Source organism: Alteromonas sp. G5_S2_22_S1 (genome assembly GCF_054968525.1).
Genome location: NZ_JBQKUJ010000001.1, coordinates 403,700 through 461,370 on the forward strand (window position 1 = coordinate 403,700; position 57,671 = coordinate 461,370).

The following is a 57,671-nucleotide window of genomic DNA, read 5'->3' on the forward strand; positions in this document are numbered from 1 at the left end:
CCTAGATAGACGCAGTAGTTTGGTAACGGCCTGCGCTTTGGGCATGGCCATAGGTGTAATGATGGTGCCTCAGGCACTAGCTGAACTCCCTAATTGGCTTGAAAATATTTTGCTTTCTCCAGTGACTTCGGCAGGGCTTACCGCTGTCATACTAGATTTAACCTTACCCGGTAGAACGTCACACAAATCAAAGAGTGAAACGCCATCTGAAAACCAGTTACAAAATGCCAAACGCGAGAAGGCGATACGCCAAGGTAAACAAAGCTCGAACGCTTTCCTTGCAGATAAGACGGGTCTTGAGGTTAACAACGGCCGCGATGTTCCTAAACCTATAACAGCCATACTGGGCACTCACCATCGTCAAGATGCAGCCTTTTCCCTTTATAGTGCAAAAACACGATAAAAATCACCGTAAAAGTGCATAAATTAGAAAAACCTTAACTATTTACATAAAAATAACAATATAAGAACAACATTATATTTTTTATCTTTATAATTCAGAAACTTAAGAGCAGGTTAAAAGTTGACCAACTGGTTAAGTGGTTGGCACTCATCCTGCTAACCCTCTTGCATACAGCAAGGCGCAATAGAAATGTTGCGTTGATAAAGCCCTAAAAAAGGGCAACTAAAAATAACGAGGAAACCATGAAAAACACTACATTCAAATTATCTCCTCTAGCAAAAGCGTTTGCGATGACTACCGCAGTGGCATTGTCATCTCAAGCATTTGCGCAAGAAGAGACAGAGGTTAAAGAAAAAGATGTCGAGAAGATTCAGGTAACTGGGTCGCTAGGCAGCTTACCAGGCCAAGACGTGGAGTCTGTTTTCGGCTTTGGTAAATCTATTCTGGAAACACCGCGTTCAGCATCCACTATTTCTCAAGAGCAAATGGAGCGTTTCAACGTTTCTGATATTGATGAATTGGTCGCATTCGCGCCTGGTACATTCACCCAGTCATTCTTTGGTGTAGCCGGTTCACTTGACGTGCGTGGTACACCGGGTGAAACATACTTTCGCGGTGTAAAGCGCCTTGATAACCCAGGCAACTACCCTACTCCTATTGGCGCATCAAGCCGAATTGATATTGTTCGAGGCCCGGCGTCACCTATTTATGGTCCGTCTAAAATTGGCGGCTACCTAAACTTCAACCCTAAATCTGCTCGCGCATCTGGTGGGCAATATTTAGATGCCCCTACCGGTGCCCTTTCCTATACCACGGGTTCATGGGATAAAAGTATTCTAACCGCCGAAGTTGGCGGCCCAGCAAGCGTTGCTGGTAAAGAGATGGGTTATTATATATACGGTGAGCTAGAGAACTCAGATAGCTATTACGATAATACGCAAACCGATCAAACGGTGCTTCAAGCCTCTTTCAATGTAGATATCACAGACAACTTACGCTTTGAGTTTGGCGGTATGTACCATGACTACGATGGCAACCAAGTAGCTGGCTGGAACCGTTTAACGCAAGAACTAGTGGATGACGGCACTTATGTCACTGGTACAGCGAAGCCGCTAGATACCGACGGCGATGGCCAAATCAGCCACGAAGAATACGCAGAAGTCGCAGATTTAGTTGCACCGTTTATTTTTACCCCTGCCGTTCCGTTAGACACAGTGACAGCTGACTTTTTCGATCCTTTAATGGCATTAGAAAATCCCGGCACCACGACCTTAAGTGGTAGCCAAACGCTGGTAGCGCCTGATGATCAACTAAGCAATGAAGCTATTACGCTGTACTTCGATACCATTTACTACACGGATAATTGGGAAATTCGCAACCAGCTATTCTATGATGCATATGACAACATTAACGAAAATGCGTACGGTTTCTCGCAGTTCCACGACACCTGGGTGGTAGAAGACAAGCTTATTTTTGCCACAGAATATGAAAACGACGGCTTACTCGCACAGTTCCAATTCTCGCCATCAGTACGTTACACCGACTTTAAGCACGGTGATGACTTTACCTACGAGTTTTTCAATCGCCGTGATCTGACGATGCCATCCTCTGCGCTGGACCGTCGCCTACTATCTACCCGTTCAGACAAAAACTACGATAACTATGATGTGGGTAACTACCTCGATTTAGGTATCGCGGCAATGACTGATTTAACGTGGGACTGGGGCTTGAACTTAGTTCTTGGTTTGCGCTACGACACCATTGATATTGAAAGTACATCGCGCGCTGATTTGCTGCTTGGCGCCACCGGGGATGAAACACCAGTATACGCGGAAGAAACCGTTGACGGCTGGTCGTGGAACACGAGTATTTCATATGAATTTGAATTTGGTTTAATCCCATACATCACCGCTGCTGAGCAGGCTACGCTGGTAGCTGGCCAAGGTGCTGAGATAGGCGTAGGTCAACTCAACCAACCTGGTGGTGGTGGCGCTTTCGACACCTCAGAGTTATTAGAATACGGTGTCAAAGGCTCTTTAGTTGATGATACCCTCTATTTCGCGCTTTCATTCTTTGAGCAAGAACGTACCGACTTTAATACACAGAATACGGTAACCAACAACACAACCAATAACGAAGGGACTGAATTTGAACTTCGTTGGGTGGTTAATGAAAATCTTGTTGTATCTGCAGGCTACACCAATATCGAAGTTATCAACTTAACGGCATTGGCTAACGGTAACCAGTTTGGTTTCTTAGGTGCAGATGACTTAGTCGCTCTTGATGATCCCTCGTTAGTGTTCGGCGGAAATGTTGCAGGTTTAAACCTAGTGGGTGAAGGCCAAACGAATTCTGACGGACGAAAGGCCGGTATTCCTGAAAATATCTACACGCTAACAGCTACATATGACTTCCAGAACGGCTACGCCGCTAACGTAAGTGTTGTAGATGTCGACGAAGTAGCTTCAGGATATTCAGGTGCAGTTACTCTACCTGCTTACACGCTTGTAAATGCGGGATTGTCATATCAGGCAGAAGACTGGGCGTTTAACCTAACGGTTAAAAACTTAACGGATGAGCGTTATTTCCGTTCTAACTTCCCTGACCTGTTCGGTAGCCAAATTGTGCTTCCTGAATTACCGCGTCACTTCAACGCGAAATTCACTTATACCTTCTAGGTAGCCAATGCTGTTAAGGTTGTCGTGCGTAGCATAGACGTTAGCGCGACAACCACTTACAGTTTGTCTCCTCACTTTTACTAGAGAGCCCAGCACACTGTCTGAAGGTCACTTCGGTGCTTGGCTCGCTTTTAGGATTTTTTCCATGCATATTGCTTCATAAAAACTTTTTACTTTCCTAATTACGCTTCTTATTTTACGTACTGCGAGTAATTTTACGATGCAACCGCCAAGCTTAAGTGCTGCAGATAATCTTAAACTTGAAAGTTCGGGCGATGGCTATGCGGCGATGAATGCAGCTATTGAAGCAGCATATCGCGTGGGCTCTCAGGTAACAGATTACATCGTTAAACACTGGAATGAAGTACAACATTCAATTCCTAAGGCACACTAAAAGCAAAAGCCGCTTATTGGCAATCATTTTTGCATTAAGCGGTGATAGACTTTGCGTTCAATGTAGTTCTAACCTGCGCGGTCACGTCGTTCTGGACCACGGGTTTTGACAGAAAATCAGCCATTCCTGCCTCGCTACAGCTAATTTTATCTTCGGCTGTGGTGTTAGCGGTTACCGCGACAACTCTTCCGTATTTTGATAGCAGCCCTTCTTGCATAATGATTTTCGTTGCGCTCATCCCATCAAGCACTGGCATCGCACAGTCCATAAAAATAAGGTCATATCTTTTCGCCCGGGCCATTTCGACAGCAACTTCGCCATTGTCTGCCTCATCGGGCACGTAGTTAAATCTTTCAAGCATGGAGGCCAGCACAAGGCGGTTTATGTCGTTGTCATCAACGACCAATATATTTATCGGCACAGTCAAAAGCTCAGAAGATATCTCGACATCCTCGTTCGCTGTTTCTTCCAATGTTGCCATTTCAATAGGGATGGCTACATCGAAACATGTTCCCTTCCCCACGTTCGAGCGAACTTCTAACTCGCCGCCCATTTTTCCTACCAGTTGGTTGACGATAGACAGGCCTAAACCATTACCGTTTAATTCTTCTGATGCACTGTCGGTATCGTTTTGGAAGGGTCTGAATATACGCGACAATATGTCATCGCTCATGCCCACACCTGTGTCTTCGACAGAGGCGAGCAAGATAGGTATATCTCCCTGCTGCTTTAGGGTGACCTGAATAGAAATGTAGCCTTTTGCCGTAAATTTGACGGCATTTGACAGCAAGTTGGTAATAACTTGACTGATTCTTGCGGCATCACCATTAACATAGGTGTTATCGTCAAAAGACAATACGGCATAAAGCCTGACGCCTTTGTCTGAACATTTGCTTTTAAACTCATCAACGATATCTTCGGCTAATGAGCGTACACAAAAATCGCTGTAATTGAGGGAAAATTCTCCGTTGATGATTGACGTATAGTCAAGCACATCGTTGATTAACGATAAAAGCCGGTCGGCGCTGTGCAATGCAATATCTGCTTTTCTTATACGAACATTGTCTTTATTTTCAAACTTGATGGCCTGAAGCATTCCCGTAATACCATTTAGCGGGGTTTTCAACTCGTGACTAATTCGCGAAAGCAACATGCCACGCTCTTTAGACGCCGCTTCCGCTTCTTTACGACGGGCCTCGAGCTCAAGCCTAAGCTGAACCGACTTATTCACATTTTGACAAGTGCCGAACAGCCGAACGCATTTACCCTGCTTCATTTCTGCCATACCGTGGGTTTCGATCCACACCGAGTTACCCTTTGCAGAAACTAGCTCGAGGGTTGCGCTCCATGGTTCACCCGTTTCGACGGTGTGAGAAACAATGCGGCTAATCTCATCACGGTAAAAGCCCTCTTTGTAGAAACCCACTGCGGTTTCTAGTGAAGGAATAAAATCGTCGTCCACTTCATGTATGCGACGAGTTTGTGATGACCAAGTTAGAACGTTTGTTGTGAAATCTACTTCCCACGTGCCAATATTTGCTACGCTTTGTAGCTTCTCGTACAGGGTATTCTGGTTAGTTTCCGCTTTTTCAACGTGAAACTTCTCAAGCATCACATTTAACCAGTCATCGAGTAACGCCACTTTCTCAAGGTTTATCGACTGTGCCGGACAGGCATTAATGAAAACCAGACAAACGCGATTTCCGTCGAGATTGTGAATACGCCCGCGAATGTACTTTTCGCCATTAAAGTATGTAGCAAACCATTGCTTAAAGGCTGACGATGCTTTTGCGCTGTTAGCTGGGAAACAGTTATCTACAGAAACACATGAAGAAAAAGAAGGAATCGATTTGAAGCTTGGGGGATAAGCAGAGGAGGCTTTTACAAGAACGTTGACTATCTCATCATCAATTTGCAGTAGCATAGCTTGGAAGATACCAAGCGAATCACAGCCGCGCTGAACTAACCCCGTTAACGAGGTTTTTAGCTGTGCTTCCAACTTAATATTTAAACTCGACTGCTCGTCAAAATAAACCATGGCTCGCTACCTAAGCTCAACACCGATGAAACACTGCAGCGCACAAAGCACTGCGACATTAGACTTCTTCTATAATGCCAAATAGTAGCGTTTATATTTCGTTTACGACATTAAACAATAGGATAGATTGTAGGGCGATAAGGGCGCAATTTTTTATACACGTTAGCCTTTCGCCTGATTTCGTCCTCGCTCTTTGGCCTCAAAAAGGGAAATATCTGCGTCTTCGATAAGTGAAGCTGAATCTTCGTCTACAACGTCCGTTGCCTTCCATACGGCATATCCAGCGCTAATTGATACATAGCCGCTAATCCCTTTTTCGTGCACAATACCTGCTTGCCTCACCGCTTTCACGAGTTGGTTGGCAACGAGCTTTATTCCCTGATAATCGATGTAGGGAAGAATTACCAAAAATTCTTCACCGCCAAAACGGATCACTGCATCTTTGGGCCGTTTAACGGTGTCTGCAATAATCTGCGCGACTTTCTTAAGGCAATTATCGCCTTCTAAATGCCCGTAATGGTCGTTAAAAAGCTTGAAATAGTCGATATCAATCATTATCGCGCCAACCATTTCTTTATCTCGCGCTACTTGTTTTATTAGCAGAGGGATTTCTTTGGTCAGATACATGCGGTTGTACAGGCCCGTTAACTGGTCATGAAATGTCATCATTTCTAAAAACTCAGTACGAAGCTTGTTTTGGAGGTGGGTTTTGACTCGGTGCGTTAAGGTAGATGCGTTTACAGGCTTCATAACGAAGTCAGACGCTCCAACCTCCCAACATGCATTTTCACTTTCAATGTCCATCGTTGAGGTAACGAATATTACCGGTATATGGCTTGTCGTCAGGGATGCTTTGAGCGTTGCACATACTTCGAGCCCATTTATGTCTGGCATATTCATGTCGAGTAACACTAAGTCAGGCAAACACTCCTCGCAGTTAGATATAGCGTCTTTACCGGATTCCACTACAGTGCAGTGAAAAACGCTTTCTAGTATTGACTCCAACAACAACCGACTCATCGGTTCATCGTCAACAATTAGTACCCGGCACGCTGAGTAGGGTTTTATTTCCATTCCATTCATTAATTTTTTAATATATTACCGCGAAGGGATAAGGCATAGCCTTTGTTACCTAGGACTTTTTTGAAACCACATAAATTAAAGCTAGTCTAGCATCTTATAGAGAGATGTGTATTGAAAACACTATATTTTTGGAATTAATCGGTATTAAAAATGGCACGTAAATTTACGTGTTAAGACTTGCTTCTAAAAACTGCTTTTTCACGCCACATCAATATCATCAATGAACTTTGTAAAGAAATTGTTCATTGGCATAGGGCGACACATAAAATACCCCTGCCCTAGGTGACACCCCAGAGCTTTTAAACCATTAAAGTGGGATTGCGTCTCTATATCTTCAGCCACAATCTTTAATTCGAGGCTTAACGCTAAGTGCACGATTGCAGTAACAATATCGTGCACCTGTTGCGCTGTATCCATATCTATTATAAAGGAACGATCTATTTTTAATACGTTAAGTGGAAACTGCCTTAGGACAGTGCAATGCGCTCATTTTCTATATCACTGTGGGATGTAACGAAGATAATAGGAATTGAAGCCGTATCAGGACACACCTTTATTTGCTTGCACACTTCAAAACCTGACATTTTAGGCATGCTTATATCCAGCACAACTAAGTCTGGGCGATGTAATTTAACACTCTCAAACGCTTGTACGCTTTGAGAGAATGTAACGACTTTTGCTAGAGATTCTACTGCACTTTCTAATAACAAGAGTGTTGTAGGCTCATCGTCTATGATGACTACTTTCTGTGTCTCACTATCCATGAGAATTACCACACTGTGGAACAATTAACCAAGTTCAGTATCGCTCGATATACTCAAAAAAATTTTAGCCTTTAGTATATATTAGCCATGCATTATGTAAAAATATTAGTCAAAGCAATTGACTAATGTTTTTTTAAAGCACAACAATTACTATAAAGTGGTACGAAACAATTGATTTGGTGATAGTCATGGATACGTTAAACGCACAACACGCACTCTCTACAGAGAAGTTATGGAATAAAGAGGCAGCAATAAGCAGGCTCGGGGGAAACGAGGGTCTACTCAATCGCATTGTTGAAATGTTTTTGGCACAAATCGAACAAAAGCAAAATGCGCTTCAAGCATCCGCAGAGGCGGAAGACGCCGAAGGCGTGCGCTTTAATAGCCACGCGATGAAAGGCGTGTCTGGCGATGTGGGCGCTGACGCCATTCGAGAAAAAGCAGCGGAAATTGAAGTTAAAGCAAAGCAAGGCGACCTTAGCAACGTAGTAAGCGACATGGCCGCGCTTGACGAATTAATTAAAAAAACCGTTGATGTAATGCGGGCGTAGTAGGGTGCCCCTTGTCATTTAACGTTAAAAGTTTTTTCTATTGTTAAAGACTTTCTCTCACATCAAAGGTTTTCTTTCACGTTAAAGACTTTTTCTCACGTTAAAGACTTTCTCAACAAAAGAGCGCTTAACATCCTCAGGTAGAAAGCTGGATTTAAAGCTGTTTGCTGCCAACGTTCTAATGGTATCTTCGTCGATATTTAAAGACTCTTGTAAAGCTACAAAGTTGTCGTTTAAGAAACCGCCGAAGTATGTGGGGTCGTCTGAATTAACGGTAACCAATAGCCCTTCGTTCAATAGTTCAACGATATTGTGCTGTTTCATATCGTCTATTACACACAGTTTAAGGTTGCTTAGCGGGCATACAGTCAGTGGAATTTGCCTTTCTCTTAAAAGTGCCATAAGCGCTTTATCTTCTTGGCACCTTACCCCGTGGTCAATGCGGTCAACATCAAGAAGCTCAATGGCTTCCCAAATGTAAGAAGCGGGGCCTTCTTCTCCAGCATGAGCAACTATTTTAAAGCCCAGTGATTTCGCTTTCTTAAACACCCGTTCAAATTTTGACGGCGGATGCCCTAGCTCTGAGCTATCTAACCCCACAGCGGTTATGTGCTTGTAATACGGTTCTGCTTCGCTGAGTGTTTCAAAAGCTGCGCTTTCAGGAAGGTGTCGCAAGAAAGACATGATGAGATAACTACTAATGCCGTACTCTTGTTTTGCTTTATCCATGGCCCGTAGAAAGCCTGGCATAAAAACGTCAAAGCCAATATCACGCTCGGTGTGTGTTTGTGGGTCGAACATGATTTCCGTATGAACGATGTTTTCCTCATGGCATCGGCTTAGGTATTCCCACATGAGTGTGAAAAAGTCCTCTTCGTCCCTAAGCACGCCAGCACCAGCGTAATATAAATCGAGAAAGCTTTGCAGGTCTTCAAAGTTATATGCAGCTTCTATCTCTTTCACGCTGGCATAAGGAAGTGTTACACTGTGCTTCTTAGCTAGGCGCCACATGAGTTCAGGCGTTAAGCTACCTTCGATATGCAGATGCAGTTCGGCCTTTGGAATGTTGTTAATTATGGATGACAGCGACATGGCCCCTCACTTATTGCACCATCACAATGCGAATGCATTTATTTGGTGCGTTATAGTTAATCTTTAATGCTATCTGTAAACGAGTTCTATTGCTCATTTAGGTTTTGTTTGCGTTTTTTTAACATCAACTATGGTGTTTACTAACCGTTTGGCTGGCTTTATGTCGCCTGGCTAATGACGTTAAGTCATACAATGAATTTTGTTTTTTCATTGTACTAAAATTTTAAGTTAGCACAAAACACACCAACAAGTTGACTAATTGGTCAGTTTATTGCTTTAACGCACAAAACTATAAATGAAACACACACAGAGAACTCTTGATGTCCAATAACGTAATTGAACGGCTATTTAAGCTGCAGGAACACGGAACAACAGTAAGAACAGAGATCATCGCGGGGCTAACTACGTTTGCCGCTATGTCTTACATTCTTGTGGTCAATCCAGGTATCTTGGGGTTAAGCGGTATGCCCGTAGAGGGCTTAATTACAGTGACAGCGATTGCAGCGTGTATCGGCACGCTCATGATGGCACTGATGACAAATTACCCTATCGCGTTAGCACCAGGCATGGGTTTAAATGCTTTTTTTGCGTTTACCATTTGCCTTGGTCGAGAGATCCCATGGGAAGCAGCATTAGGTATCGTTTTTTGGAATGGTATTCTTTTTCTTATACTGTCACTGACAGGGGTGCGAACAAAAATAGCCGAATCTATTCCGCCGTCGCTTAAAATTGGCGTGCAGTGCGGCATCGGTTTGTTCATTGCTTTTATTGGCCTTAAAAACGCAGGGCTTATTGTTGATAACCCAGCCACATTTGTGCAGCTAGGCGACCTTTCAGAACCCGCTGTTATGCTCGCCCTTGCGGGTATCATTTTTACTATTGTACTTATGGTAAAGCGCGTAACAGGTGCCATTTTAATATCTATCGTAACGCTTACACTTATCGGCGCATTCGTTCCTACTGAGAATGGCACACTTACGGCTACGCCATCTGCCGTTGTAGGCATGCCAGAGTCGATATCAAACACCTTTATGGCAATGGACTTTTGGTATCCTATCGACCACCTTGCTGAGACATGGGACCTTATTTTTGCGCTTATGTTTGTCAACATGTTCGATACCATCGGCACACTCATTGGCGTTTCGCGAAAAGCAAACCTGCTCACACCTGAGGGTAAACTCCCTAAAATTGGCGCGGCGATGACTGCCGATGCGTCAGCGAGTATTGCCGGCGCAATGGTCGGCACATCGCCAGTAACAAGCTATGTAGAGTCTGCCACCGGCGTTTCTTCAGGTGGCCGAACAGGCCTTACCGCGGTCGTAGTGTCAGTGTGCTTCTTATTATCACTGTTTTTGACGCCGCTGATGAAAGTGATCCCTCTCATGGCCACCACACCTGCACTTCTCATGGTGGGTATTTTAATGATGGAATCGATTCGTCAAGTTGACTTCGATGATCTAGGCGCACTGGCAACGGCCTCTGTAGCACTTATTGCAATGCCTCTCACCTTTAGTATCAGCGAAGGTATCGCGCTTGGTTTTATTACCTATGTGGGCATTAAGGTGGGTACAGGAAAGTTCAAAGACGTAACCCCACTTACCTACGCACTTGCGGTTGTATTCTTACTGCGATACTTGCTGGACCTAAAATAACTGCTAAGCGCGCTTATAATGCGATAGAAATCACGCTATAGCACTAAATACAAAAAAGGTGGCTAATTTAAATTAGCCACCTTTTTTTAGATAAATAATGTAGACTTTTTTGACCTAACTTTAGCTAAGCGCCGTTTTACTTAAGGCCGTCATAAGTAAAGGTAACCGCCTTATCGCCCATGAACACAATTTTTACGTGTTTTTCATCTTCACTACCCCACGTACACGCCGTGGTTCCCATGGTTTTACCGCAATTGTCAGCAGAGCCTAATATCGACTCTACTTCATCCTGAGTCATCCCCATTTCTAGCTTGTCATAGTTTTCTTTGGTCAGCTTAGAGCATCCGGTAAGCGCGAGTGCGCCAAGTGCAATTAGTGCTAATTTTACTTTCATCGTTAATGTCCTTTGGCTAAAAGCGAACGGAAAACGCTTTATCATCGTTCGCTTTACGAAATGTATATCTTCTTAGTGCACTGTAAACGCTAATAGTGCGGTTTGTCACCCTCGCCTTTAGGATGAGTATCAAGCCAATGGCGAGCAATTTGCTCTCTTGTAGCCAGCCATACCTTATCGTGTGACTTTACGTACTCAATAAAGCGCTGTAGCGCCGCCATACGAGCAGGCCGCCCAATAATGCGATTGTGAAGGCCAATAGAAAGCATTTTAGGCGCTTCTTCACCTTCTTCGTACAATACATCAAATGCATCTTTTAAATAGGTAAAGAACTGCTCACCACTGTTAAACCCCTGCGGCGTGGCAAAACGCATGTCGTTAGTATCTAGCGTATAGGGCACCATGAGTAGAGGCCTACTGTAGTGACAATCGTAATAGGGCAAATCGTCGGCGTAGGAATCAGCGCAATATAATATATCGTCTCGCTCGGCAATAAGTTTTAAGGTGTTTGGGCTCGTTCTTCCCGTATACCACCCTACAGGTTTAGCCCCGGTTAGTTGCTCGTGAAGAATAATCGCTTCATCAATTTCCTTGCGCTCTTGCTCTTCATCCATATCTTGGTAATGCACCCATCGCATAGCATGGCTGGCAATTTCCCAACCAGAATCAATCATTGCTTTTACCGCCTCAGGGTGCCTTTGCATGGCCATTGTAACGCCAAATACGGTAACGGGGATTTCGTGCTTATTCAGTAAGCGGTGTAAACGCCAGAACCCTGCTCGACTGCCATATTCGTAGATTGACTCCATGCTAAGATGGCGGTCTTTATAGGCTTGTGCACCTATAATTTCAGATAGAAAGATTTCGGACGCTTCGTCACCGTGAAGAACACAATTCTCACCACCCTCTTCGTAATTCAATACAAACTGTATGGCAATTTTGGCATTGTTTGGCCATTTGGCATGGGGTACGTGCTGACCGTAACCCACTAAATCTCTAGGATATACAGCGTCTGTCACGTTACACCTCAAAGCTTTCAGGTACCGACAAACCACATCCGCCTAATACAAGCTTAACCACTTGCTTTGTCGCGTTCTCGAAGTCTATCTTTGTCATTTTCTTTCCTCGAAGCCGCGTGATTTGCGTAGAGAAATCGGCATAATGCTGGGTACTGGCCCAAATAGTGTAAAGCAAATACTCGCCTTCAACAGGGGGAAGCTTACCAGCCTCTACCCACGCATCGATAACTGCTAAACGCCCCTTCATCCACAGCGCGTGCTCTTCATCAAAGTAGCCGCTTAAATTCTGTGCACCGTTGATAATTTCCATGGCAAAGATCTTAGACGCCTGGGGGTTGGTTCGCGATACTTCCATTTTCTCAGCGATATAGTTAGCCAACACCTCTGCGGGGTCATCCTCCACCGTTGCTCTATCAAAGCGAGAATTCCACAGTGAAAGGGTTTCTTCTAGCACCGCCACGTAAAGCTCTTGCTTGGTTTTGAAATAGTACAGTACGTTAGTTTTCGGGAGCCCGGCTTCGTCAGCAATTTTTTGTACCGCTGTTCCTTTAAAACCAAACTGAGCGAAGCACTTTTCAGCAGCTTGGAGTATCTTTCTTCTGTTCATAGCGCCAACACCAGCGTCGGCACTTTTTACCTTCATCATTATTATTTAAATTCCTTTGCAATCTACTTTGCAAGCGCACGGGCAGAATAATGCTGCATGCCTTATTGTTAGGTTAGCATTTATTGCCGATGAGTTGCTATAAAGTATACATGCCCCAACTGTGGGGTGTTAACCATACTAAAGCACGAAATTTGCGTGTTACTTCAAACCTTGCACGAATCTTGCCTTAGAAATTTGCGTGTTACTTCAAACCTTGCACGAATCTTGCCTTATCCAATACATGCGACGCAGAAATTGGGAAAGCTTTTCGCTCAAAACCCAAAAATATTGGCGCGAAATAATGGCCTTTTTATAACCTGGCCTTTTTTTATAAGCAATAAATTGACCATTTGGTCTACTTTTATTAAAAAAATACAGCTATATTAATGGATACAAGAATGAATATTACGAGAAGGTGTGAGTATGATTCGCTTTCTAATAAATAACGATATCGTAGAATTAAACGAAGCGCGAGCCGACCTCACCCTTCTACAATTTATACGCGAGCACAGAAAAAAGACAGGGACAAAGGAAGGGTGTGCGGCAGGCGACTGTGGTGCATGTACCGTGGTACTTGTTGAACCTGCAGCGTCAAACAAAGAGACATTACATTACCGAACGGTAAATAGCTGCATTACACTTATGAGTGCGGTTCACGGTAAACAACTTTTATTTGTAGAGCATTTAAGCGATGGTAAACACTTACACCCTGTTCAACAGGCGTTAGTCGACCATCACGGTACTCAATGTGGCTTTTGCACCCCCGGCTTTATTATGTCAATGTTTGCGCTTTATCACAGTAACGCGAAGCCAAATAGAGATGAAGTCCTACAGGCCTTATCGGGCAACCTCTGTCGCTGTACGGGCTACCGCCCCATCATAGATGCAACACTAGCGGTATGTGAGCAAACGCCAAACGACCAATTCTCTGCTAAACAAGGCAAGACACTGGCTACTTTGTTGTCACTGACTAATACGCCTCCCACGGGTACAGGCAAGGTTTATACGCCAACTACCCGTGAAGAACTAAAGGCCCTAATTAGCGAGTTCCCCAATGCCCAGCTTGTTGCAGGCAGTACGGATTTGAGTTTACAGGTCACCCAGCAGCTTAAGAATATCGACACCCTTATTAGTGTTACTCACATCGACGCACTAAAACAGTGCATAAATTCAGGACATTCACTTATTATTGGTGCAGCCGTTGCGTTAAATGATGCAGCACCTTTTTTATTAACTGCATTTCCACAATTGGCTGAACTCGTCACTCGATTTGCCTCTTTACCCATTCGAAATCAGGCTACAATGGGCGGCAATGTGGCTAACGCTTCGCCGATAGGAGATATGCCTCCCCTATTGCTAGCCCTAAACGCTACCTTGCATTTAGATAACGGCGATAAAGTGCGCACCTTACCAGTTAGCAAATTTTTCACTGGCTATCGTGAAACTCAGCTAGAACGTGGTGAATGGATCAGTGCCATAGAAATACCGCTTAAACAGCCTGCCCAAGTGTTGGCTGCGTATAAAATTTCCAAGCGCTTTGAAGATGATATTTCAGCGGTCTGTGCCGTATTCAATCTTACTCTTGATAATGGCAACGTAGCCGCTATTACCACAGGATTTGGTGGTGTTGCAGCTATACCTTCTACTTGTAAAGCCCTTGAAAACGCGCTTAAAGGTAAGCAATTCTCAAGTAGTGAATGCCTAAACCTAGGCAAACAAATTTTATTTGATGCATTCACGCCCATAGACGATGTGCGGGCTACTGCCGAATACCGCAAAACCGTGTTAGCAAACTTGTGGCACCGCTTCTGGCTAGAAAACCAATCGACGAACAACATTGAAACACGGGTGGTGCAACATGCGTAAGTTAATTGATACCCCTATCCCAACAGGCGAACGTGAAAAGCAAGGTGCGGTTCACGTATCTAAAAAACATGAAAGCGCCGAGCGTCAAGTGCAGGGCACTGCCAACTATGTAGATGATGTGATTGAGCCTCAAGGTACGCTTTACGCGGCTGTAGGGCTAAGCAAGTGTGCTAAGGGCACTATCGCCCATGTTGACCTAAGTGCCGTGCGCGCCAGTGAAGGTGTGGTTGATGTTGTAACCATAGACGATGTGCCCGGCCATAAAGACATAGGCCCGGTATTTGAAGGCGACCCCCTACTTGCCAATGGCGAGGTGAAGTTCTTTGGTCAACCGGTTTTTGCCGTGCTTGCTACCTCGGTAACGTTGGCGCGCCAAGCGGCGCTTAAGGGCCACATTGAGGTTGCTGAAGCCCCCCCTGTACTAAACGCAGATGAAGCGCACGCACAACAAACATTCGTGCGCCCTTTACACCGCTTTGGCCAACAATCTACACGCGTTGATAACACCTTCGACAACGCGCAATATAAAGCGTCAGGTACGCTGAGCATAGGTGGCCAAGAGCATATGTACCTAGAGGGGCAAGTGAGCCTCGCGATCCCCGAAGAAGAAGATCGCATGAAGATTTACACCTCTAGCCAACATCCAAGCGAAGTACAAAAACTTGTTGCTGAAGTCTTAGATATCAAACTGCATCGCGTTATGGTGGATATGCGCCGTATGGGCGGTGGCTTCGGTGGGAAAGAAACCCAAGCGGCGCAGTGGGCCTGTATCGCTGCTTTACTTGCCTCACGCAATAGGTGCGCGGTAAAGCTGCGTTTACCTCGCTTTACCGATATGCACGTAACCGGCAAACGTCACCCCTTCGACAATGCTTTTGACGTCGCCTTTGACAGCACAGGAAAAATTGAAGCCACCCGCATGACCATTAACGGTATTTGCGGGCATTCTCCGGATCTCTCTGATGCTATTGTCGATAGAGCTATGTTTCATGCAGATAATGGCTATTTTCTTGGCGACAGCGATATCGTTGGTCACAGACTACAAACCAACATGGTGTCGCACACGGCTTACCGAGGCTTTGGTGGCCCGCAAGGCATGATTATGGCTGAAGCCCTGATAGATAAGATTGCGCGCACTATAGGCAGCGACCCGCTATCGGTTAGAAAACGCAATTTATACGGGCCAACGACGGGAACCACCACGCCTTATGGTATGGAGGTCGAACACAACCTGCTGCCGGAAATGATAAACGAACTCGAACAAAGCGCTCAGTACTGGCAGCGCAGAGAAGCCGTTTCTGCTTTCAACCGTGAAAGCCCGGTTATAAAGAAAGGCCTTGCGCTTACACCGGTCAAATTCGGTATTTCCTTTACAGCGAAACACCTCAATCAAGCAGGTGCGCTGGTTCATATTTATACCGACGGTAGTATTCAGGTGAACCATGGCGGTACAGAAATGGGTCAGGGTTTACACACGAAGATTGGGCAAATTGCGGCGAACGAATTCGGCCTCGACCTGGACATGATAGAGGTGACTGCTACGCGCACTGATAAGGTACCGAATACGTCGCCAACTGCAGCGTCTAGCGGCACCGACATCAACGGTAAAGCAGTACAAAATGCGTGTATTACACTTAAAACCCGTTTAGCAAAATGCTATGCCGAAAGCCTAGGGTTAGGCGAACGTGTTGATGAAGTCGTATTTACTGATCAGCATGCAGTGCTAGGTAAGCACAGCATTACTTTTCCTGAACTAGTACAGCAAGCCTACTTTGCTCGCGTATCGCTATCTTCAACGGGCTTCTATAAAACACCTAAACTGCAATACAACCGCGATACTGGTGAAGGTAGACCCTTTTTCTACTTCGCCTACGGTGTGTCGATGAGCGAAGTCTCTATAGATACCCTAACTGGCGAATATACCGTTGACGAAGTGAACGTTATTCACGATGTGGGCAGTAGCCTTAACCCTGCCATTGATATTGGTCAGATTGAGGGCGCATTTATCCAAGGCATGGGCTGGTTAACTACAGAAGATTTAAAGTGGAACGAGAGCGGTAAACTCATCAGCGAAAATATGGCCACCTATAAAATTCCGGCCATCGGTGATACACCGAAAGTATTCAACGTGAAATTATTTGGCCGAAAAAATGCTGAAGATAGCATTTATCATTCAAAAGCAGTGGGCGAACCGCCGTTCATGTTAGCCATTTCGGTGTGGAGTGCTATTAAAGATGCCATTTCAAGCCTGTCTGGTTATACCCTTGACCCGCAGCTAGATACCCCGGCTACGCCAGAGCGAGTACTGAATGCCATTGCTGCAATACAAAACTGTGCAAGCGAAGGGTCGTCAATATGACTGCGTCTTTTCGCGCCAAGCGCTGGTACGAGGGTATAGCCGAATGCCAGCAACAAAACGAAGGCTATGTACTGGTTACCGTGGTGGGAACAGCGGGCTCTACCCCTCGAGAGTCAGGTAGCAAGATGGTAGTTACAGCGTCGCGTACCATAGATACCATAGGCGGTGGGCATCTTGAATTTGATGCGATAAGTCGTGCACGTGCCTACCTCGCTAAGGGTGAAACGCGTACTGAGCTACACAGCTACCCGCTAAGCAGTACTTTAGGGCAATGCTGCGGAGGTGCCGTAAAAGTGCTGTTTGATGTATGTAACCTACATCAGCAGCAGGTTGCTATTTTTGGTGCAGGCCATGTAGCCAAGGCCCTTGTGCCTATTTTGGCTCAACTTCCCGTACGCATTGTATGGATAGACAGCCGAGAAGACTTGTTTCCCGACGCGTTACCTGCCAACGTACAAAAAATTGTGGAAGACGCGCCGGAAAGTGAAGTAAGGCATTTAGATGAAAACAGCTGGCTCATTATACTTACTCACGATCATCAACTTGACTATCGCATCACTGAGCAGGCGTTGAAGCACCCTTCCCTGCCTTTTGTGGGTTTAATTGGGTCTGATACAAAAGCCAAACGATTTAAAACGAAGCTTACGCATCGCGGTTTTGATGAACATGCATTAGCACGCTTAGTGACCCCAATCGGTAATCGCGATATTCCAGGTAAGCAGCCAATTGAAGTCGCTGTTTCGATTTCGGCGCAAATTATCGCTCGGCTTCACCACGACAACCGCAGCGCGACGCCTTCTGCGGTAAGTGACGTTAGCGTTAGTCACATGCAGACGAATAAATTAAATAAGACTGGGGGCGAGCAGGTCGTTGCCACAACGCTAGATGACAGTGAAAGCTCGAGCAGCAAAAAGGATACTACCCGTGACATTAAATGAATTGAATACCCTCGCTTCGGATGAGGCTTCAGCCTGGTTTGAGCAATGCTGCGCATCAAAAACTTGGATTTATATGATGGTTAATGCCCGCCCCTACAGCGATACCAACGCCTTAACAGAACAGGCAAAAAACGCATGGGCGAAATGCAGTAACAGTGATTATTTAGAGGCCTTTACCGCCCACCCTATGATTGGAGATGTAGACTCGCTTCGCAAAAAGTTTGCAAATACCAAAGCCATTGCGGCGGGAGAGCAGTCAGGCACGGCCAGTGCGCCTGAGGCGGTGCTTCATCAACTAAAAGAGGCAAATCAGGCGTATTTAGATAAACACGGCTTTATTTTTATTATTTGCGCCACAGGGCTTTCTGCTCAAACCATGCTAGAAGCACTGCAGGCAAGGTTGCCTAATTCAACGCAACAAGAAATAGTAAACGCCGCAGCTGAGCAAATAAAAATTACGCTGCTGCGTATTAATAAAAGCCTGTCTTAACAGCGCACTGACGTATTACAAGTAACGAATTTAATAGGAATACAGTATGAATACGCTTTCAAGCCACGTACTTGACACCACTTTGGGTAAGCCAGCTCACGGTATCGCGCTTACCCTAACCCTACCCGACGGTAATACGCTGTCGGGTAAAACAGATAGCGACGGCCGCTTTAACAACTGGGCTCTAGAGAGCGACAATGGCTTTCCAGCAGGTGTTTACACGCTGCGTTTTCACTGCAAGCCTTACTTAGTTAAGGCTCACGGCAGCAGTTTCTACCCACACATTGATATTACCTTTGAACTAGAAGAAAACGGTGGGCACTATCACGTACCGCTACTAATTTCTCCGTTCGGTTTCAGCAGCTACAGGGGCAGCTAATAAACATGCAGCTTTTTCGTGCAAGCATTGCGCACTTTCCTAAACAAACCACACAATTTTCTGACGACATCGTCATTTTCAAAGACGGTGGTTTGTTGATTGATAAAAAAGAAATAAAAGATATCGGCGATTTCGATACCATCGCAGCGCGCTATCCTGCGGCCAGCGTTACCGACTTGACGGGTAAGTGGATACTGCCAGGTTTAATTGACAGCCATTTGCACTACCCGCAGACACAAAGCATTGCGCACTACGGCGAACAGCTTCTTACTTGGCTTGAAAACTACACCTTCCCGGCTGAAATGCAGTTTGCAGATAGCGAACATGCTGACACCATAGCAAAAGTATTTTTAAATCAGCTCTTGAAAAACGGCACCACCACCGGCTTTGTGTTTACCACTGTGCACAAAAGCAGTTGCCAAGCCCTGTTTAACGCCGCAAGCGATATCGACATGGCTATTGTTGCAGGCAAAGTGTGCATGGACAGAAACTGCCCAAGCCAGCTTAATGACTGCGCTGAGAGTGCGCAGGCCGACAGTGCCAGCTTAATTGAAACTTGGCATAACAAGGGGAGAAATCGTTACGCGTTAACCCCTCGCTTCGCGCCAACAAGCACAGAAGCCCAACTTGCGGCATTAGGTGAATTGGCGCAGCAGTACAGTGATGTTTTCATACAAACTCACTTATCTGAGAACCTAGATGAAATTGCCTGGGTGAAAAGTCTATTCCCGCAGGCTGATGGCTATTTAGATGTTTATGATAAATATAATCTCGTGCGTGAGCGCGCCGTTTTTGGCCATGGTATCCATTTAACGCCTGATGAATGGGGTCGGTTAGGAGAAAGTGGTGCAACCGTGGCCTTTTGCCCTACGTCAAACCTGTTTTTAGGAAGCGGTCTTTTTGATATGACCGCTGCCCGTGCCAATAAGGTTCATGTGGCCATGGCTACCGACGTGGGTGCAGGTACCACCTTTAACATGTTTAAGACCTATGGCGATGCCTACAAGGTGAGTCAACTGAGAAACGACCCATTAAGCCCACTTGAAGGCTTTTACCTTATGACACAAGGGGCGGCCATCGCCCATGGCCTTGATGAGGAAATCGGTAATTTAAACCCAGGAACTATCGCAGACTTTATTGTGGTAGAACCCAGATTCGATGAACTGACAAGTTTACGAATTCAACAAGACGCCGATTTCGATGATGTATTTTTTGCCTTAAGTATTTTAGGCGATGATCGCGCGATTGCGCAAACTTGGATCAGTGGTAACTGTTGCTATGAAAAAAGCAGCGGTAATAACGAGCTACAGTAGGGTCTGCTGACCCTTAATAAGGAGAATAATAATGCCGTGGCTAGATTGGCTAAGTCTATTTGTACGTTGGTTTCACGTAATAGCTGGCGTTGCTTGGATTGGTGCCTCATTTTATTTTATCTGGTTAGATAATAATTTGCGCACGCCCCCAAAATGGAAGCAAGATAAGGGAATTAAAGGTGATTTGTGGGCCATTCATGGCGGCGGCTTTTATGAGGTGGCCAAGTATGCTTATGGGCCAGAAAAAATGCCAGAAACCCTTCACTGGTTTAAGTGGGAAGCTTATACAACCTGGTTATCAGGCTTTGCCCTTCTTATCATTGTATATTACTTTGGTGCCAGCGCTTACCTTATCGACCCGTCGGTTAATGCCATGACACCAACCCTGGCAATCTCTTTAGGTTTGGGGTTAATTTTTGGCGGCCTAGCATTGTATGAACTGGCCTGTAGAAGCCCACTTGCCAAGTACCCGTTGGTGTTTGGTATTTGCCTTGTTGCCTTAATATGCGCCGTGAGTTACCTCTCTACCCAATGGTTCAGCGGCCGAGGGGCTTACATTCATGTGGGTGCGCTTATCGGCACTATTATGGCTGGAAACGTATTTTTTAATATCATGCCTAACCAACGCAAAATGGTGGCGGCAGTGGCTGATAAACAAAATATTGACCCGAGTTGGGGCGCTGGTGCCAAACTTCGCTCGCTGCACAACAACTATTTCACCCTGCCCTTGTTGTTTATTATGATTTCAAATCATTACCCCATGACCTATCAGCACCCGCAAAACTACTTGGTACTTATTGCTATCATGGTGGTTGCGGCATGGATAAGACACTTCTTTAACCTTCGCCATGTGGGTACTACGAAACCGAGCATTTTGGTTTCTGGCGCCATAGCCATGATGGCGATTGCATTATGGGTGTCGTGGCCGCAATCATCATCGGCGCCTGTTCCTGTTCATACAGAGGTAGCTGTGCCTTCAAGTAAGACTACTCAAGTAGCGAATAAAACCGATGATGCTAGTCCTATTGGTAAGAAAAGTGCAGCGCAAGGGAGTACTAGTGTGACTAATGAACGTGTAGCGAACTTGATAGCCACACACTGCGTGAGCTGCCACTCACGCACACCTACCGACGATATTTTCAAGGTAGCACCGTTAGGCGTAGTGCTAGACTCTTGGCAAGATATTGAACGGTTTGCCCCTCAATTGGTTCGTAGAACGACAGTAACTAAAGACATGCCGTTTTTAAACAAAACGAACATGACTGAAGAAGAGCGTCAAGAAATAGCCCAGTGGTTCGCGCAAAGACAATAAAACAGTGAAAGCGATGTAGGCTATACCTACATCGCTTTATCAATCACTACTTGCCCTTGCAGGTTGTGCTTTTTTTCGTACATCACCTCATCAGCCTTATCCAGCCACTCTTCAACCGTTGAAATTTCAGCACTCCATGTTACCCACCCAACGCTAAAGGTAATCGGCACTACCGATGTATTATTCACGTTAAGCGTAAAGTTATGCTGAGCAATACGCTCGAAAAAGATTTCCGTTTCTTTATCATTGGTTCCATAAAGCAGAATAACAAACTCATCACCGCCAATTCGGCCAAATCGATCGCTATCCCTCAACATGCTTTTCATTTGCTGAGAAAACTCTACCAACGCGTTATCACCGACTTTATGCCCATATTTATCGTTGATTTCTTTAAACTTATTAAGATCAACATAAACGAGGGTAGACGCTTTTTGCCCTCGCTCCATGCGCGCTATTTCATCGCTCAATTGACTCAATATTTCTCTTCTATTGGCAAGACCTGTGAGGGAATCTGTTTGAGATAGGTGCTCTAACTTGGTAACCGCGCTCATTAGGGCCTGCTGCTGATTCTTTTCTCGTGTTATATCGTCGGCGGTGCCTAAGATGAGTGTTTGTGTTTCTCGGTCGTCGAAGATAAGGTTTCCGCGGTCGTGAAGATACTTCACCTCTCCTTTTGAATCGTAAATGCGATACTGAATATCCCAGTTTTCAAGGGGGCGACGGCTGAACACTTTGGCAACTCTAGCTCTATCTTCTTCGTGAACATGATCAAGAAAGCTCATTGGGTTGCAGTAAAGTTCGTATTCACTTCGCCCGAAAATGTTTGCATAGCCATCGTTAGCGTATTTGAGTTTAGAGAAATCCGGTGTTGCTACCCAGATAAACGTTCTTTCTGAGAAAGCACTAACAATTTTGCTAAACAAGGCATCAACTTGAAAAAGCTCAGATTGAATACGTTTTTTTTCGTCAATATCTTCAACAACCGATATAAAGTAGTCAGGGTTGTTACTATCGTCCCGCACAAGAGAAACGGTAAGTTTCGCCCATACCCTCTTGCCATCACGCCTGATATAGCGTTTTTCTATTGAGTAGTTATCAATTTGCCCTTCAAGCAAGCGCTCTAATTGATCGAGGTCTTCATCGAGGTGGTCTGGCGCGGTAAGATCCTGAAAGGTAAGCTTGGTAAGTTCCTGATCTGAATAATCCAAAAAGTCACACAACTTTTTGTTTACGCGAATGAAAGTCCCGTCTATGCCAACATGAGCTAGCCCAACCGCGCAATAGTGAAAAGTTTTCTCAAACATAGGGCATCGCCCCGCTAATTAAATGCATTCCATCGCCTCAAAATTAATGCCTAACCATCTGGGTCGATTCACCCTTAACGAAACTTATACTTTAGTATAAATAGTATAGTTCAGTTTTTATCTTTCGCTTCATAAATCGCCTAAGCCAAAGGATTAGCTAACGCATTTTTTTAAAAGGCAGCATCTGCGGCCTATCGCCGCCCTTTTTTGGCGCGCTTATTTTACGCACTTAGTCGCTTGAATGACTTTCTGACCATACTCTAAGCTGTTCAAGAATATCTAACGCAGAGCGCCCGAAACCGGTTAGGCTGTAAGCCACGGCAATGGGACGAGAATCGATCACGTTGCGTATCACCATCCCGTTGTTTTCTAGCTCTTTAAGACGCTGGTCAACCATTTTACGACTTGCGCCACCTAGCATTCGGCACAGATCGTTAAAGCGAACGGGCTCATCTTTTAAATGATAAATAATAGACCCTGTCCATTTACCACCGATTAAGCGCATTCCCCGCTCAATCGCACATGGCTCAGTGCACGTATTTAAAACGGTTTTCTTACCCTTAGCATCTGTTTTTATTTGAGTTTTCATTGATGTCCTTTAGAAAAGCACCCTAGTTACTAAAAGTAAACTGATTGCTTAGTTGAACAAGGTAACTAAACTATACCACATGATACATGCTAGCCCACAGTGGCGCATCTTTTATCAGTCAGTCTACTTTATATAAAAGGTTCACCGCCTCATAAGGCAGTAAGAGCAAATTAAACTATAACTTCACGGTGATGAAAACCATGATTGAATTTACGTTAAATGGAAAAAAAGTGCAGACGGATGCTGCCTCAGATACGCCACTCGTTTGGGTTATTCGAGATGAGTTTGGGCTAAAAGGCACCAAGTTTGGCTGCGGCGTGGCTATGTGTGGTGTATGTACTGTGCACATTGACGGCAACGCCATTCGCTCGTGCTCTTACCCCGTTTCGCTTGCTAAGGGGAAAGACGTAAACACCATAGAAAGTCTAAACAATGAACATCCGCTGCAATCAGCATGGGTGGAAGAGCAAGTCCCCCAGTGCGGCTACTGTCAGTCTGGGCAAATTATGCAAGCCGCAACGTTGCTTGATAAAAACCCCACCCCCTCTGATGAAGACATCGTCAACCACATGAATGGAAACTACTGCCGCTGTATGGCCTATACCAGAATTAAAAAAGCCATAAAACGGGCCGCAACCTCTTCTGTCCAGTACTTTGACCCCAATGCGACATCAGAAGGTGAAAACGCATGAGCATAAAAGATATTTCTAGAGAAAAGAAAGACACGGTAAATCTGTCGCGCCGTTCATTTATGGTGGGTTCGGTTAAATCATCTTTGCTTATGGCGTTTGGCGCATCGCTAATACCCTCAGTGTTATCGGCTAAAGAAGCATTAGAAACCAAAACGTTTTCACCAAACGTCTGGTTTGAAATGGATACCGACGGAAAAGTAACAGTGAACACTGCCAGAGCGGAAATGGGTCAGCACGTCGGCACCGCCATTGCTCGCATTCTGGCCGATGAGCTTGAATGCGATTGGAACAAAGTGTCTATCGTTCATGTCGACACCGACCCGAAATGGGGCTACATGGTAACAGGTGGTTCATGGTCTATTTTTCAATCCTACAAACCTATGTCGCAAGCGGGCGCCGCAGGCCGTCAGACACTCATTAATGCCGGAGCCGAACTTTTAGGCGTACCGCCATCAGCATGTGAGGCTAACGCGGGATTTGTTGTATCGGGAAGTAAAAAGGTCAGCTATGGCGATATTGTCGCTAATGGCAACATCGACAAAACCTACACGGCTGAAGAGCTTGGTGCCATGCCTATAAAGCCTGGTAATAAACGTCATTTAATAGGCTTGGGCAACGAATATAAAGCATTAGATATTCCTCCAAAGACCAATGGTACCGCTGTCTACGGTATCGACGTTGAAGTAGACAACATGCTGTACGCCCGCCCTATTCTTCCGCCAACCCGCTACGGCAGTAAAGTTACCGGTGTTGATGATAGCGAAGCCAAGGGTTTATCTGGCTACAAGGGGTATAAAGTACTAACCGACCCGACGGGCACAATTGAAGGCTGGGTGGCGGTGCTTGCTACCGATTATCCTACCGCAATCAAAGCGGTAGATAAGGTGAAAGTGAGTTATAACACCGGCAAGAATGCTAATGTCAGCGAAGCAGACATCCAGCGAGAGGGAGAGCGTATTTGCCGAGACCGCGATGAAGGCACGCTTTTTGTTGACGAAGGCGACATTCGTGATGCGCAACAACAGGCAGCAAACTCCATTGAGTCTCTGTATACCACGGCTACTGCAAGCCACTTCCAGCTTGAGCCGCTTAATGCTATTGCAGAATTCAAAGACGGTAAATGGCATATCCACACAGGTAACCAATGGCAAAGCCTAACGTTGCCTGCAGCCGCTAAAGCAGCCGAAGTACCAGACTCTGATGTTGTCATTCACCAATATTATTTAGGTGGCGGATTTGGTCGCCGCCTTTTTGGTGATTGGGTTATTCCCACGATCCTTACCGCAAAAGCGGTTGGTCAACCGGTTAAAATGCTATTTATGCGTCCAGACGATACGATGTTTGACCAACCTCGCTCAGCGTCAACATCGTTATTTAATGCGTATTTTGACGGGGCTGGAAATTTTGTGGGCATGGAGCATGCGCTAGCAGCAGGCTGGCCTACGCTCGCTATGGCACCAGGCTTTATGCCTGACGGCGTTGATGGTAAAGGTAAAGTTGACCCGTTTTCTGCTTCTGGTTCTGACCACTGGTATACCATGGAGCATCACAGAGCACGGGTTATTAATAACAAAGTGGCCCAAGACACTTTTACTCCAGGGTGGCTGCGCTCGGTCGGCCAAGGTTGGATAGTATGGGGGCTTGAAAGCTTTATTGACGAAATTGCGCACAAGACCAAGCAAAACCCTGTGGACTTCAGACTTGCCATGCTAGATGGTAAAGGTAAGCAAGCAGGAAAAGCCCCTGAAAGCGTGGGCGGCGCTAAGCGATTAGCGAATACCCTCGAAATACTTAAAAAGAAAACCGCGAATGTAAGCTTAGGTGAGAATGAAGGTATTGGCTATAGCGTGACGGCAGGCCAAGAGCGCACCATGCCTGCATGGCTGGCAACCGCAGCGCATGTTCACGTAGACAAAAATACTGGCAAAATTACCCTTAAGAAGCTTTGGGTAGTGGCCGATGCGGGCATAATCATCCACCCCGACGGTGCTATGGCGCAAATGGAAGGCGCTTTACTTTGGGGTACCAGCTTGGCGTTGTTTGAACACAACGAAATAAAAGACGGTTACGTTGCAAAGAAAAACCTTACCACTTACCAGCCGCTTCGCATGGCCGATGTGCCGGATATGGACATAGAATTCATTGAAAGTGATGAATTTCCAGTTGGCCTAGGTGAACCTGGTGTCATAGGCGTGGCGCCAGCAGTAGGTAACGCCGTTTATCAAGCCGTTGGGGTACGCATGCGACACCTTCCAATGCTTGCAAACGATGTTAAGAAAGCATTGACCGCCTAAAGCGCCAGCCATGTAAACGCGCTTTTGGCGAGTGCCATGAGTAACCATCCCGCCTATGAAGCGGGATGGTTACTATCGTTTTGCCATGTAGCTTGTAATTGCAAAGCTCGCTAACTGGTTGAGAAGTGCTAGCTAAGTTGCAAAACATCGCCGCGAGAAATGACACGCCACGGTTTAAAAGCGATAGTGCCCACTTAGCACAAAAGATTCAGAGCCCGGGTTTGTATCGCCTAACCCACCGTTAGAGATATGCCCGATTTCAGCTTCTAGCGATACATCGTCTGTTACGTTATATAGCGCAGCAATTGACGAGTAAAACTCGATGGTATCGCCTAAATTTTCCGACTCATCAACTATGCCAGCATGAAAGGCTAGGCGTACCGAAAAGCTTTCATATTCATAAACATCTTTAGCTACACCCGCCGCAAAATAGTGCTGCCCTTTATCAGCATTAACTAAAAGTACCGTTGGCCGCAGGCCATAAAACGACGTCAGCGGTTTATGAATATAAGCGACGTGCATGGCGTATCGGTCTACATCATCGAGCATGTTCCAAGCCGCAGCCCCCGCTTTTAATTCACTCCCCTGAGGTAAGGCGTGAGTAGAAAGTGATGTAAAAGAAGAAAGTAAAGATAATGCAACTGCGAGTGTTTTAAGTGGTGTTTTCATGGTTATACTGTTTTAAGTCAAAGTTAAAAATAACGTTCCGTCATCGTTATATTTGGTATTTTAAAGGTGAGTTCATAATGGTTATCAGGTTACTTTTTTCAACCTAATGATAATTAGTAACCTTATAACTTTGAGGAAAAAGACATTATTAATTGCTCTAAACGGCATATTACATTTGATCGAAACAGCCTTGGTGCTCGAACAAAAAGCCGTGTGAAACTATTGATATTCGGTGTGGAAGAATAAATGAGTAAAGCTGTATGACTGATACAAACACCATTGAAGGGAACAAGCATAGTAAGAAGGTATTGGTTCTTTTTGCTCACCCAGCGCCAGCTCGTTCGGAGGTGAACGTCCCGCTTTTCAACGAAGCGAAGTTGAATAAACAAGTAACCGCTGTCGACCTGTATGCACAGTACCCTGACTTCAATATTAATATTGAACGGGAGCAACAACGTTTAGTTGACCACGATGTGATTGTTTTTCTCTTTCCACTTTACTGGTATTCAACACCGTCGATATTAAAAGAATGGCAAGATTTAGTATTGGAATATGGCTTTGCCTATGGCCATGAAGGCACAGCGCTTAAAGATAAGCTGTTTCTTTGTGCCATAAGCGCAGGAGGCAAAGAAAAAGCCTACCAAAGCGAGGGGTTTAACCACTACACCATTAGGCAGTTGCTGCAGCCATTGGAACAGATGGCACAGATCACTCATATGAACTATATCGCGCCCTTTGCCATATTTGGCTCTCGCACAGCGCAAGAAGAGCATCGGGTAGCGGAACACAAAGAAAAGTGGAGAACCTTGCTTACTCAACTGACCACCAATACGCTGGATACAGAAAAAGCTAAGCGTATGGAAAATCTCGCCGACCTTTATACGAGTGAAGGAAACTAATGTGACGGGTTATTTTTTATACGCATTTATCTACTTGGTGGCCGCGGTTATTGCCGTGCCTATAGCCAAGCGACTAGGGCTAGGCTCTGTTTTAGGTTATTTAATTGCCGGATTAGTGATTGGCCCTATATTCGGCCTTGTTGGTGATGAAACCGTTGCTATACAGCACTTTGCAGAGTTTGGCGTTGTAATGATGCTATTTTTAGTTGGTTTAGAGCTTGAGCCTCGTTCTCTGTGGGCCATGAAATCGAAACTTTTGGGCCTTGGCGGCCTGCAGCTAACGTTAACCACTGCGCTTATAACCGCTACCGCGCTGGCGCTGAAGCAGCCGTTTGGTATATCACTCACCATCGGCCTTATTTTCGCTCTTTCTTCAACCGCGATTGTACTGCAAACCTTGCAAGAGAAAGGGCTTCAGAAATCTGAAGGAGGAAAAAGCGCTTTTTCCGTCCTGCTATTTCAAGATATTGCGGTTATTCCTATGCTTGCGCTTATTCCTCTTTTAGCCATACCTGAACTGGTTGCAGCCGGCGGTGAGCAAGGAGGCGGCGAGGCACACGACAGCTTTAACTTGGTAGACGGCTTGGCGCCTTGGGCCTATGGGCTTGTTATTATTAGTTCGGTTGCCTTTCTCACCATTGGTGGCCATTACTTAAGCCGCCCGCTGTTTAAGTTTGTGGCAGCGTCTGGGTTAAGAGAAATTTTCACCGCTACCGCACTTATGCTTATTATCGGCATTGCTGCGCTTATGGGGCTTGTGGGCCTATCTCCTGCGCTTGGCGCATTCTTAGCAGGGGTGGTATTGGCTAACAGTGAATTCAGGCACGAGTTAGAAGCAAACATAGAACCGTTTAAAGGTTTATTGCTAGGCCTTTTCTTTATCACAGTGGGCGCAGGCATTAACTTTTCAGTCTTATCTGAAAACCCCATGCTTATTGCAGGTTTAACCCTTGCCGTTATGCTAACAAAAGCCGCCGTGCTGTTCCTTATTGCGCTTATCTTTAAAATTAAAGGCACCAACAAGTGGCTGTTTATTTTAAGCCTTGCGCAGGCCGGTGAATTCGGCTTTGTCTTGCTTAGTTTCGCGTCTCAAAACTATGTATTGCCTAAAGATATTATCTCACTACTTTCCCTAGTAGTGGCAATTTCGATGTTTTTAACCCCAGGGCTTTTCATTTTATTCGACAAAGCCATTATTCCTCGTTATCGAAATAAAAAGTCAAAACGCGACCAAGATACCATTGATGAAAAAGGTACCGTGGTTATTGCGGGCATTGGCCGATTCGGACAAATCATCAATCGATTGTTAATGGCCAACGACGTTGAAACTGTGGTGCTTGATATACGTTCAGAGCAAATAGACCTAATGAGCCGCGTTGGTACAAAATCGTACTTTGGTGATGCATCTAAGCCAGACATACTGCATACGGCGGGTATTCATGAAGCCTCGTTAATGGTTATTGCCATAGACAACAGGGAAACCGCAGCCAAAACGGTCAAATACGCCAAGCACGCTTACCCAAACATTAAGGTGCTAGCCCGTGCCTTTGACCGCGGCCACGGCTACCGTTTACGCCAGCTTGGCGCTGACTACGTTGTGTCTGAAACTTACCATAGCGCGTTAGAAATGGGGGCAGAAGCCCTGCGTTCGCTCAATGTTCACCCCTTTCAAGTAGAGCGACAAAAAATGGCATACAAGAATATTGAGTCGCAACAAAATGACGTGCTGTATCACGCGTGGGCTGACGATTCGAGCGGCGAACGCGTCGATAACAACTACCTTAAGCTATTTATTGAGTTAGAAGCGCTTATTGAAAATGCCTTAAAGGCCGATTTACACGACAAGCACTCTAAAATGCGTGGCTGGACACCGCCACCAAAAGGCTATGCCGAAGAGCTTCAGCCAGATGAAAAGCCAAATAACACGAAAAGGTAATACGGGCTTTTGACGTTCGCCGCGTACTCGTTACTTCGCATTTTCACTGTCATGTCATTGAAGAAATAACTAAAAACCTGATCGAAATGGGAAAAAAAAACCTATAACCTGTGTGTTCTTAAAACTAGGTGAGCGCGTTTTTAACATACAGGCCGTTAGGGGAAAAACGTGCGCTTTAGTAAAACGATAACAAACCCGTGGTTAACTATGGGGTGCAGTAATGGTTTATTTAAATGGAGAGTCACCATGTCGACTGAAAGAAGTCTGTTTCACCGCGCAATTCTTCGTGCCGTGATTACGTTTGTAGCGCTTATTGGGGTGAGTGCTTGTGAAGATGCCCCGACACCACCTAAAACGGTGCCCTACGCGCCAGTGACCCTTTATAACGTACAGCATTCTGACGAGACCATTGCCAAATTCCCCGGCCAAGTTGAAGCTTCTGAATACTCAAACCTCTCATTTCGCATTGGCGGAAAGCTACAGGAACTAAACGTAAAAGCTGGCGAAGAAGTTAAAGAAAACCAGCTTATTGCGCGGCTAGATGACAGAGATGCGAAAGCGCAGCTTGCTACCGCCCAATCACAGTTTGATGTGTCGTCGGCTATGTTTGAGCGCATGGAAGCGTCTGTTGAAAAAGGTGCCGTAAGCCGCTCGACCTTTGATGAAGCCAAGGCAAACTTTTTAGCCGCTAAAGCCAGCCTCACTAACGCCCAAGACCAGCTGAGCTATACCGAACTTCGCGCCCCCTTTGCTGGTCTGATTGCGTCTGTTCCTGTAGAGAACTATCAAGTTATAGTGCCTCAACAAACCATTGCTGAACTGCATATGCCGGGCGCCATTGACGTTACTTTTCAACTGCCAGAACAAAAAATGCGTATGATTGATCGTTCGCGGGCACGTAAAAACCGTAGTTCGGAAATGGCTTGGGTGACCTTCTCGGGTATGCCAGAAAAGCGCTACGGCGCAATGTATAAAGATCACGAAAGCTCCACCCGACAAGGTGAGTTAAGTTACGAAGTTACGGTTACCCTGCCAGAGCCTGACGATATCAATGTGCTCTCTGGTATGAGCGCAACCGTTTTGCTGGATATGTCTAAACTGATTGAGTCTGACACCAAGCTGTGGCTAGTGCCCTTCGGCGCGGTAGTGACTGATAACGCACAACCAGAAAAAGCCATTGTATGGCGCTTTAAACCTAGCGCTGATGATGCCCAAAAAGGCAGTGTTGAAGCCGTTGAAGTAACAATTACCCGTGGCATTTCAAATGGCTTATTAGTGGAAGGGCCGCTAAAGGATGATGATAAGATAGTTGCGGCAGGCGCGCACCTTGTCAAAGAGGGCCAGTCTGTATCGGAGTGGACGAAAGAAGGAGGCCTGTAAGTCATGGTCGAGTATTTTTTTCGTCAAAAAGTTATTAGCTGGATGGTTGCCATCATTTTAGGTGTTGGCGGCATCGTTACCTTCTTAGGCTTAGGGCAGCTAGAATTCCCAGAATTTACTATAAGAAATGCCCTTGTCATTACCCAATACCCTGGGGCCACGCCTGAACAAGTGGAAGAGGAGGTAACTCTGCAGCTTGAGAAAGCCATTCAGCGAATACCTAATGTAAAGCGCATTAGTTCCGTAAACATGGTGGGGCTATCGCAAATTACCGTTGAGTTAAAAAGTAGCGTTCAAGCCAAAGATTTAGAGCAATACTGGGACAACCTACGCCGCAAAGTGGGTGATGCGCAAGCCTCGCTTCCGCCGGGTACCGGTACGTCTATCGTGAACGACGACTTTGGCGACGTGTTTGGTCTTTTGATGACGCTTCAAAGCGAAGATTACACCTTAAAACAAATGGAAGACTTTGCTGATTTGATGCAGCGCGAAATCCAGCTTGTGGAAGGCGTTAAAAAAGTCTCTATTGCAGGTACGGTAAACGAGCAAATTATCGTTTCTCTTGATCACGATAAAATGAAAACGCTGAATGTATCAGCCGAGTCTATTGCCGGCCTGTTAACGGCTCAAAATGTGGTGGGTAATGCAGGGTCAATTAAAGTTCAAGGTAAACGTTTGTCTATACAGCCAACCGGCGAATTCGATAATTTAGAAGCCCTTGGCCAAGTAGTGATTGGGTCTCCGGCGAGTGGACTTATTCGCTTAACAGATATTGCTACCATCGAGCGCACATTAAATGACACGCCTTCTAATCTTTATCACAGCGATAGCACGCCGGCGCTGTCGATTGGCGTTTCTTTCGCATCGGCGGTTAACGTTGTTGATGTTGGTAAGCGCTTAGATACCAAAATTGCCGAACTCGAGCAGCGAATGCCGCTGGGTATGAGCCTTAATACCGTCTACAACCAACCTTCCGTGGTAGACGATTCCGTAACCGGCTTTTTAATTAATCTTGCCGAAGCCGTTGCCATTGTTATTTTCGTCTTACTGCTATTCATGGGCTGGCGCAGCGGCGTGCTTATGGGGTTGATATTAGTGCTTACTATTCTTGGCACGTTCATATTGATGTCGGTAAAAGGGATAGAGCTGCAGAAAATATCTTTGGGCGCGCTTATTATTGCGCTAGGTATGTTAGTAGATAATGCGATCGTGGTTACCGAAGGCATGCTTATTGGTGTGAAAAAAGGCCAGACCAAACTACAAGCGGCGAAAGATGTAGTGAGTCAAAATGGGCTACCCCTGTTAGGTGCTACGGTTATCGCCATTACCGCTTTTGCACCTATAGGGCTTTCTCCTGACGCAACGGGCGAGTTTGTGGGTTCCCTGTTCTGGGTATTGTGCTTTTCTTTGTTTTTAAGCTGGATCACCGCGCTTACCATTACCCCGTTCTTTTTTAATTTATTGTTTAATACAGAAAAAGAGCGCGGTTCAAGTGACGAAAACGACGACCCATACAAAGGCATTATTTTTACTACGTATAAGCGCGTACTCACGAGTGCCATTAACCACCGCTACATTACCATAGGCGTGGTACTCCTTGCTCTTGGGGGCAGCTTGGCATCAGGGAAGTTTGTTAAAAACGCCTTCTTCCCCGACTCGTCAACGCCGCTCTTTTTTGTAGATTTATGGCTACCTGAGGGCAGCGACATATTAACCACTGAGCAATCAATACGCCGCTTAGAGGCTAACGTGTTGGGCATGCAAGACATTGCCAATGTCACCAGTGTTATTGGCAGTGGCGCGCAAAGGCTAACCCTCACCTACGCCCCTGAAGACAGGTACGCCAGCTACGGTCAGCTAATTGTGGAAACCAACACGGTTGAATCGCGCGATGCGCGTATGCGAGAAATCATAGAACTGGTACGCAAAGATTTCCCTAACGCGCAGTACAAAGTAAAGGCGCTTCAAGTAGGCCCGTCGGCTAAAGCGGCTATTGAAGCCCGAATTTATGGCCCTGAGCCCGACGTACTAAGGGAGATAAGCAGTGATATTGAAGCGATATTCCAAGCAGAGGAAACCATGGATAGCGTGCGTTTGTCTTGGAGTAACAAGGTGCCTTTTGTGGAGCCGGTCTTTCTTGAAGAACAAGCGCGTCGCATCGGCGTAACCCGAGATGCCGTTCACACCGCATTTCTGCTCAATAACGAAGGTGAAACGGTAGGGTTATACCGCGAGGGCAGTGACTTAATTCCTATTGTCATGCGCAACGACCTTAACCAACGCTATGATATTGACAATCTCGCTTCGCTGAATGTGTGGAGTCAAGAACAAGGGAAATATATCAGCATGGCTGACGTAGTCAGCAATGTAGATGTTACTCTTGATAACCCTATCATTAAGCGCCGCAATCGGGTGCGTATGCTAGCGGTTTACGCTGAGCCACTTCCCCTTTCTGGCGAAACCGCTGCCAGCGTTCAAGCGAAGGTACGCCCATTAGTAGAAGAACTATCGCTGCCCGATGGATATCGCATTGAATGGGGCGGCGAATACGAAACCTCTCGCGATGCGCAAAGCGCCCTGTTTGCGAGTATGCCTATTGGTATCTTAGGCATGTTTATTATTACCGTGTTGCTGTTTGGAAAGCTGCGTCAAGCGCTAGCCATTTGGGGCGTTATTCCACTGACTACCATTGGTATTATTGGCGGTTTAGTGTTAGTTGGCGCCCCCTTTACCTTTATGGCCCTGCTGGGAAGCTTAAGCCTTATTGGTATGGTGCTTAAAAACGGCATTGTGTTAATGGAAGAGATTAACGTGCAGGCCAAAGGCAATAGCGGCGCGTTTGACGCAGTTGTCGCAGCGTCGGTCTCTCGTGTACGCCCTGTGTCTATGGCGGCCATTACCACCATATTAGGCATGATACCGCTATTTTCTGATGCCTTCTTTGCATCAATGGCAATAGTAATTGTGTTTGGCCTGACAGTGGCAACCGTACTTACGCTGCTTATTTTGCCAGTACTGCACTGTACCTTCCATGGTATTAAATCTGAATAGCCTAGACATTTCGCTCTGTTTAGTACGTTGTAACGAGTAGCGCCAAAATGGCGCTACTTCCAACAGCCTAAACAGTCAGCGACAGGAAGCATCTCCAAACGCTGATAAAGCACTTAATAGGGCATGGTGGCTAGACACATTATAATCACTAAAGGCCATATCAAAGCGTCATTACTTCTCGCTTAACGTTATGTTTTGCTATACATTTATGAGTATTATTGTTCATAAATAGTATGCGCATACTCTGTAGGCTACAATTATGCCCATTAACGTTACATCTATTTATTGAGCAAAGACTTAATTTCTCAGTTAAAGGAGATAACTGCTAGTAATGAAGCTAACTAATCAAACTAATTGGGGTGTTGTTGCCCTATTGTTTTTAGCGTTTACTGCATTGTCTGTCGCCGAACTACGTGAGTTACAATTAAACACGTCTGAGGCGGTCACGCTACAGGCTGAAAAAAGCGCGGCAAATTATAGAAAAAACATTGATCAGCTCTCCTCTCTGTCACCGCAGACAGAGGAGCTAGTCCTTAGCACCCTTCTAGAAAGTACAGTATCGCAGCCCCATATATCTTACGCCGCAATTGTTGACGCAAGCGGTAGTGTGGTAGCCAAAAGAGAAGCGGCAATTCAGAACGCTGTACCATCGTGGTTCACGTCAATCGATTCCAATTCAGAATTGGAAAAACGCATACCTTTAGGCGATAGTCAGCGCGCGCTCGTACTCACATCAAATAAGCTTGAGGTATACACCAGGTTCACTAACGTACTACTTAGGAATATTATCGCCTTTGTCGCGCTTTCACTGCTTGTTTCATTGTTAGTTGCAGTAATGAATCGACGATTTAAGCGACCTATCGAAGATACCGTTAGAAAACTTAACGATATGGGGAGCCATAATTTCACGTCGCCCCAAGTGAGTGCCTCTTCTGGCGACTGTGAACAGTTGACGAGTAGCGTTAATACCCTTTCAAGCACGCTAGCCTCGAAGTTCGATGAACTTACACGCCAGTCTGAGCTATTTAAAAAAGAAGCGAGCAAAGATTCATTAACTAAACTAGCCAACAGAGGCGCGTTTGAGCGCCACATGCGTGCGCTATTAAACGAAAACGCAACCTCACAAGAAAAAGAGCTTATTATTGTACGGCTAGCGCAACTGGCCAGTATTAATACCAAGTTAGGTATGGTGCCGGGTGATAACTATGTTAAAGCGATAGCGAACATCTTGGTTGAAGAAACCAAAAACAACAGCAACGTGCGCTTTGTGTTTCGATTGACTGGCGGAGATTTCGCATTAATTTGCGAGCCCATGGAAAAGCCGGCAAGAGATCTCATGTTGACTAACATATCAAAACAATGCGCTAGCGCCTCACCATTACGCGATGGCACCAAAGCCACGTATATCGGTATTACTCGCTTTACCGGCACTATGTCTATGCCGCAAGTCATGGAAAGTGTGGATAGTGCGCTTATCGCTGCCATGAAAACCCAAAGCGGTTGGGAGTTGGCTTCGGAAATATCTCACGTACACAGCAATACGCGATGGCGCGAACGACTTAACTATATTGTCGCTCAGCAGTATGCCGACATTATGATTCAGCCGGTTATGAATATAGAGCAAAATATTCCCGCTTACTATGAGACATTTGGGCGCTTTAAAGACAAAGATACCAACGAAGTCATACCCATGTCGCAGCTTATCCCTGCTTCTGAGCGATTAGACCTAATACCACAAGTCGACAGACTGGTTACCAGCATCGTGTTTAAAAAGATGGAAGTGACCTCTCAGCAAGTCGCCGTCAATTTAAGTATTACGTCAATTGCCAATGGTGAATTTAGAGATTGGTTGGTTAACGAATTAACCCAGCGACAAGCGCTATGCCCTAGGCTTCTTTTCGAAGTTGAAGATGCCGCGCTAATACAGTATCGAGACTATGCAGAATCGCTGTGCAGACAATTGATCAAGCTGGGTTGTCGAGTCACTGTTGAACACTTTGGCGACCACTTTGCATCGCTTTCTGGCCTACGCGCGATTAAACCGCAGTTTGTTAAAATTTCCGGAAGACTGACCCAAAGCATTCATACCAATAAAGACAATCAGCTGTTCGTGTCTAGCCTTATCAATATAGCGACTGGCCTGAATATAAAAGTAATTGCAGAAATGGTAGAGACCGAAGCCGAATCTGTGGCTTTGAACAAGCTAGGTGTAGAACATCAGCAAGGCTATTATTTTGCTAAACCTGCACTTTGGAATGTGTATTAAGGTTCACATACTGTTGCAACGTAGGGGGAGTTAGGCGCACCTGCACATGGGGTTTTGCAGGTAAGAAATTGAAGCTTTCCAAGTAATAAATGCAAAAAAGAGGCGCAAAAGCGCCTCTTTTTATATCAGGCTTATTGCTTTTCAAGCAGAGCTTCAATGGCCTCGGCGCTAATGGGTTTTGAATACAAAAAGCCTTGAATAAATTCGACATTCAACGATTTACAATAGTCAGATTGACTTTGTGTCTCTACCCCTTCAACCACTATCTTCAAGTCGAGTTTGTGACCCACGTTTACAATGGCCTCCATCAGGGCGCTGTCGTAGGCGTTTTCAGGCGCGCCTTTTAAGAACGAGCGATCGATTTTTAAATGACTCACGGGGAACTGCTTCAAATAACTCAGTGAAGAGTAGCCAGTACCAAAATCGTCTATCGATATTTCAACACCTAAGTCTCGCTGAGCACGTAAATTTTCCAAAATTGCATTATCCGATTTGATCAGAACGTTTTCAGTAAGCTCTAAACCAATATCTTCAGGCGATAACCCATAATGCGACCGACAGGCAGTTAAACGCTCAAAGAAGGAACTTTTTTCCAACTCTTTGCCTGAAACATTTATATCGATGCGAACTCCTATACCTTTTTGTTTCCATTTTTTCGACTGCTGGCAGGTTTTTTCTAGTACCCAACGCCCTATGTCTGCTATCAGTTCGCTGCGCTCAGCAATAGGTATGAAGATATTTGGCGGTACAGCGCTTTCTTCACCCAAAGGGCGCCACCTAAGTAAGGCTTCACAGGATGTAAACTTGCCGGTTTTGACATCTATTTGGGGCTGGAATAAAAGCTCAAATTCGTCCTTTTTCAGCGATTCACGTAGACGAGCAGCAATATTTCGCTGCTGCCGCAACCTCTGACTTAACGTCTTGGTAAAAAAGTGGTACCTATTGCGCCCTTCAGCCTTCGCTTGATACATAGCCGCATCAGCGTGCTTTAAAAGGTCGTCAATGCCATCCCCATCCCTTGGAAACATGCTAATACCGATACTCGATGTTATGTGTACGCTTTCAGTACTAAGCTCAAAGCTCTTTTTGAAACAGTCGGTAAGCGTTTTTGCGATTTCTTCACACTGAATTTCGTCGGTTATGTTATTCGCAACATAAACAAATTCATCGCCACCAAATCGAGCTAGCATGCCATTTGCGCTATCAATACAGCTAACCAAACGTTTCGCTACTGCTTTTAGCAATTCATCGCCCCATGTATGCCCTAATGTATCGTTAATTTCTTTGAACATATCAAGGTCGATAAAGAACAGCGCAAAGCCTGAGTTGGAATGCGTCACGTCTTCGATAATAGAGATTAACGTCTGTTCAAGCACGCGTTTATTGGGTAAATCGGTCAGTAAGTCAGTAGACGCCATACGCTCGAGCTCTAGACGTATCTCGTGCTGTTCACTTAAGTCAATATCAACACAGTACATCTCTGGCGAGTCCGAACCTTGTTTTAACATTACATGAGACGAAAAAACATGAATGGGTTGCCCGTCCTTTTTTTTCAGCACTAATTCATTAGAGGGAATGGCTTCGTCGAACTCAATCCAACGCTGGTGAAATTTAACAACGTCATCTCTCATGAAGTTAGGAATAATGAGGTCCTCAAGCTTTTGACCTAAGGCTTCGTCCTTGCTATAGCCATACATGTCTTCACTTGATTTGTTCCAGTAGATAACGTTGCGGTGCTTATCGTAACCTTGCACCGATACTTTTGGCAGCGCACTAATAAGCTGAAGGAACCGTCTTTCAGCTGCTCCATGCTGTTCAAATAACGGGGGCTCTTGGTATTTTGTTAAGCTCATCTTACTCCCGCGAGTGCTAATTGTTGGATAGCGTCAATGTAAAAAAATGACCACCGCCATTTAAGTGTAGCCTATAAAATTTATGCTTAGCGCAAACTAGAGGCAAACCACAAAATAATTGTGACAAAATATACAAAGGAAGCCCTGTCTAGTAGGACATGGTCTATTCATATTACCGTTTGAGGTCTGTCTTTATAGCACCTTTGACTAGGTGTTCGCAGCCGCAGGGCTTTTACGAGTATACTTCGCTCGATAGCCTCGCTAATAAGTCGAAAAACATTTCAACATGCGACACTTTTTGTCGCAAGCTATCTCTATGCTATGGTGAAGTTACTATCGCAAAAGCCAGTTCGCCACTATGAGTGCATTTCAACGCAAGCTCGACATTCTTCAATTTGTGCCTTCCGCGCCTAGAAAGGTTTCTAGCCGCCAAATTTTTGAGAACTTACAAAACTGCGGCCATCACAATATCGACATGCGCACGGTACAGCGGGACTTAGTCAGCCTAGAAAACATTGGCCTATTTGGCTTAGACGTTGATAAGCGTTCGAAACCCTACGGCTGGTTTATTAACGCGAACTTTAAGAAGCTCAACTTAAGCTTAATGGACGGCAATACCGCTCTGGCTTTTAAGGTGCTTGAACAATCGGGTGCTACGCTTCCAAACTCTACACTCAAAGAAATGCAGCCTTACTTTGCAAAAGCAAGTCAGGTCTTACAGCAAGACAGTGATTCCTTGCTTACAAACTGGCTAAGGTCGGTGGCCGATTCACAAGTTTCCCAGCCGCTTATACCACCAGAAATAGACGCAGCTTCGTTTGAACGATTAAAAAGTGCGATCTTTTTCAAGAAGCAAATCTCTGCCGATATTAAGCGTATTTTTAGTGGCGGTAATGAAATGGTATGGAAACATTACGATAGAGTTAACCCTATGGGGCTGGTGAAACAGGATGGTCGGCAACTCTTTGTATGTACCTTTGGTTCGCTGCACAAAAGGCGCTACGCATTGCCGCTACAATTTATTAGAAACGTTACCGTAACCGATGAAGACTGCCAGCAGGAATTTGGTGAATTAGAAAGTGTCCAGACCCTGTCGGCTAACAATAAAGAAGATATAGAGCTTAAGTTATTGGTTAAAAACAACTCTTTATTTTTACTTCACGGTTATAGGCTAAGTAACGATCAGGTAATTACGCAATCTACCCAAGCAGATAAGTCCCTGCTTACCGCCACGGTGAAAGATACCAATAAACTACGCGCCTTCTTAAGAGGCTTGGGCGAGAACATAGAGGTCATTGCGCCTCAAAAACTACGGCAATATTTTGCTGAGCTTTCTGAAAGGCTGTACTTCGCTTATCAGGAAAAAGCCGTGCAAAATAATCAGATGTTTACTGACTAAGGTAACTCTCTGCCCTGAAGCCTCACAAAAGCAGGTATATCCAAATATGCCGCATCCTTTCTCGATGATGTCGGTACAGAGGCCTGCTTCATAGGTATCACATTTTCCTCTTGTTCAAAGCTCTGTTTCTTTAAGGGCACACCGGTCGCGATAATTAACACTTCACCAAAATGGGGTAATTCTGGAGATAGAGTCACGCCTGTAATAATGAGAGTTTGAGGGCCATCAACCAAAGATTGAAGCGTGGCTAGCATTTCTTCATACATAGCTAAACTGGGCTCTTCCCTGCACGTTAGCTGTGCGATAACGCCTTGCGCCCCGATAATATTCTGCTTATCAACTAATGGGTTTTCTAGAGCATGCTTTAATGCTTTGCTTAACGAACTGTCGTCTTCAGCTATACCTACTCCCAGCGCAGTGTCTCCCTCTAAAGAAAGAATGTGGCTAAAATCATTGATATCAACGTTAATATAGCCAGTATTGGTTAGCATTACGATAATGGCTTCAACAATTCTGTGCATTTGCGTATCACAGTGACGAAATGCTGAGAGAAGGCCTACGGTTTCATCTAGTGCAGAAAGCAATGAATCGTTAGACATCACTAATGTTGCGTTCGCTTTGCTTCGTATTGTCTCTAGTGCGTTTCTTGCAATGTCGCTTCGCTTTCCCCCCTCTGTTTTGAAAGGTAGAGTAACAAAGCACATCACATCGATGTCGCTCTCTTTAGCTAAATCAATAAGAATTGGCGATGCACCGCTTCCCGTTCCGCCTCCTAGCCCTGCGATAATGATGATAAGGTCGGCGTCTTCTATTAACGCCTTTAAAGCATCTTTACTCTGAATGGCTGCATCGCTTGCTACACACGGGTCGGCCCCCGCTCCATAACCCTTTGTTGTCGCCTCCCCTATCAATACCACTTCATGATTTGTGCATCTATGCAAAGCGGCGATATCGGTGTTAACAGAGCTAAATCTAATATTTTCATGTGAGCAAAGATTGGCCATGTTGCTTACTGCATTACCGCCACAGCCTCCCACGCCAATAACGTGAATATTAATTTGTTCGGTTCGAATGTTTTGCATGCGCTTACTCTGGAAAACTGACGTTTTGTAAGCATGAAACAACTGTGCGGCAAAAAGTGACGTATAGGATTGGGAGCCGTATATCAGGTGACTGTCGTAACCGCTTTAGACACCAAATTTACTCACGGCTTTATGTTTACTGAACAGCATCACTGCTATCCACATGCTGTGTTTGCCGCTCGACAGCCAGTTTAAGTATATGGGTATCAAGGGTTTTGTGGAAAAACTACTAGGCTTTGAATTTATGAAATTAGGGTACTGAGAAAAAAACGTTATATTTTCTTAAAGCAGGATGAAAATGTTTTACTAGGGGAATAAATAAATGGTGCGTCTACCCTGATTCGAACAGGGGACCTCTACCATGTCAAGGTAGCGCTCTAACCAACTGAGCTATAGACGCATAAAAACTGTGTTGCACCAGATAGGTGGGCGAATGCCAGACAACGGCGCGTATAATACTCAGCACCGGCGCTGCCTGCAAGAAAAACTTAACAAAAGCCCGTTCAAGTGACTAATTTCGCAGCAATTCGATTGCTTTTTGTCTTTTAAAGACGCTTACTTACACCATGTTAAAGGGTAGCGGCTTAATGGCGTCGACTAGTGTACCGTCGTTCACCGCACGCATAAAATACTCCCCTAACCTATCAGTTTCTTTTAACACCGTTTGCCAGTATTTAATGCGGGTTTCGGCATCAAGCACTTCAAAGTCTTTACGGTCTGGTATTTTACTGTAAGGCAGGTTCGCCACAAATGACGCCGAGGGGACTAACATCACCACATTATCGTAGCTTGAGCGATGCGGTACTCTGTTTTTTAGCCCTTTATCAAACCAACCAGGAATAGGCTTATCGTAAAAGTGAGGGTATAACACTAACCCCTTGTCAGGGCCAAAGGATAAATCGAAGTGGTAGTCAACAATTCCACCGTCGCGATACATGCCAGCTGGCGCCCCTTCTATGTTCTGCACGCCTTCTATAACAATAGGAATAGAGCCAGACGCTAATAGCGCACTGTGAATATTGCCTTGGGTTAAATCGTGATATTGCGTTGGGAGCTGATAGGGGTCGTTAATTTCAAAATTCGTATTTGGCGAAGAAAAAACATAGCGGGTGTATAACCGAGAAAGGTTTTTTCGATTTACTGTATTGGCTGCCGCGCTCATAGCAAGGCCAGAAAGCTGCCTAAATTTACTTTCAAAGCGGGTTGCGCCTAAACATTTGGCTACAATAAGGTGCGCCTTAAAACGGGAATTAGACAAGACTTCTTGTTTGCCGGTGTCATTCACCATTTCCTTCAACAGGTCTTCGGCTTTCGCGGTAATTTCCCTTGGGGTAGGTTTGTTACTGCTATAAGTTGTGGTTGAGTACGATGATGCTAGCCGGTTTATTGCGGCAAAGGGGTCATTTTGCACTGCACAAATTGCACGAAAAGCACCCGCGGAGGAACCAATAACATGTACTTGATGATTTACATTAGCGAACCACTCGGGAAAAAGTACCCGATCTAGCCCTGCCAAAGTAAACCATTTAGGGCCACCCGATGCGCCTAAAAAATAACTGAACAGGTCTGGGCTAAACCCATTTTTCATTATAGTTTCTCGGGCTTTTTTACCTGCGTATACGTCTAACGGGGCCACTTACATTCCTTGCTATTTTAAAGGGCCAGCGTTTATGCATATAACCCCTTAATTTGACTAATTCGGAGAAATTTAACAGTTAACCACGCAAAAGTAACCTTCTTGGCCTTTACGCGTCTTCTGCTCAGACCACACCTTTAAACGCGTAAGCGGGGAAAACTAAGGGCTGAGTGCATCTATCACTTTTAGAAATACGCGATACTCATCATCAGTGATATTCTTTAATTGCCTATTTTGCCACGCGACCACCCGCGGTGTGATTTGCTCATACATCGCCACACCTTCGCTTGATAATGCAATGAGGCTTGCCCTTTTATCTTCCTTACACATACGTTTTAACACCGCGCCCTTGTTCACTAAGCGGTCTAACGCGCGAGAAACTTGCACCTTGTCTAGGCGGGTCGCTGCGGCGATGGCTTTTGCGGTCATATAAGGCTGCTGTGCGTCTTTTTGGCACGCGCCAAGTGTTGCTACAATTCGCCACTCGGGCATTGTAAGCTGGTAAGTGGCATATTCCCTAGCAAGAGAGTCACTTAAGTCGCTAGCCAGCATTGCCACCTTATAGGCAAGCATGTCATTTAATTGCACTATGTTTCCCTCTCTCTTTCTCTTTTTTTATTTAGAGATGATGACTTAAAAAGGCGAGTTGACGTAAACCTTAAAGGCGAGTTGACGTAAACCTTACATGAAGTGTAATAGCTTGGCACAATACTCCTAACTCCATTAAAAGCTTGGCTTATATCAGTATTGGCTTATCAGTTGGCACGACTGTAAACCTAGCTTACCAAAAGCGCCCGCGCACCAAATACACACAAACCACCTACCATTGATTTACAATTATTTTACCTCTAGCCTAAAGCATATAGTTTCATTTGTAACTAATCTATTGCTAAGCGCAGCTAAAGTAGCGCCAATAACGGAAACCTGTATGGATAATTTATCTTATTTAACTGGCTTTAATAACGAGCACGAAACTGAAGCCCTGCCCGGCGCTCTTCCTAAAGGGCAATTTAGCCCACAGAAAGTTAATTATAAGCTTTATGCTGAGCAATTTAGCAGTACCGCATTTACTGCACCACGTGCAGACAACCGTCGAAGCTGGACGTACCGACTACGCCCTTCTATTGCCATGGGCGACTTTAAAAAAATAGATAATGGCCTTGTGCGCACGGCACCTGAAACGGCTATCCCCTGCCCACCCAATGTGATGAGATGGGACCCCATTCCATTGCCTGACAGCGAGTGTGACTTTATTGATTCGCTTGTCACTATCGCCACTAACGGCGACGCTAAAACACAAACGGGTATGGGAATACACTGTTACAGCGCCAATATGGATATGCAAAATCGTGTGTTCTATTCATCTGACGGTGAGATGCTTATCGTCCCCCAATTAGGTGACATGCTGATTACCACTGAGTTTGGAAAGCTTCATGTCTCGGTAGGTGAAATAGTGGTGATCCCTCGCGGTGTACGCTTTGCTGTCGAACCATTAGGCGGTCCCATACGGGGTTACATTTGTGAAAATTACGGGCATCCGTTTGTTTTACCAGAACGCGGCCCTGTTGGTGCTAACGGCTACGCTAATCAGCGGGACTTTTGCTATCCCACGGCGTGGTTCGAGGATAATGACACGCCACACACCATGGTAAACAAGTTTTGCGGCAACCTATTTGAGGCCCCCCTTGATCATTCTCCGTTTGACGTAGTGGCTTGGGTAGGTAACTCTGCACCTTACAAATACAACCTATCGCGCTTTAACGTAATAAACACAGTAAGTTTTGATCACCCCGACCCCTCTATTTTTACTGTGCTGACTTCCCCATCAGATCTTGAAGGCACAGCTAACGTTGACTTTGTTATCTTCCCACCGAGGTGGATGGTGGCCGAGAACACCTTCCGTCCACCCTATTATCACAGAAATGTGATGAGTGAGTTTATGGGGCTAATAGAGGGCATGTACGATGCAAAAGAGCATGGTTTTGTGCCGGGCGGGATGAGCTTGCATAATTGTATGACGCCCCATGGCCCTGAAGCTGAAGTGTTCGACAAGGCATCGAATGCTGAACTTACTCCCCAGCGCTATGAAAACACCCTAGCGTTCATGTTTGAATCTCGTTATCCCATTGCGCCAACGGCGTTTGCTATGCATAGCGACCTTCGCCAGAAGGATTATCTTTCTTGCTGGAAGGGCCTACAAAAACACTACGATAGTGAAAAGTAGTACTCCACGATACCTGTACGGATTTGTGAACACCTGACACAATACGCAAAATCTATTATTGATTACTAAAATCATATGGTTAGGGAAAATATGCCTCCCCTAACCGTATGTTTGACGTACCGATGAAAACAAAACGTTACAGCTGTTCTTTCCATCCTAAAAATGTGTTGCGCCTACCTCTATTGCTTGCATTTTCACTACAACCTTACAATCAGCTAACAATTATAAAATATGATTTACGTTGAGGATGTATTGCTATGGCTGATTTATTTGAAAACCCAATTGGGTTAGATGGGTTTGAGTTTTTAGAATTCACAGCGCCTGAAAAGGGCATGTTAGAGCCTATCTTTGAAGCGATGGGCTTTACCCTTGTTGCTCGCCACAAATCGAAAGACGTAGAGTTGTGGCGTCAAGGCGATATCAACTTATTGAGCAATTATGAAAAGAACTGCCATGCCGCATACTATGCAGAAGAGCACGGCCCATCAGCATGCGGGATGGCTTTTCGCGTAAAAGATTCACAGCATGCCTACAAAGAAGTGCTGGCCCGTGGTGCACAGCCAGTGGACACCTACACAGGGCCAATGGAACTTAAACTGCCAGCCATTAAAGGTATTGGTGGTGCCATGCTTTACCTTATCGACAGGTATCAAGGTGAAAACACCATATACGATATTGACTTCAACTGGATTGAAGGCGTTGACCGCCACCCCGAAGGCTGTGGCTTCCATACTCTGGATCACCTTACCCACAATGTGTATCGAGGGCGCATGGATTTCTGGGCTGGCTTCTATGAAAAGCTATTTAACTTCAGAGAAATTCGCTATTTCGATATTAAAGGTGAATATACTGGGCTGCTTTCAAAAGCAATGACCGCACCTGATGGCAAAATCCGTATTCCGCTAAACGAAGAAGCCGTGGGCGGTGGTGGCCAAATTGAAGAGTTTTTAATGAAGTACAACGGTGAAGGCATTCAGCACATCGCGTTTGCTTGTGATGATTTATTAGCGTGTTTAGATAAGCTTAAGGCAAAAGGCATGAAGTTTATGACACCGCCACCAAATACGTATTATGAAATGCTTGAAGACCGCCTTCCAGGGCATGGCGAAAATGTAGATGAATTACAAAAGCGCGGCATTTTATTAGACGGCACAACGGAAAATGGCGAGCCTCGATTGCTGCTTCAAATTTTCTCTGAAACGGTTTTCGGCCCTGTTTTCTTTGAATTTATTCAACGTAAGCAAGATGATGGCTTCGGCGAAGGTAACTTTAAGGCACTGTTTGAGTCTATTGAACGCGACCAAGTAAATCGCGGAGTTTTAAATAAATAGCTCTTGAGCAAATGGTGAATTTGTCGTCACGATGCATTTACGAGAGAGGCAAAATTCTAGCCTAGCTAAGCCTAGCTAAGCCTAGCTAAGCTTAGCAGCATTAAGGCCGTTTTCTCGTTAAACCTAAGACAAAAATAAAGGCAGTACATCGCAAAGATGCACTGCCTTTACTTCAAAAAAGCCTTTGTAAATGCAATGACTAAGCTTTGGTTTCAACCCTGCCCTTTTTCATATAGTGCACACGCCGCTCCGCTTGGATCAATGATTACGCAGAAGCTGTCGTTTCCATGGTGTCGGACTTCACCCACCTGTTTGCCCCCTTTATCAACAGCCGCACGTAGGGCATTATCTAAGCTTTCAACAGTAAAGTAGTTAATCCACCCGCATGGGTAATTTTCATTCACCCCGCGCTTGTGACAAATGCCGCCTACTGGCGTACCGTCGCTTTTCATCATGACGAAGTCACTGTATCCGCCCATGTCGATTGCTTCCTTCTTCCAGCCCATAACAGCCTCGTAGAAGCTCACAAGCTCGTCGGCATTTTCTGTTGTAATATCACACCATGACGCATCTGACATCGTCTTATCCTCTTGTCGTTATACTTATAGGCGCAACTCGCTTTTTTAGGCGTTTATTATTGCGCCAGTGATGTTAACGTTGCCCGTTCTAAAAATAGCTTGCAGTGGTTGTTACTTTAAAACTTGCGTCATAATTATGCTTAGGCACTAATAAAACATAGCTTATTTTTCTAAAACGATCGCAGGTTGTTTGCTATTTTTTTGGGCATCAATTCCCTATAAAAGAGACGGTTGTCAAGGGAAGAAATTGCAAAAAGACCAAACATTTTTTATTTTAATGGTAGACACAGCCTGTGGAAAATGCTTGCATTTTTGATAATGTTATCCACTGACCATTGTTTGTACAGTTTATTTTATTACTTATTATCAAACACTTAGAATAAGACCCCAAACTACTCAACAAACTTATCCACAGATTAAGTGGATAACACGTGGCACTTGCTCACAGTTAATGGTTTAATGTGAATATCTTCGACGTATTCTTTTTTTCGGTTTCTCATGCCCAAACAAACACTTTTAGTCAGAGAATCTTTATTCACTATTCACAGCTTAGATCCGCAAAGCGATATCCCGGCCTCAGTTCTAAACAGCCCGCTTTTTTTCCTAGGTAAAACAGAAGATGAATTGTCTATTGTCGTTCCTGACTCAATCAAGGTAGATTCCCTTGATAGTGATGAAGGTTGGCGAGCCCTTGAACTATTGGGGCCGTTACATCTGTCAATGGTTGGAATTATGGCACAAATTGGTGATGTACTTGCCTCTGCGAAGGTTGCTATCTTCGTTGTGTCCACATTCGATACTGACTTTTTCTTAGTAAAAGACAACAAATTGAAAGACGCAATCAACGCTTTGAAAAAAGCGGGTTATTCGGTGAATGTGGACAACTAATCCCGTGAACGCCAAACAATTACAATATGCCCCCGATACATTCTCGAAACAGTTTGAAACACTGACCCCGTTTTCCGGGCAAGTCGTTCCACTTGCCCAAACGGACGACCCGTTTTTTAAAAACGGTTACATGGGGCCAGGTGCTGCGCTAACTTCTACCTCCAACACCATAGTTGCGCCTTTTGTTGGTAAAGTCCTCAATGTTTCGCCACTGGACTATGCTATTGATATACAGTCAAAAGTGGGGTTAAAGTGCCGAATAAAATACGGTGGTGACACATGTCACCTTCATGGCGCACAGTTTAATTGCGCCCTTAAGCGCGGCGACGCTTTTAACGTCAGTCAAACACTGTTTACTGTGAATTCGGCCTGGCTTAAGCAGCAGGGTGTCAGCAATGTTTGTGCGCTCACTTTGCTTAATGCTAATGCCCTCATTGGCATAGTGCCTACCCGTCAGAAGTTCGTAGACGCGGCTACCGACCCCCTTTTTACCCTTTACCTTTAAAAACACATCGCAAGTCAGTTTATCATCGTATCAACAGCTTGTATGATGTACGACAAAGTTTAACTAACCCTAGTGGCGCATTGCTTCTAAAGCATGATTAAAGCGCGATGGGGTTGCGTCATTGCGTAGATCGCGAAGCGCGGTCTCACCTTTTAGATACAACAAGTAATACGGAAGCATTCACATGAGCACAATCCTTTACGGGATCCCAAACTGTGACACCATTAAAAAAGCGAAAAAATGGTTAACCGAGAACGATATTCCGTTTTCATTTCACGACTATCGTAAAGACGGCATAGATAACAACTTTCTTTCACGTGCAGAAGCTGAGCTAGGTTGGGAAACCATGCTAAACAAGCGCGGAACGACGTTTCGCCAGTTAGAAGAACAAGAAAAGGCAACGTTGAATAAAGATAAAGCCCTTGCTTTGCTTGAACTTCACCCAGCCATGGTTAAGCGCCCTATTCTTTTTCACAACAATACCTTCCACATTGGTTTCAAACCGGCACAGTATGAGGAAATATTTTGTTAAACGACTCTGTTATTGACATTGCAAAGCAATTAATTAACCGCCGCTCCGTTACTCCTGAAGATGCCGGCTGCCAAGAAGCTATGTGTGAATTTTTAGGGGCACTTGGCTTCGACAATGAAACCATGGTGTTTGAAGATACCACTAACTTGTGGTCTCGCCGAGGCAAAGAGGGCCCGGTGTTTTGTTTTGCAGGGCACACCGATGTAGTGCCAAGTGGCCCAGAAGACGCGTGGAAAACCCCGCCATTTACTGCCACTGAAGTGAACGGTTACTTACATGGTCGTGGGGCAGCAGATATGAAAGGCAGTCTTGCTGCTATGCTTGTTGCCACTCGTGAATTCGTTAATCAGTATCCGCAGCACAAAGGTAGCATTGCTTATCTCATTACCAGTGACGAGGAAGGCCCCTTTATTAATGGCACAACCCGCGTTATTGATACCCTTGAAGCACGCAATGAAAAAATTGATTGGTGTATTGTTGGCGAGCCCTCGTCTACCGATGAAGTGGGCGACATCGTGAAAAATGGCCGTCGAGGCTCGTTAACCGGTGACCTGGTGGTTAAAGGTGTGCAGGGTCACGTTGCTTACCCGCATTTGGCGAAGAACCCCGTTCATAGCGCTATGGCCGCCTTAGATGAGCTGGCCAAATCCCATTGGGATAACGGTAACGATTTCTTCCCGCCCACGAGCTTTCAGATCTCAAATATTCATGCGGGTACTGGCGCGGGTAACGTGATCCCAGGCGAACTGCACGTTTGCTTTAACTTCCGTTTTTCAACAGAGGTAACCGATCAGATATTGATTGAGCGGGTAACCACTATTCTTGATGCCCATGAATTAGATTATTACATTAAGTGGACGTTTAACGGCCAGCCATTTTTAACCGACACCGGTGCGCTGTTAGACGCCACACAAGGTGCGATAGAGGCCGTTAAAGGTACGCCGACTGTGCTATCTACCGCAGGCGGTACATCAGACGGTCGGTTCATTGCCCCAACGGGTGCACAGGTCATAGAGCTAGGGCCAGTAAATGCCACTATTCACAAAATTGACGAGTGCGTCAAAATGGCCGACTTAGAACAGCTTGCGGATATGTATTTCGGTATCCTTGAGCGCTTGCTAGCCAACTAGCGTAGGCTGTTGACCATGACTACCATTACAGAAAAAGCGTGGCTGGGCCAGCTTAATGAAGATTTAGTTGATGCAGGTAACGGCCACAGACTTCACATCGACGTGATTTCCCCTTTTCTGGCTATGCAAGATGCCGCACACAAAGACGGGATAGACCTGCAGCTTGTCAGCAGCTATCGCGACTTTGACCGGCAGACCGCTATTTTCAACCGCAAGTGGACAGGAAAGGCTCAACTGCTTGATGTTAACGGTAGTCCCTTGTCGTTTGATAGTTTACGTGATGACGAAAAGCTCCACGCTATTCTTACATGGTCTGCCTTACCCGGTGGGAGTCGTCATCACTGGGGTACCGACATTGATGTGTATGACAGGGCATCTGTTAAGCATTGGGGTGGTCAATTCAATCTTGTAGAAACTGAATACGAGGCTGGCGGCCCTTGTTACGCGCTAGCCTGCTGGCTTGGTGAAAATATGTCGCGTTTTGGTTTTTATCGGCCGTTTTCAGTAAGCCGTGGTGGCGTGGCAGCAGAACCTTGGCACTTAAGCTTTAAAGAGACCGCCGAGACGTTTGAAAAAGCAAGAAATTTACAAGGTTTAACCGCTGCTATTGAGCAAAGCGACATAGAAGGTAAATCGTGTATTTTGTCGCAGCTGCCCACACTGTATAATCGGTATGTTTTAAACAACGGCGTTTCGCCAACGGAAACTGTATGAGTACAACTTGGGTAGTTATAATCATTGTATTAGTGTTAGGTGTGGTAATTGGCAATATCACGCTGCTGAAATACAGTGCGAAGTTTAAATTTCCAACGCCCTCGAAACCGTTTGATGATGTTGAAGAGTCGCACAGCGATAACCCCCCGTCGTCTGCTGACACGTTATCCGACACCCAACCCGGTGATAACCCCACGGCTAATTCGCCAACGTCTGAGCGTAATAATGGCACAAGCACAATCAGTGACGATGCGCTAAATAGCCTAAACAGCCACAGCGACAAGGCTAAAAAGTAACCCCCCTCCTTACTCAACTATTCACTTGTACTCACAGGGTACTGTGAATGGTTGGAGTTCGGGACTATGAAAGGCTTGTTCGCCAAAGGCGATATTCACATCAACCCCACTATCACTTTTTATTTAATCACACTCTAAGAGGTTCTAGACGTGTCTCAAAGTAAATCTTTACTGGCTAATATCGGCGTACAAGTTGTTATTGCCATGATCATCGGCACCGCCGTAGGTGCTTTTATGGGGCAAAGCGCCGCTATGTTTGCCCCCTTAGGCGCAATTTTTATTAACCTCATTAAGATGTTGGTTATCCCACTGGTTGCGGTTGCGCTTATTTCGGGCGCTGCGGGTTTAGGTAACAGTACCAACGCAGGTAAAGTGGGCTTTTCAACCCTCGCCTATTTCGCGTTGACATCCGCGCTAGCCGTGGCGCTTGCGCTGATTATGGGTGAAATTTTCAAGCCTGGTGTGGGTATCGATGTTTCATCTGTAGAGGGAATGTTTTCTGGCGAGTACGCATCGAAAGGCGAGCTGCCATCGTTTTGGGCGACGGTGACGGGCATGATACCTACTAACGTCTTTGCTTCTCTCACCAATGCGAATATTCTTCAAATTCTGGTGTTTTGCCTGTTCTTTGGCCTTGCCCTTTCTAAGCAGCCTAAAAAGAACCGCGAGCCTATTCTTCAGGGCGTAAATACCATTGTAGATGCGATGGTATGGATGATTAACTGCGTTATGAAAATTGCCCCTATCGGTGTATTTGGTCTAATGGCCGAAGCGGTCGGCACCTTTGGCTTTAGCGCACTTATGGTTGTCTTCAAACTTTTCTTAGTCTTTATCGCCGCTATTCTCGTTTTTGGTTTTGTGGTTTACCCACTGTTAGTACAGCTATTTACCAAAACCTCTGCCAAGTCGTTCTTAGTGGCAATGAAAAAGCCTCAAGCGGTGGCGCTTTCTACCGCGTCATCTATGGCCACCCTGCCCGTCACTATGAATACGGTAGAAAACGAACTGGGCGTAAGAAATGCAACTGCGTCGTTTGTATTACCTTTAGGGGCCACGATAAACATGAGCGGTAATGCTATTTACTATGGCTTAGTTGCCGTGTTTTTCGCTCAGCTTTTTAATATCGACTTATCCATGGGGGCTTACGTTGCCATTATCCTTACTTCAACCTTAGGCGCCGTGGGACAAGCTGGCGTACCAGGCCCGTCTTTTCTTGTGGTTGCGGTACTCCTAGCCGCCGGCATTCCTATTGAAGGCTTACCACTTTTATTCGCTCTCGACCGTATTTTCGACATGATTCGTACTGCGCTTAATATCACTGGCGACGCAGCGTGCGCAGTCATTATCGATAACATTGCTATTGAAGCGTCTGACCTTACTGAAAGTGAGGTGAAGCAAAGCTAACCGTGCGTTATTTAGCGGGCATAAAAAAGGTGGCCTATCGGCCACCTTGTTATTTTAGAGCTAGTCAGCGCAAGCGCACGTTTCTAGGTACCCGCTTTTTATCTTGTCTCGTATGGTCGCGGTTAAAACTACAGCGGGCTTGTTTTAACCGCTGTGCCGCTAATACTTACCATCAGCATACTGCCTTTATCACCAATGACTTGATAATCTAAATCGATACCTACAACAGCGTTTGCTCCCATGCTTCTTGCTTCATGTTCTAACTCAGTAAAAGCAAGCTTACGCGCTGTGGTTAGCTCTTCTTCGTAAGAGCCAGAGCGACCACCCACAATATCTCGAATAGAGGCAAATAAGTCTTTAAATACGTTTGCGCCCATTACCGCTTCACCGACAACAATGCCGTAGTATGCATCGATTTTATGCCCTTCTAGCGTGGGGGTTGTTGAAACAATCATAGGTAACTCCTTTTAATAAAACCCGTTTTTTCACAAATTCAAGCCATTACAATACGCTTTACGCGTTTTGTTCAAACCATTCTCTAATAGACGCTACGCGAGCTTGGGCGTCACTTGTCTCGTAAGCCACCGTCGGCTGGTTACCCCATACCGGCTTAGGCCACGCGCAATCGGTATCAAACCTGGCAACGTGGTGAACATGTAACTGACGCACCACATTACCCAATGCGGCCACGTTTAGCTTAAGCGGTGAGAACAAATTCATCATTGCTTTCGATGCAAGCGCAGACTCTTTAAGTAAGGTAATTTGCTCTTTTTCAGTTAAGTCGATAATTTCCGCAATATCATTTTTCATTGGTACTAATATTAACCACGGAAATTGTCTGTCGTTCATTAACAGTACACGACATAGAGAAAGATCGCAGACAAAAAATGTATCATTGTGTAAACGGCTATCAAGACTAAACATCTAGCTTTTCCAAAGTAGTAGGCACTACCGTGAGTAGTGCGCGCTGCCCAATAGCAACCTTTGCATTGGGAAATACAATCGCTTCACCATCTTGCTCGGCTACGTAGTCTGTACCTGGCTCTGATGCCAATACCGTGCCTTTTGGATAATCAGTAAAGTTAGGTGTATCGTCGTCAAAGTGCAGTTTAAAGGCTTCTTCATTGCGGTTAATGACCTGATTAACCCGGTAAATATCAAGTTCGCGAATGTCTACCGAAGGGGCATAGTTTTCTTGCGTGATCAGTTGCGTAATGGCCTGTTTGGCATCTTCAAAGCGGCGCATATCGTTTTGTCCAAAGGGGCGCACTTTTCCTAACTCGACGGTGAACGCATGAGCATTGAACAGGTGCGACGAGAAATAGCTAAAAGTGGTGGTTGGACTTTCAGAAAGCAAAATTGTTTTTACCCCACAAGCCGACAAAAACGCAAGCTGACCTTCGCTGTGAACTCTGTCGTGTAAATACGGGTATACCGCAAACTTTTCATTCTTTGATGCACGGATAGCGGTATGTAAGTCGTAGTGGTAACGCTCTCCGTCAGCCGCTTCAAAAAAAGACCCAACGGCCTCTTCTAACTGCTTAGCACGAACACGTTCTTGGTTAACTAAGCCTTCACCTTTTGAGTGAGCCCCGCTGAACAAGCGATTCATATTTTCTTCAACAAATCGCTCCGCAATATCCATGGCGGGTAGATTCCCGAATAAAAAAAGCACGTCGTGAGACAGTACTAGTGTGCCAGTTAAAATACGTTTTACTAGGTCATCACATATTTCAATAGGCGCCGTTTCGTTACCGTGAACGCCACACGATAAAACGATACGCTTGGCGTGCTCACTGTTCGTTTGCGCAGAGAAACTGATAATTCCAGGCCCTGAAATTTGCACACCTATGCCGTTTGACAGATCAAATTGTAGAGGTTGTTCAAATAGTGCGGGTTCCCGGCGAGATAGTGTTAAAAATTCGCCACTTTCGATAAGTTCTTGCATGAAGTTCTGCATATAACCAGTCTAATCTAGAATAAACACAGTTTAACGAGGCACAGGGCTAAAATCACGCGTTCTCAGGGATTTATTACAACCGCCTGTAAGCAATATACAACGCTTTAACGTGATTAATTAAGGCGCTGCAGTATCTTCTTTGCAGATAAATAGTAGAGAAAGGGCTAGAAAACGCACGGAGCAAACAGGTAACTCAACGGGGGCAGAGAAGAGACTAGGCTTTTCCTCGCGCAGGAGAGTTACCCACAATAATTTCTTGCTGAGCAAGGGCAACAAAGCTTTTAAAAGGAATAGCGCGAGAGAACAGATACCCCTGCCCCTGAGCAACACCAACCTCTCTTAATATATGAAGTTGCTCTATGGTTTCAATCCCTTCGGCAACCACGCTACAGCCTTTAGCATGACCTATCACTTTTGCGGCCTCGATAATAGCGCGGTTAACAGGGTGGCCTTCTAACTCCATTACGAACGACTTATCTACTTTAAGGGCATCTAAATCTAAATCGCGAATATAGGCAAGATTAGAATAGCCTTTTCCAAAGTCATCGACGGAGACCGACACGCCAAAGCTACGTAACTCGTCTAGCTGCTTTTTCACCATAAGTGAATTTGATAATGCCACGTCTTCGGTCAACTCTAACTCTATGAGCGTTAAGGGCATGGCGTAAGTTTCGCTTAGCATGGTAAGCGTGGGCACTAACTGATTGTCGTAAAGCTGGGTAGGCGAGATGTTAACGGATAAGACAATAGGCATTTTCAATGCGTTAAGCTCTACTAGTGCTCTGAAAGCCTGCTCAAGAGTCCAGTAGCCCAGCTCGTTCATCATGTTATACGACTCTGCCGCTTCGATAAGCGGGCCGGGAAATAGTACACCATCAAGGGGGTGGTTCCATCTCAGTAAGCACTCTGCCCCTATCACCTCAAGCGTAGCTAAATTAACTTTAGGTTGATAATAAAGTTCAAGTTCATTTTGGGCTAAGGCGCGCTTTAAGTCGGCTTTCAGTGCTAAGCTTCTACCCGTATCTGCCTTATCTGTTTTGGTCAGTGCGAAGTAGTTTTCGTACTTATTTTCTTTGGCTTGTTTTAACGCGGTTTCTGCTCGAGACACAAAGCGAGTTATTTCAAACTCCCGTTTATCACTGCATACCACACCCACATTAAAGTCTGCGATGAAGGCTGTACCTTCGTAGTGCATAGGGGTTTTAAAATGTTCGACTAGACGTTCGAACATTTTACGCATTACGCCTTCGCTACTCTCATTGGGGAAAACAATACCAAACACATCCCCGCTAATGCGACCAATGTAAACTGATTGTCCAAATAGAAGCTGTATACGGTTGGCAATTTCCAGTAAGAAGCGATCGCCAACATGTATGCCCAGACTGGTTGTTACATCAGAAAAGCGCACCACATCCACCAGCATCAAAGAAATAGCGCCGCTACGAGAGGCCTGTTTTGAAATGCTGTCAATAAACGCATATCGATTTGGAATGGTTGCCAGTGATGTATGTTGGCTCATGATGTTTTCCTTGAGCTTTACGCTTCGAGGTACTAAAAACAACTGCTTATATAAAACCATGGCGTTACGGATGGCGCAACGACAGTTACGTATTAATTTGCATACCCGCTTATACCATGAAACAACATTTTTTTATATTTGATTAACTAATGGTAAGAATGGGCAAAAAACCTGCTGTTAGTGCATGTTCACAGCAAGTTCGCTTAATTTAAAGCAATAAAAAAGCCCGACAAGTTTATCACCGCCGGGCTATTTCTTTCTCGTTCTGCGATTAGCTTTCTATCTTACACGACGAAAGTTTCCAAACGCGATCTACGTAGTCACGTATTGAGCGATCTGAGGTAAATTTACCCATTTTAGCCGTATTGATTATCGCCATTTCCGCCCAGCGCTCTTTGTCGCGGTAAGCAGCATCTACTGCAATTTGTGCGTCAGAGTATGCGCGGAAATCTGCAAGTACCATGTACGGGTCGCCATTATCAAGTAAGCTTTGCTTAATAGATACTAACGCCCCTGGTTTGCCCGGCGTAAAGTAATCGGTTTCTAACCAATCCAGTACCGCTTTAATTTCAGGGTCTTTGTAGTAGTAGTCGTGAGGGTTGTAACCCGTCGCTTTAAGCTCGTTCACCTCTTCTACTGTTAAACCGAAAATAAAGATGTTGTCGTCGCCTACTTCTTCAGCAATTTCAACGTTAGCACCATCTAGCGTACCGATAGTTACTGCACCGTTAAGCGCTAACTTCATGTTACCTGTACCCGATGCTTCTTTACCTGCTGTACTGATTTGTTCAGACACATCAGCCGCTGGAATCATCTTCTCAGCTAGCGATACACGGTAGTTAGGCAAGAACGCAATTTTAATCTTGTTGTTAACACGAGGGTCGTTATTAACCTTATCGGCCACCTTGTTAATTGCGTAGATAATGTCTTTAGCAAGCTTATAACCCGGTGCGGCTTTCGCGCCAAATACGAACACGCGAGGGTGCATATCATAATCTGGGTTTTCCAGAATACGACGGTACAACGCCATAATGTGTAGCAACGCTAAATGTTGACGCTTGTACTCGTGAAGTCGCTTAATTTGCACATCAAAAATGGCATTTACGTCTACTTCTAAGTCTAGCGACTTGCGAATTTCATCAGCCAACAGTTCCTTGTTCTCCAGCTTCACTTTCATGAACTGTTTTTGGAACGTTTTATTCGTAGCAAACTTCGTTAAACCCTGAAGTTTATCTAAATCTCGCGGCCAATCATCGCCAATTTTCTTATCAATCAACTTAGAAAGCGCAGGATTACAGGCCTTCAACCAACGACGAGGCGTAATACCGTTTGTCACGTTAGTTAGCTTACCTGGGTACAATTCGTCGAACTCAGGGAATAGCGACGATTTAACCAAGCGTGAGTGCATCTCTGCCACACCGTTCACTGCAAATGAGCCGATAACCGATAGATGACCCATACGTACCATCTTCTCGTTACCTTCTTCGATAATTGAAAGTTTCGCTTTCATTGCATTGTCGCCCGGCCATTTCTTATCAACCTCGGCCATGAAGCGGTGGTTGATTTCGTAAATGATCTCAAGGTGACGTGGAAGGATCTTTTCAATCATACGTGCCGGCCACTTCTCAAGTGCCTCTGGCAATAGGGTATGGTTTGTGTACGCAAATACCTTAGTACAGATACCCCATGCTTCATCCCAACCAAGCTCTGCGCGGTCAACAAGAATACGCATTAGCTCTGGTACTGAAATGGCGGGGTGCGTGTCGTTAAGCTGAATCACGACCTGATCTGCAAAGCGGCTCCAGTCATCACCGTGGGCTCGCTTATAACGGCGAATAATATCCTTCAGTGAGCACGAGCAGAAGAAATACTGCTGAATTAGGCGTAGTTCTTTACCCGCTTCAGTTTCATCATTCGGATAAAGTACTTTAGAAATAGTTTCTGCCTGCACGTTCTCGCGCTGTGCATCAACATAACCACCTGCGTTGAACACGTCCCAGTTGAAGTAACCAGAAGATTCTGACTGCCATAAACGAAGCACGTTTACGGTTTTACCTTCATAACCTACAACAGGAATATCCCAAGGCACACCTTTTACAATTGAACCTGGGTGCCATTCTTTAAGAACGCGGCCGTTTTCACCGTATTTGGTTTCAACGTAACCATAGA

The 57,671-nt window shown here is 45.3% G+C and carries 50 protein-coding genes and 1 tRNA gene (2 of these 51 running past the window's edge); 29 read left to right on the forward strand and 22 right to left on the reverse strand.

All coding sequences use genetic code 11. From position 1 onward, the window contains the following. The 3 genes from ACTRWF_RS01810 to ACTRWF_RS01820 form a co-directional block, all read left to right on the forward strand. A protein-coding gene (locus tag ACTRWF_RS01810; RefSeq protein WP_462835035.1) for a solute carrier family 23 protein crosses the window boundary here: on the forward strand, positions 1-403 show its final stretch. It extends 1,151 nt beyond the left edge of the window; only the last 403 of its 1,554 coding nucleotides appear in the window; its start codon lies off the left edge, out of view; the stop codon is at positions 401-403. A gap of 242 nt (positions 404-645) precedes the next feature. Then, positions 646-3,081 (forward strand): TonB-dependent receptor plug domain-containing protein, encoded by a 2,436-nt coding sequence (locus ACTRWF_RS01815; RefSeq protein WP_462835036.1) that lies wholly within the window; start codon positions 646-648, stop codon positions 3,079-3,081. A 193-nt stretch (positions 3,082-3,274) separates the two neighbouring features. Beyond that, positions 3,275-3,475, forward strand: coding sequence for a hypothetical protein (locus ACTRWF_RS01820; RefSeq protein ID WP_462835081.1), 201 nt, complete (start codon positions 3,275-3,277; stop codon positions 3,473-3,475). Between the two features lie 34 nt (positions 3,476-3,509). Here the strand turns inward: ACTRWF_RS01820 and ACTRWF_RS01825 are convergent, their stop codons facing one another. From ACTRWF_RS01825 to ACTRWF_RS01840, 4 genes are all read right to left on the reverse strand, one after another. Further along, positions 3,510-5,513, reverse strand: a complete 2,004-nt coding sequence (locus ACTRWF_RS01825) for an ATP-binding protein (RefSeq protein WP_462835037.1) — start codon at positions 5,511-5,513, stop codon at positions 3,510-3,512. Positions 5,514-5,675: 162 nt separating this feature from the next. Then, complete coding sequence (locus ACTRWF_RS01830; protein ID WP_278383158.1) at positions 5,676-6,587, reverse strand: diguanylate cyclase; 912 nt, start codon at positions 6,585-6,587, stop codon at positions 5,676-5,678. Positions 6,588-6,794: 207 nt separating this feature from the next. Next, entirely contained in the window at positions 6,795-7,013 is a 219-nt protein-coding gene (locus ACTRWF_RS01835; RefSeq protein ID WP_462835038.1) for an EAL domain-containing protein, read from the reverse strand. Positions 7,014-7,063: 50 nt separating this feature from the next. Then, positions 7,064-7,360, reverse strand: coding sequence for a response regulator (locus ACTRWF_RS01840; RefSeq protein ID WP_462835039.1), 297 nt, complete (start codon positions 7,358-7,360; stop codon positions 7,064-7,066). Positions 7,361-7,548: 188 nt separating this feature from the next. Here ACTRWF_RS01840 and ACTRWF_RS01845 point away from each other — a divergent pair, with 188 nt between their 5' ends. Continuing rightward, on the forward strand, positions 7,549-7,911 hold the full coding sequence (locus ACTRWF_RS01845; protein WP_024016103.1) for an Hpt domain-containing protein: 363 nt from the start codon (positions 7,549-7,551) through the stop codon (positions 7,909-7,911). An 81-nt stretch (positions 7,912-7,992) separates the two neighbouring features. Here the strand turns inward: ACTRWF_RS01845 and ACTRWF_RS01850 are convergent, their stop codons facing one another. After that, a complete protein-coding gene (locus tag ACTRWF_RS01850) occupies positions 7,993-9,003 on the reverse strand; it encodes an adenosine deaminase (RefSeq protein ID WP_462835040.1) in 1,011 nt (336 codons plus the stop codon). 320 nt (positions 9,004-9,323) lie between these two features. On the opposite strand from ACTRWF_RS01850, the gene ACTRWF_RS01855 reads away from it, so the two are divergent. Beyond that, positions 9,324-10,655 (forward strand): NCS2 family permease, encoded by a 1,332-nt coding sequence (locus ACTRWF_RS01855; protein ID WP_012518065.1) that lies wholly within the window; start codon positions 9,324-9,326, stop codon positions 10,653-10,655. Between the two features lie 136 nt (positions 10,656-10,791). Here ACTRWF_RS01855 and ACTRWF_RS01860 read toward each other — a convergent pair whose 3' ends face one another. The 3 genes from ACTRWF_RS01860 to ACTRWF_RS01870 form a co-directional block, all read right to left on the reverse strand. Next, a complete protein-coding gene (locus ACTRWF_RS01860; protein ID WP_012518064.1) occupies positions 10,792-11,049 on the reverse strand; it encodes an outer membrane protein assembly factor BamE in 258 nt (85 codons plus the stop codon). An 89-nt stretch (positions 11,050-11,138) separates the two neighbouring features. After that, entirely contained in the window at positions 11,139-12,068 is a 930-nt protein-coding gene (puuE, locus tag ACTRWF_RS01865) for an allantoinase PuuE (RefSeq protein WP_462835041.1), read from the reverse strand. 1 nt (position 12,069) lies between these two features. Further along, the gene (locus tag ACTRWF_RS01870) at positions 12,070-12,714 is read right to left on the reverse strand and encodes a TetR/AcrR family transcriptional regulator (RefSeq protein ID WP_012518062.1); all 645 of its coding nucleotides are present in this window, start codon (positions 12,712-12,714) and stop codon (positions 12,070-12,072) included. A 423-nt stretch (positions 12,715-13,137) separates the two neighbouring features. On the opposite strand from ACTRWF_RS01870, the gene xdhA reads away from it, so the two are divergent. From xdhA to ACTRWF_RS01905, 7 genes are read left to right on the forward strand one after another with little or no spacing between them, the layout of a single operon-like run. Continuing rightward, positions 13,138-14,580, forward strand: coding sequence for a xanthine dehydrogenase small subunit (xdhA, locus tag ACTRWF_RS01875; protein ID WP_462835042.1), 1,443 nt, complete (start codon positions 13,138-13,140; stop codon positions 14,578-14,580). Further along, positions 14,573-16,939: a xanthine dehydrogenase molybdopterin binding subunit gene (xdhB, locus tag ACTRWF_RS01880; protein WP_462835043.1), complete on the forward strand. Its 2,367-nt coding sequence runs from the start codon at positions 14,573-14,575 to the stop codon at positions 16,937-16,939. Before xdhA ends, xdhB begins: the two co-directional genes overlap by 8 nt. Next, positions 16,936-17,877, forward strand: coding sequence for a xanthine dehydrogenase accessory protein XdhC (gene xdhC, locus ACTRWF_RS01885; protein WP_462835044.1), 942 nt, complete (start codon positions 16,936-16,938; stop codon positions 17,875-17,877). Before xdhB ends, xdhC begins: the two co-directional genes overlap by 4 nt. Beyond that, positions 17,864-18,367 carry a 2-oxo-4-hydroxy-4-carboxy-5-ureidoimidazoline decarboxylase gene (uraD, locus tag ACTRWF_RS01890; protein WP_278383171.1) on the forward strand — a complete coding sequence of 168 codons (504 nt, stop codon included), beginning with the start codon at positions 17,864-17,866 and terminating at the stop codon, positions 18,365-18,367. The genes xdhC and uraD overlap by 14 nt, the downstream gene beginning before the upstream one ends. A gap of 46 nt (positions 18,368-18,413) precedes the next feature. Then, a complete protein-coding gene (gene uraH / locus ACTRWF_RS01895; RefSeq protein ID WP_012518057.1) occupies positions 18,414-18,746 on the forward strand; it encodes a hydroxyisourate hydrolase in 333 nt (110 codons plus the stop codon). Positions 18,747-18,751: 5 nt separating this feature from the next. Next, on the forward strand, positions 18,752-20,059 hold the full coding sequence (gene guaD, locus ACTRWF_RS01900) for a guanine deaminase (RefSeq protein WP_462835045.1): 1,308 nt from the start codon (positions 18,752-18,754) through the stop codon (positions 20,057-20,059). Positions 20,060-20,090: 31 nt separating this feature from the next. Continuing rightward, positions 20,091-21,371, forward strand: coding sequence for a urate hydroxylase PuuD (locus ACTRWF_RS01905; protein WP_462835046.1), 1,281 nt, complete (start codon positions 20,091-20,093; stop codon positions 21,369-21,371). Positions 21,372-21,397: 26 nt separating this feature from the next. Here ACTRWF_RS01905 and ACTRWF_RS01910 read toward each other — a convergent pair whose 3' ends face one another. Together ACTRWF_RS01910 and ACTRWF_RS01915 are read right to left on the reverse strand one after the other, a co-directional pair. After that, positions 21,398-22,675 (reverse strand): diguanylate cyclase, encoded by a 1,278-nt coding sequence (locus tag ACTRWF_RS01910; RefSeq protein WP_462835047.1) that lies wholly within the window; start codon positions 22,673-22,675, stop codon positions 21,398-21,400. Positions 22,676-22,904: 229 nt separating this feature from the next. After that, positions 22,905-23,264, reverse strand: coding sequence for a winged helix-turn-helix transcriptional regulator (locus tag ACTRWF_RS01915; protein WP_015066852.1), 360 nt, complete (start codon positions 23,262-23,264; stop codon positions 22,905-22,907). Positions 23,265-23,464: 200 nt separating this feature from the next. On the opposite strand from ACTRWF_RS01915, the gene ACTRWF_RS01920 reads away from it, so the two are divergent. Together ACTRWF_RS01920 and ACTRWF_RS01925 are read left to right on the forward strand one after the other, a co-directional pair. Then, entirely contained in the window at positions 23,465-23,956 is a 492-nt protein-coding gene (locus ACTRWF_RS01920; RefSeq protein WP_015066851.1) for a (2Fe-2S)-binding protein, read from the forward strand. Continuing rightward, positions 23,953-26,250, forward strand: coding sequence for a molybdopterin cofactor-binding domain-containing protein (locus tag ACTRWF_RS01925; RefSeq protein WP_462835048.1), 2,298 nt, complete (start codon positions 23,953-23,955; stop codon positions 26,248-26,250). Before ACTRWF_RS01920 ends, ACTRWF_RS01925 begins: the two co-directional genes overlap by 4 nt. A gap of 174 nt (positions 26,251-26,424) precedes the next feature. On the opposite strand, the gene ACTRWF_RS01930 is transcribed toward ACTRWF_RS01925, so the two are convergent. Then, positions 26,425-26,919 (reverse strand): acyloxyacyl hydrolase, encoded by a 495-nt coding sequence (locus tag ACTRWF_RS01930; protein WP_462835049.1) that lies wholly within the window; start codon positions 26,917-26,919, stop codon positions 26,425-26,427. Between the two features lie 260 nt (positions 26,920-27,179). Between ACTRWF_RS01930 and ACTRWF_RS01935 the strand changes: the two genes are divergently transcribed. From ACTRWF_RS01935 to ACTRWF_RS01955, 5 genes are all read left to right on the forward strand, one after another. Then, a complete protein-coding gene (locus ACTRWF_RS01935) occupies positions 27,180-27,818 on the forward strand; it encodes an NAD(P)H-dependent oxidoreductase (RefSeq protein WP_015066848.1) in 639 nt (212 codons plus the stop codon). A 1-nt stretch (position 27,819) separates the two neighbouring features. After that, complete coding sequence (locus tag ACTRWF_RS01940) at positions 27,820-29,754, forward strand: monovalent cation:proton antiporter-2 (CPA2) family protein (protein ID WP_462835050.1); 1,935 nt, start codon at positions 27,820-27,822, stop codon at positions 29,752-29,754. 246 nt (positions 29,755-30,000) lie between these two features. Continuing rightward, complete coding sequence (locus ACTRWF_RS01945) at positions 30,001-31,134, forward strand: efflux RND transporter periplasmic adaptor subunit (RefSeq protein ID WP_024016089.1); 1,134 nt, start codon at positions 30,001-30,003, stop codon at positions 31,132-31,134. 3 nt (positions 31,135-31,137) lie between these two features. Continuing rightward, the gene (locus ACTRWF_RS01950; protein WP_462835051.1) at positions 31,138-34,185 is read left to right on the forward strand and encodes an efflux RND transporter permease subunit; all 3,048 of its coding nucleotides are present in this window, start codon (positions 31,138-31,140) and stop codon (positions 34,183-34,185) included. A 331-nt stretch (positions 34,186-34,516) separates the two neighbouring features. Beyond that, complete coding sequence (locus ACTRWF_RS01955) at positions 34,517-36,451, forward strand: EAL domain-containing protein (protein ID WP_462835052.1); 1,935 nt, start codon at positions 34,517-34,519, stop codon at positions 36,449-36,451. A gap of 131 nt (positions 36,452-36,582) precedes the next feature. On the opposite strand, the gene ACTRWF_RS01960 is transcribed toward ACTRWF_RS01955, so the two are convergent. Then, the gene (locus ACTRWF_RS01960; RefSeq protein WP_462835053.1) at positions 36,583-38,304 is read right to left on the reverse strand and encodes an EAL domain-containing protein; all 1,722 of its coding nucleotides are present in this window, start codon (positions 38,302-38,304) and stop codon (positions 36,583-36,585) included. Between the two features lie 358 nt (positions 38,305-38,662). Between ACTRWF_RS01960 and ACTRWF_RS01965 the strand changes: the two genes are divergently transcribed. Further along, positions 38,663-39,703 carry a WCX domain-containing protein gene (locus ACTRWF_RS01965; protein ID WP_462835054.1) on the forward strand — a complete coding sequence of 347 codons (1,041 nt, stop codon included), beginning with the start codon at positions 38,663-38,665 and terminating at the stop codon, positions 39,701-39,703. Here the strand turns inward: ACTRWF_RS01965 and ACTRWF_RS01970 are convergent. The 4 genes from ACTRWF_RS01970 to ACTRWF_RS01985 all read right to left on the reverse strand — a co-directional run bounded on the left by ACTRWF_RS01970 (position 39,700) and on the right by ACTRWF_RS01985 (position 43,009). Continuing rightward, positions 39,700-40,785: a cell division protein FtsZ gene (locus tag ACTRWF_RS01970; RefSeq protein WP_462835055.1), complete on the reverse strand. Its 1,086-nt coding sequence runs from the start codon at positions 40,783-40,785 to the stop codon at positions 39,700-39,702. The genes ACTRWF_RS01965 and ACTRWF_RS01970 overlap by 4 nt on opposite strands. 323 nt (positions 40,786-41,108) lie before the next feature. Continuing rightward, a tRNA-Val gene (locus ACTRWF_RS01975) sits at positions 41,109-41,185 on the reverse strand. Between the two features lie 159 nt (positions 41,186-41,344). After that, entirely contained in the window at positions 41,345-42,421 is a 1,077-nt protein-coding gene (locus ACTRWF_RS01980; protein ID WP_462835056.1) for a patatin-like phospholipase family protein, read from the reverse strand. Positions 42,422-42,580: 159 nt separating this feature from the next. Beyond that, positions 42,581-43,009 carry a MarR family winged helix-turn-helix transcriptional regulator gene (locus ACTRWF_RS01985; protein ID WP_462835057.1) on the reverse strand — a complete coding sequence of 143 codons (429 nt, stop codon included), beginning with the start codon at positions 43,007-43,009 and terminating at the stop codon, positions 42,581-42,583. A 340-nt stretch (positions 43,010-43,349) separates the two neighbouring features. On the opposite strand from ACTRWF_RS01985, the gene hmgA reads away from it, so the two are divergent. Both hmgA and hppD read left to right on the forward strand, forming a co-directional pair. Continuing rightward, complete coding sequence (gene hmgA, locus ACTRWF_RS01990) at positions 43,350-44,645, forward strand: homogentisate 1,2-dioxygenase (protein WP_462835058.1); 1,296 nt, start codon at positions 43,350-43,352, stop codon at positions 44,643-44,645. 257 nt (positions 44,646-44,902) lie between these two features. Beyond that, positions 44,903-45,976, forward strand: a complete 1,074-nt coding sequence (hppD, locus tag ACTRWF_RS01995; RefSeq protein WP_462835059.1) for a 4-hydroxyphenylpyruvate dioxygenase — start codon at positions 44,903-44,905, stop codon at positions 45,974-45,976. A 212-nt stretch (positions 45,977-46,188) separates the two neighbouring features. Here the strand turns inward: hppD and ACTRWF_RS02000 are convergent, their stop codons facing one another. Next, on the reverse strand, positions 46,189-46,554 hold the full coding sequence (locus tag ACTRWF_RS02000) for a VOC family protein (protein ID WP_462835060.1): 366 nt from the start codon (positions 46,552-46,554) through the stop codon (positions 46,189-46,191). A 498-nt stretch (positions 46,555-47,052) separates the two neighbouring features. Between ACTRWF_RS02000 and ACTRWF_RS02005 the strand changes: the two genes are divergently transcribed. From ACTRWF_RS02005 to ACTRWF_RS02035, 7 genes are all read left to right on the forward strand, one after another. Next, positions 47,053-47,442, forward strand: coding sequence for an ACT domain-containing protein (locus tag ACTRWF_RS02005; RefSeq protein WP_071958961.1), 390 nt, complete (start codon positions 47,053-47,055; stop codon positions 47,440-47,442). 4 nt (positions 47,443-47,446) lie between these two features. After that, positions 47,447-47,947 (forward strand): PTS glucose transporter subunit IIA, encoded by a 501-nt coding sequence (locus ACTRWF_RS02010; RefSeq protein WP_462835061.1) that lies wholly within the window; start codon positions 47,447-47,449, stop codon positions 47,945-47,947. 184 nt (positions 47,948-48,131) lie between these two features. Continuing rightward, on the forward strand, positions 48,132-48,479 hold the full coding sequence (locus tag ACTRWF_RS02015; RefSeq protein ID WP_012518033.1) for an ArsC family reductase: 348 nt from the start codon (positions 48,132-48,134) through the stop codon (positions 48,477-48,479). After that, positions 48,473-49,609: a succinyl-diaminopimelate desuccinylase gene (dapE, locus tag ACTRWF_RS02020; protein ID WP_462835062.1), complete on the forward strand. Its 1,137-nt coding sequence runs from the start codon at positions 48,473-48,475 to the stop codon at positions 49,607-49,609. Before ACTRWF_RS02015 ends, dapE begins: the two co-directional genes overlap by 7 nt. Positions 49,610-49,624: 15 nt before the next feature. Continuing rightward, the gene (locus ACTRWF_RS02025) at positions 49,625-50,323 is read left to right on the forward strand and encodes a D-alanyl-D-alanine carboxypeptidase family protein (RefSeq protein ID WP_462835063.1); all 699 of its coding nucleotides are present in this window, start codon (positions 49,625-49,627) and stop codon (positions 50,321-50,323) included. Then, positions 50,320-50,619: a DUF2897 family protein gene (locus ACTRWF_RS02030; protein ID WP_015066836.1), complete on the forward strand. Its 300-nt coding sequence runs from the start codon at positions 50,320-50,322 to the stop codon at positions 50,617-50,619. The genes ACTRWF_RS02025 and ACTRWF_RS02030 overlap by 4 nt, the downstream gene beginning before the upstream one ends. Before the next feature lie 150 nt (positions 50,620-50,769). Beyond that, positions 50,770-52,023, forward strand: a complete 1,254-nt coding sequence (locus ACTRWF_RS02035; RefSeq protein WP_141153728.1) for a dicarboxylate/amino acid:cation symporter — start codon at positions 50,770-50,772, stop codon at positions 52,021-52,023. 128 nt (positions 52,024-52,151) lie between these two features. On the opposite strand, the gene ACTRWF_RS02040 is transcribed toward ACTRWF_RS02035, so the two are convergent. The 5 genes from ACTRWF_RS02040 to ACTRWF_RS02060 form a co-directional block, all read right to left on the reverse strand. Then, positions 52,152-52,478 carry a heavy metal-binding domain-containing protein gene (locus ACTRWF_RS02040; protein ID WP_012518028.1) on the reverse strand — a complete coding sequence of 109 codons (327 nt, stop codon included), beginning with the start codon at positions 52,476-52,478 and terminating at the stop codon, positions 52,152-52,154. 58 nt (positions 52,479-52,536) lie between these two features. Then, positions 52,537-52,947, reverse strand: a complete 411-nt coding sequence (locus ACTRWF_RS02045; protein ID WP_012518027.1) for an HIT domain-containing protein — start codon at positions 52,945-52,947, stop codon at positions 52,537-52,539. Continuing rightward, positions 52,940-53,971, reverse strand: coding sequence for a succinylglutamate desuccinylase (gene astE / locus ACTRWF_RS02050; RefSeq protein ID WP_462835064.1), 1,032 nt, complete (start codon positions 53,969-53,971; stop codon positions 52,940-52,942). Before astE ends, ACTRWF_RS02045 begins: the two co-directional genes overlap by 8 nt. A 226-nt stretch (positions 53,972-54,197) precedes the next feature. Next, positions 54,198-55,502, reverse strand: a complete 1,305-nt coding sequence (locus ACTRWF_RS02055) for an EAL domain-containing protein (RefSeq protein ID WP_462835065.1) — start codon at positions 55,500-55,502, stop codon at positions 54,198-54,200. A gap of 271 nt (positions 55,503-55,773) precedes the next feature. Then, positions 55,774-57,671: the 3' portion of a glycogen/starch/alpha-glucan phosphorylase gene (locus tag ACTRWF_RS02060; RefSeq protein ID WP_071951227.1), read on the reverse strand. Its footprint extends 580 nt past the window's final position; only the last 1,898 of its 2,478 coding nucleotides appear in the window; its start codon lies off the right edge, out of view; the stop codon is at positions 55,774-55,776.

Bases quoted from the DNA above. Each gene is read 5' to 3' on its own strand.
- ACTRWF_RS01955 (WP_462835052.1), top strand. From the start codon at position 34,517: ATGAAGCTAACTAATCAAACTAATTGGGGTGTTGTTGCCCTATTGTTT.
- ACTRWF_RS02055 (WP_462835065.1), bottom strand. From the start codon at position 55,502: ATGAGCCAACATACATCACTGGCAACCATTCCAAATCGATATGCGTTT.
- ACTRWF_RS01945 (WP_024016089.1), top strand. From the start codon at position 30,001: ATGTCGACTGAAAGAAGTCTGTTTCACCGCGCAATTCTTCGTGCCGTG.
- ACTRWF_RS01835 (WP_462835038.1), bottom strand. From the start codon at position 7,013: ATGGATACAGCGCAACAGGTGCACGATATTGTTACTGCAATCGTGCAC.
- ACTRWF_RS01840 (WP_462835039.1), bottom strand. From the start codon at position 7,360: ATGGATAGTGAGACACAGAAAGTAGTCATCATAGACGATGAGCCTACA.
- ACTRWF_RS02030 (WP_015066836.1), top strand. From the start codon at position 50,320: ATGAGTACAACTTGGGTAGTTATAATCATTGTATTAGTGTTAGGTGTG.
- ACTRWF_RS01825 (WP_462835037.1), bottom strand. From the start codon at position 5,513: ATGGTTTATTTTGACGAGCAGTCGAGTTTAAATATTAAGTTGGAAGCA.
- xdhA (WP_462835042.1), top strand. From the start codon at position 13,138: ATGATTCGCTTTCTAATAAATAACGATATCGTAGAATTAAACGAAGCG.
- ACTRWF_RS01960 (WP_462835053.1), bottom strand. From the start codon at position 38,304: ATGAGCTTAACAAAATACCAAGAGCCCCCGTTATTTGAACAGCATGGA.
- ACTRWF_RS01870 (WP_012518062.1), bottom strand. From the start codon at position 12,714: ATGATGAAGGTAAAAAGTGCCGACGCTGGTGTTGGCGCTATGAACAGA.
- ACTRWF_RS02040 (WP_012518028.1), bottom strand. From the start codon at position 52,478: ATGATTGTTTCAACAACCCCCACGCTAGAAGGGCATAAAATCGATGCA.
- ACTRWF_RS01815 (WP_462835036.1), top strand. From the start codon at position 646: ATGAAAAACACTACATTCAAATTATCTCCTCTAGCAAAAGCGTTTGCG.
- ACTRWF_RS01920 (WP_015066851.1), top strand. From the start codon at position 23,465: ATGATTGAATTTACGTTAAATGGAAAAAAAGTGCAGACGGATGCTGCC.
- astE (WP_462835064.1), bottom strand. From the start codon at position 53,971: ATGCAAGAACTTATCGAAAGTGGCGAATTTTTAACACTATCTCGCCGG.
- xdhB (WP_462835043.1), top strand. From the start codon at position 14,573: ATGCGTAAGTTAATTGATACCCCTATCCCAACAGGCGAACGTGAAAAG.
- ACTRWF_RS02005 (WP_071958961.1), top strand. From the start codon at position 47,053: ATGCCCAAACAAACACTTTTAGTCAGAGAATCTTTATTCACTATTCAC.
- ACTRWF_RS01850 (WP_462835040.1), bottom strand. From the start codon at position 9,003: ATGTCGCTGTCATCCATAATTAACAACATTCCAAAGGCCGAACTGCAT.
- ACTRWF_RS02025 (WP_462835063.1), top strand. From the start codon at position 49,625: ATGACTACCATTACAGAAAAAGCGTGGCTGGGCCAGCTTAATGAAGAT.
- ACTRWF_RS01830 (WP_278383158.1), bottom strand. From the start codon at position 6,587: ATGGAAATAAAACCCTACTCAGCGTGCCGGGTACTAATTGTTGACGAT.
- ACTRWF_RS01970 (WP_462835055.1), bottom strand. From the start codon at position 40,785: ATGCAAAACATTCGAACCGAACAAATTAATATTCACGTTATTGGCGTG.
- uraH (WP_012518057.1), top strand. From the start codon at position 18,414: ATGAATACGCTTTCAAGCCACGTACTTGACACCACTTTGGGTAAGCCA.
- ACTRWF_RS01855 (WP_012518065.1), top strand. From the start codon at position 9,324: ATGTCCAATAACGTAATTGAACGGCTATTTAAGCTGCAGGAACACGGA.
- ACTRWF_RS01950 (WP_462835051.1), top strand. From the start codon at position 31,138: ATGGTCGAGTATTTTTTTCGTCAAAAAGTTATTAGCTGGATGGTTGCC.
- ACTRWF_RS01930 (WP_462835049.1), bottom strand. From the start codon at position 26,919: ATGAAAACACCACTTAAAACACTCGCAGTTGCATTATCTTTACTTTCT.
- xdhC (WP_462835044.1), top strand. From the start codon at position 16,936: ATGACTGCGTCTTTTCGCGCCAAGCGCTGGTACGAGGGTATAGCCGAA.
- ACTRWF_RS01860 (WP_012518064.1), bottom strand. From the start codon at position 11,049: ATGAAAGTAAAATTAGCACTAATTGCACTTGGCGCACTCGCGCTTACC.
- ACTRWF_RS01935 (WP_015066848.1), top strand. From the start codon at position 27,180: ATGACTGATACAAACACCATTGAAGGGAACAAGCATAGTAAGAAGGTA.
- ACTRWF_RS01905 (WP_462835046.1), top strand. From the start codon at position 20,091: ATGCCGTGGCTAGATTGGCTAAGTCTATTTGTACGTTGGTTTCACGTA.
- hmgA (WP_462835058.1), top strand. From the start codon at position 43,350: ATGGATAATTTATCTTATTTAACTGGCTTTAATAACGAGCACGAAACT.
- ACTRWF_RS02000 (WP_462835060.1), bottom strand. From the start codon at position 46,554: ATGTCAGATGCGTCATGGTGTGATATTACAACAGAAAATGCCGACGAG.
- ACTRWF_RS02045 (WP_012518027.1), bottom strand. From the start codon at position 52,947: ATGTTTAGTCTTGATAGCCGTTTACACAATGATACATTTTTTGTCTGC.
- ACTRWF_RS02015 (WP_012518033.1), top strand. From the start codon at position 48,132: ATGAGCACAATCCTTTACGGGATCCCAAACTGTGACACCATTAAAAAA.
- ACTRWF_RS01965 (WP_462835054.1), top strand. From the start codon at position 38,663: ATGAGTGCATTTCAACGCAAGCTCGACATTCTTCAATTTGTGCCTTCC.
- ACTRWF_RS01915 (WP_015066852.1), bottom strand. From the start codon at position 23,264: ATGAAAACTCAAATAAAAACAGATGCTAAGGGTAAGAAAACCGTTTTA.
- hppD (WP_462835059.1), top strand. From the start codon at position 44,903: ATGGCTGATTTATTTGAAAACCCAATTGGGTTAGATGGGTTTGAGTTT.
- ACTRWF_RS01925 (WP_462835048.1), top strand. From the start codon at position 23,953: ATGAGCATAAAAGATATTTCTAGAGAAAAGAAAGACACGGTAAATCTG.
- guaD (WP_462835045.1), top strand. From the start codon at position 18,752: ATGCAGCTTTTTCGTGCAAGCATTGCGCACTTTCCTAAACAAACCACA.
- ACTRWF_RS01845 (WP_024016103.1), top strand. From the start codon at position 7,549: ATGGATACGTTAAACGCACAACACGCACTCTCTACAGAGAAGTTATGG.
- ACTRWF_RS01910 (WP_462835047.1), bottom strand. From the start codon at position 22,675: ATGTTTGAGAAAACTTTTCACTATTGCGCGGTTGGGCTAGCTCATGTT.